Source organism: Paenibacillus xylanilyticus (assembly GCF_047246825.1).
Lineage (GTDB): Bacteria > Bacillota > Bacilli > Paenibacillales > Paenibacillaceae > Paenibacillus > Paenibacillus xylanilyticus_B.
In genome coordinates, this window is record NZ_JBFOLB010000001.1 from 1,095,757 (window position 1) to 1,153,427 (window position 57,671).

The following is a 57,671-nucleotide window of genomic DNA, read 5'->3' on the forward strand; positions in this document are numbered from 1 at the left end:
TAAGAGTACCAGTTGCGGATGGATACATCTGCTTTTTCCGCGAGAACCTGTGAAGGAAAAGCATTATACCCCGAACACACGGTTAGTAATGCGGCTGTTATGCCCGTAAGCGTGCGGCGAATAAAATGATTCTTTGGTTTTCGAGATCGTGGCTTGGACTGCAAGTGGATCATATAATATTCCTCCCTTTTGGTGAAGTATCTTAGTTCACCCCTACTCTCTGTTTAATAGGATGTAAACATTTGGAACGAGTTTAGTATACTAGAGGATGAATTTGGGAGCAATTAACAGATTCATTGTTCTTATGGTCATTAAACGTTACAGATCGATAACATATTGCATCTTCGTAACGGTTTGAATATTTCCATTGACCTCTCTGCATACTACATCAAGTAATGCAAAAGACATTTAGGAGGCCATTCACTTGAATCAATTTTCTCAGACCCAGCAAATCACCCAGCTCGCTCAACAGCTCACTCATCAAACTCAACAAGCATCCATGCAATATCAACAGCTTTTGAGACAAGAGCAAAGCAATGCTCAACAGCTTGAACAACTTGCACAGCGCGAGCAGCAAGCAGCCCATATGATTCAGACAGCTCTTCAAGGACACCAAACAGCGATCCAGCAACTGCAGCAAATTGCGAACCTTGCACAACAACTAGCAAATACGACTAATCAACATGTATCCTACTTAGACCAGCCATATAGCAATCCCATTAACTCTCCTGGACAAACTTTCGGAAACTTTTCCAGCCAGCATCGTCAATAAATGCAAAAGTAAGGAAATACAAAAGGAGCCCTCGCAGCAGGGCTCCTTTTGTATTTCCACCATCAAACGACGTATCATGATATAAAAAAAGAAACCGGAATGCCGGTTTCTCTTGTTACTCCATATCCACTCTTTCAGAAGATGGATTTATGTGTTTAGATCATTTAACCCTGGGCTGTGTTCATTCGGAAGTTCAGGCATGTACGGAAGTGGATGCCCTTGTGGAGGTTCCGTAACTTGGAGCTCGCCGCCATTGCGACTTGGTGTTTGTCCGCTAAATATTTCAGCGATTCTTGTATTATCCAAACGAAAGTTAAATTGAGCATTATGAAAACCCATGTCTACATATTTCCGACATTCAGGATATTTGTTGATATCGTAATTCGGGATAGGGAATATCTTCCCCCAATTAACCCCAAGTGTCTCCAGTGCTTTCGCAAATGCATTTTGATGGGCATTGTCACGAACGATCAGGAAACCTAAGGTTTCGCGAAACGCTTTATTCGTACTCATTTCATAAATTCGGGACTTCTGTAATACACCCGTTGACTCCAATACAATATTATCGAGCAAGTTGCTCACTAGGTTGCCATGATCATATACATAATTGCCAAGCCACGGATTACCGGCAGCATCTACAGGCAGTGAGCTTTGAGCGCCCATAATGTAATGATGCGGATTGGCGTGTTTAATAGCTTCGTCCAGTGGTGCGCCGTCAATGCCAGCATCCCCTGCTCCTTCAGCACCTGCTCCGGTCAACAATTGATTAATTGTTTGTTGTACCAATTCAACATGACTTAATTCCTCAAGAAATACGCCTCGAATCAGATCCCTATACTGTGTCGCTTTTCCGCGAAAGTTACTGCTCTGGAAAAAAAACTGCATCATGGTCCGCATTTCGCCGAATTGGCCCCCTAGCGTTTCCTGCAACACTTTTGCTGCAGCCGGGTCAGGCTTATCCGGGACGATCATGTTAATCAGGTCCTCGCGATAAAAAAACATGGTTGTCCTCCATTCAAGTAAATTACAACCCTAGTTTCTGCCTCTTTCCTGAATTTATGTAAAAGCTTTACTAACCAATGTTTGGCTATCGACAAGAATATAATTATTACATTTGGTAAAACATAATTCGGTAAAACGACATTATATTTGGAGGGGAATAACATGGGTATTTTAAGTGGCAATCCCAAAAATGAACCGATGCATTACGGTGAAATCTTCAGTGTATGGCAATGCTCCATGGTAGCCAAAGGAGCCGTTTCCTGTTATCAAGCCTACTTGAATCATGCAGGTGACAAAGATCTGAAGAAAGTACTGGATGACCTGTTGGATCAAGCCAAACTGGAAATTAAAGAATGCGATACCCTCTTAACCGAAAACGGAATTGCTCCCGCACCAACCTTGCCGGAAAGACCTCCTGTAAAATTGGAAGATATCCCGGCTGGTGCGAGATTCACCGATCCTGAGATTGCGGCTAAAGCAGCAGCTGATACAGCATTGGGTCTGGTTGCAGCAAGCCAAGCCATGGGACAATCCATCCGGGAAGATATCGGTGCATTATTCGCCAAATATCACGTCACCAAGACGGCACTGGGTGTTAGAATTTTGCAAATGAACAAAGAAAAAGGATGGCTCATCCCCCCACCTCTTCAAATCAAAAGACCGGATTCTGACAAAGCCTAAGTAACTTTGTGTTTTGCTGACGTTAGACTTCTCATCTGAAGACAAGACAAAGAAGGAGATGCTTCTCTCTCCATTCTTTGTCTTTTTTTGCTATGCCCTCTGTTTAGAATTATGGGAGCAGGTTATATACATTTAGAATTAATCTACCATACAAATAAATGGAGGGATTCCTATGTTTCGACATCAGAAAGAGTTACAATTTGAGGTAAAAGTAGATCGCCCGGATCCCATGTTTGCTCGTCAAGTTCAAGAAGTATTGGGTGGACAGTTTGGGGAAATGACCGTTATGATGCAGTACCTTTTTCAAGGATTTAATTGTCGGGGCGAAGAAAAATATAAAGATATGCTTATGGATATTGGCACCGAGGAAATCGGCCATGTCGAAATGCTGTGCGCACTGATTAGCCAGTTACTGGATGGTGCTACACCAGCTGAGCAGCAGAAAGCAGCTGAAGATCCCGTTACAGCTGCCATTATGGGAGGTATAAACCCTCAACATCTGCTGGTAAGTGGTCTTGGTGGGTTACCTACAAACTCTAATGGAGTGCCTTGGAATGGTTCCTATATTGTGGCAAGCGGTAACTTGCTTGCAGACATGCGATCTAACCTGCATGCCGAAAGTCAAGGCCGTCTACAAGTGGCAAGACTGTATCATATGACCAAAGATGAAGGCGTTCGTGCAACTTTCCGAAAAATGTTGGCACGCGACCGTTACCATCAATATCAATGGATGGCGGCTATTCAGGAACTGGAAGAAAAGAACGGAGTCGTTGTCCCAGCTTCATTCCCTCCTGAGGCAGAGATGGAATCTCAGCCAGAGGCATACGAGTTCTGGAACCTGTCCGAGGGGACGGAGTCCAGTGAAGGTTTATGGGCTACAGGAAGTGCACCTGATGGAACTGGAGACTATGTATATGTATCCAATCCTGTACCAAAAGGACAGATTTACGAGCCAGTTATCCCGGCCACAGAACTTCACCATGACCTGGATGGTAAAGCAAGTGACAAATAGTGCTCATCCAGCAAACTACTGACTTTTCATCCGGCAATATTATTTTGTTTCTTCCTTTCTATGCAGGGTATTAATATAACGACAAATATTTGGAGGTGCTTGTGATGGCGACTAAGGAACTTGCTTTACATGAGAAACTTGAAATCCATGAACTGCTTACTCTCAAAACTTCATGTGCCACCAAAGCCGTAACGATGCTGGAACTTGTCAAAGATGAGAAACTGAAGTCCTTGATTGAAGACGATTTGGACAACTCTTCCAAAGCAATTGAAGAATTAAAATCCCTTTTAAAATAAGGAGGTTATTCTGATGACTACAACCAAAACGAAAGAAATGCTCGTGAAGGCCATCGCTCCGATGGACGATTTGGCGATCGCTACCGATTTGCTTCTGTCTGCCAAGTCCGCCGTACGCACCTATGCAATCGCTCTTACCGAAACGGCAACCCCAAAAGTTCGTAAAATACTGAAAGCCCAATTGGATACTGCGATCGAGACTCATCAAAAGATTGCTGATTATATGATCAAAAACGAAATGTATCATCCTTACAATATTGAAGAACAAGTGGAGCATGATATGAAAAAGTCCGATACGGCTTTAAAATTGGTGGAATCAAACTAAGCGGCCAATAAAAAAACGACTCAGTGTCATACTGAGTCGTTTTTTATTTTATGGTGGTATACCATCAAAATGTATATTTCTATAAGATATTAATTATTTTTTTTGTTTTTCATTCTTTTTTTCAAAAGAATAACGAGCAATAACAATACAGGAAGGAAAATTTGAAAAAGAGGAGAAATATAAATCAACGTAAACCCCCGACCAACTTCGATATGTTCAGTAAAAGTTGGTGATAGGAATGAAACTCCATATAAAACAAGTCCCATTGGTAACACCCACTTCTTGTAACTTCTATGTGTTATTCGTTCAAGTCCAATCACTGCACCATGGAAGAACGCAGCCATTTTGATCCCAAGCCCCAAAAACAGAAGTAAAGTAAATAAGGCATCCATGCGCTCAAATACCTCGGTCATATCAATTAATTGAACCGTCTGCAAAAGCGGGAGTGTGCTAAACATCGCGATCTGGGGACCCATGACGAAAATGATGAGTTGATTAATAAATGTTAAAGAAAGAGCAGTCATAATATAAGCAGCAATTACCACTTTATTTAAATTCCTCCCATTACGGGCATAGGGATAAAAGACCAGAAACAAGACGGCCTGCCCAAATGGAAATGAAATCATTTCCGGGATAGCTGCTCTCAAAATGGGACCCCACCCATTCTCCATAACAGGCAGACTTAAATCCGTGTGAAGAAGGCCCGTGGAAGGAATCAAAACGCTAATTAGCGTATAGCCCAGAACCATAACAGGAAACAGCATCATGCACATGAGGAACAACACCCGATATCCATATCGAACGGTGTTGGAGACGACAAGAATTGTAATTAAACTAATCACCCAAATTGGTGTTCTATTCAATAATGTCAATTCCGTGACTTCAGCTAAATCCCGCAAATTTCGGGAAGCTTCATAAGCGAAATAACCTATAAACAATAGAATTAATAAAGTACCCAACATCTTTCCCATATAGCGCCGAAGCATCAGGAACAAATCCAATTCAGGTTCCTGATGATGAATCCCCAAATGTATGAGTAACAATAATAATCCAACAAAAGCTCCTGTCAGCATGGCTAACCATGCATCCTGTTTGGCCTCACCGCCCATCAGAAACAAGGTTGTGCTGCCAACTTCAAAAAGGGAAAGACAAACAGCCAATTCGGATACACGAAGAGTCCCGGCTGAATTCATATTTAACCATCTCCTTGGTGTTAGTTTTCCCCTTCGCTTTCCTTCTGAAGCAATCGGCTAAATGAATCCTGCAGCAAGCCTACGCGTTTGAGGCTAACGTCCACATTAATGTCAATATCCATCTGTGCCAATACCTGTGGCCAATTATCTTTCATAGCTTTCCAGTCTTTTGGATGTCTTTGATGTATTTTGTTGGCGAGCCCCAGCATATCGGCATGTATCCGCTGACTTGCATTCCACCCTAGCAGCATCTGTGATTTGATCAATTGTTCAGCTTGATCTTGCAATTCATTGACGTTACCTGTGCTCACAATATGTTTTTTTGAAGTGCTCTCGTCAAGCTCAGCTTCAACTTTCGCCTTTACATGAACGCTGTAATGAGAGCCTGACTTAATGGGCATAACCTTCACCTTTGCTTTCCTGACAAAAAAGGAGTTAATCTCACCATGTGCTCCTGCATAGCTCAAGTTAGTCCTGTTTATTCGATCCGTCAGCCACGAAACGCCCATGCTCTCTCTTTGATTCAATATTCCGATTTGCTTGTCTTTATTGAACACACTTAATCCATCGAGTCTCAATTTGCTTGGTGTTGTGGTCTGCTTGAAAATGTCGATGGATTCCAATTTACCAGGATTCTGACCATTAACAGTGGCGATAGGAATCCCGGCAGCCCCACTATCAGAGGTGATTTTCAAAGCAACTTCATGCAGGTTCAAGACAGGGTAAAAGGATCCCCTCTCATTGTTTCGTTCCAGGATCTCCGACAGTGCGCGACCAGGTTGCTTTTCTGGTGGTATCAGTTTCTTGAGGTAATCTCTAGCCTCTCCATCTGCAATGATCACCTTTACCGTTTCCCGGGCATTAACATTGCGATAGTAGTCATCCATAATTTCTGCAATTCCATATTTTGATGCTTCCTGACCAATCAACATGACGTTCGTATGTGCGAAGTACAATCTTTTGGGGTTCTCCACACTGCTTTTCGCTACCGCTTCCCGAATTGTTTTCCCTTGAGATGAAAAGGTGGTCACGGATGCTTGAGATCCACCAGATGATCCCGTTGTACTGGTCGCGGGAGGTACAATGATTTGATAGGTAATATCCCACCTTCCGTCCTTACGGTCAAATCCTGTGGCGGTAGCAATGCCCAGATCATTTAATTCGGTACGATTACCACATCCGGCAATGAATATTCCTAAACAAAGTATCATTCCACAGAGAAATAAACGAATCAAAGAAATCCCTCCCTTATTCGCTGGTATCAGATTCATCGATACTGTCTAAATTATTGTCTGAGCCTGATGGATATTGGTGTGGGGCCTGTCTTGTTTTATTGGCCCCCGCTTTCTCATCAGGTCTTGTCTTCATTGCCCACCAAGGTACCCTCAAGATCAGATCTTTCATGTTCGACTTGTAAAATGGACTGTAAGGAGACAAATAATCCATCCCAAATGATTTTAGCGATACCAAGTGCGCCAACAGAGGAATAGCGCCTGCCAATATGCCGAACAAACCCAGGGTACCTGCAAGTAACATGAATGGAAAACGCATTAACCGAACCGCTGTTGCCATGCTGAAATAAGGGATAACAAAGTTGGAAATGGCGGTAAAGGATACCACAATAACCATCGCTCCCGAGACCAAGCCTGCTTCTACTGCTGCTTGGCCTATTACCAATGCACCTACAATGGATATTGCCGGCCCAATCGCTCGTGGCATCCGCACACCCGCTTCACGAATAACCTCAAAGGTAACTTCCATAAGCAAGGCTTCAAGTAACGCCGGAAAAGGGACCCCTTCCCGTTGAGCGGCCAGAGTAACCAATAAAGTGGTGGGTATCATTTCTTGCTGAAAAGTAGTTAAAGCGATGAACGTGGAAGGCAATAATAAAGAGACTGCGAAAGAGATCATCCGAATGATTCTCAAAAAAGTGGAAATATCATATCGCTGGTAGTAATCTTCTGTAGTTTGAAAAAAGTTAAAAAAGGTGACTGGAGCAACCAGGGCAAACGGGGTTCCATCAACAAGAATGGCTACTTGTCCATCGAGCAAGCTCCCTGCCACTGTATCCGGACGCTCTGTATTAAGCATGGTCGGAAAAGGGGTGATAGGCGCGTCCTGAATAAACTCTTCTATGTAACCACTCTCAAGGATACTGTCTGTACGGATGGAATTAAGTCTCTTCGTGACTTCTTCTACCACTTCTGGTTTGGCGATTCCTTGAATATAAGCCAATGCAACTGACGTTTGGGTGTACTCTCCGATGTTGTGCATTTGAAACTTCAGGTCAGGTGTCCGAATCTTTCTTCGAATAAGTGTAATGTTGGTCGTCATTTCCTCTGTAAATCCTTCTTTTGGTCCCCTGACGACCGTTTGGGATGTGGGTTCCTCCACTGACCTTCTTTCCCCTCCGGAGATGGAGACAGCTAAGACTTCTTGTACACCGTCTACAACAATAATCACATGCCCGGTTAATATGGCTTGATAGACCCGTTGGGGTGAATCCAAACTTTTGATATTTCCTGAGGGTAGAATTTTTCTCACTAATACATCTGCTGATTGGTCTTCAAATGGTGGAGAGGTGTTAACCAATTGAATGACATTTTCCATAAGTTCAACTAGCAGGGCGGAATCTGTCAAACCCTCAATATAACAAACAGCCAGAGAGGTACCCTCTGCAGCAGATCCAGGGAAATCACGAATCACAAAATCAGGACTATATTCGAATGCTTTCTTTATGGTGCTAAGTTTATTCTGTAGTGATGGATCCAAGTTCTCAGAGTGATTTGTTAGATTTTGCCCAGCTTCTACTTCCTTCTGAGGTTGAGATGTAAACACATTTTTCATCCACCGGAAGAGCATATTTTCACCTCCTTTATTTTCCGATTAATATGGATTAGACCTGAAAAAAATATGCAAATAAACAAACGTTGTCCTATAAATGTGGTTCATGGAATAAGCTGTTAGAGTACACGAAAGGAGGAGAATGACGTTCCATGTTAATTGGTTATATTTTTCTGGGAATCTCACTATCAGCGCCTATCGGGCCCATTAATGCTGCACAGTTGGACAAGGGTGTCCGAGGTGGCTTCATGCCTGCCTGGTTTGTTGGATTGGGCGCGATCGCCGCTGATATCATTTACATGCTTCTCGTTTATTTCGGTGTCATTCACTTGCTTGATCTTCCTTTTGTAAAGGCTTTCCTGTGGTTATTTGGTTTCTTTGTTCTGGTATATACCGGTGTGGAATCTATAAAAAATTCAGGAAATCTGACTTCGTCTGATATGAGAGGAGATGAATCAGCATTATCCAAATCGTTCATCCACGGATTTCTGATGTCACTGTTCAATCCCCTATCCATCATGTTTTGGCTTGGCATTTATGGCTCCATTCTGGCCAAGGCAGTGAATGATTCTACCGTGGAGCAAACGCTGATTAACAGTGGAGCGGTGATCCTCGGTATCCTGATTTGGGATATTTTCATGGCAGCCGCCGCAAGTTTATTCCGCAAGTACCTTACTTCAGGAGTACTAAGAGGCATTTCCATCATATCAGGACTCTCACTCGTTGGTTTTGGACTCTACTTTGGAGCTAAAGCCATTCAGTTTCTCTTTTTTATTTAAGTTTACTTTTGCGAAGCCGTATACCCGTAATGTGGAAACTGGGGCCTTCTTCCTTGTTGCTCTGTTCATCTTCAGCATCATCTGTTTTGGAGGGATTGTGCCCCTTCTTCTTCTTACGAACCTTATGCACAATGATGTCACTCATGGCAATAAGAAAAACAAGCAGCAGGCTGATAAAAAAACCGGGTCTGCTGAGGGCATGGAACAGCGTACCTGTAACGGCCAAGCCAATCAGGACCAGTCCAATCCATCGTTTGACGATGCTGAACTTCCCTGCTTTCAACAGTCGACCAGAAGACAGCAATATAAACGACCAGTTGTACATGAGCATTAATCCGGCTGCGGTCGTTACGTATTCATACACCTTACCAGGAAGAAGCAGAGACATGATAATGGTCGCGATCAGCCCACAGCCAATGAGAGAGAGCGCAAATAATGGATATTTCTTTTTCCATTTCCGTGCGAATAATCGCGGGGCGTCTCCTTCCTGGGCCAGGGTGAGCATCATGGAAGTGACAGCATAGAGTGACGCCGTCATCGTAGAAAAACCCGCTACAATCAGTACACCATTGAACAAATGCGGAACAAACGCCAAGTGATCACTACTAAGAGCCAGGACAAACGGGCTCTCTTTCGGATTAAAGGCATTTAGCGGGACCATTGTTAAAGCGAGTCCGATCGAAACAACGTACACTGTCGAAAGCGCGATGAGCATAACTTTTCCTGCCTTAGGTGCCTCTTCCGGTTTTTGAAGTCGATAAGACATGATCCCGAGCACTTCAATACCCCCATAGGCATAAAATGCAAATAGAAAAGCAGACCACAAGCCAATACCGCCCTTTGGGAAAATTTCCGCCATTGCCAGGGGTACTTTGTGCTCGTACTTTGTCCCGCCAATCCACCCAGCGAGAAGCGCAATGGCAAGAACAACAAACATGATGATTGCTGCAATCTTAATGATGGCCAATACATTTTCAACCCGGTCAAATCCTTTGTTCCCGAAGAATACAATGCAGAGACCCACAATCCCGAATCCGGCAGCAAAGATCCAGAGGGGAACATTCGGAAACCAGAAACGCGAAAAAATGGACAAGGCCGTTAACTGACTTCCCATAATCAGTAGTTCGGAAAACCAATACACCCATCCACTGGCAAAGCCTGCCCAGCTTCCGAACGCCTTTTTCGCATAGGAACGAAAAGATCCCTGTTCGGGGTGGTCTGATGTCATTCTTGCCAAGGCATCAAAAACAATATAAGTACCCAGTGCCGCCAAGATATAAGCCAGCAGCACAGCGGGACCACCAATGGATATCGCAAGGCTGGAACCCAGAAAATATCCTGTGCCAATGGTCCCCGCCACACCAAGCAAGCTTAATTGCCACCATTTTAGTTTCTTTTCCTCTGTTGAGGCATCTGATGCTTTACTCATTTTTTCATTCCTCTTCTATATAATTTGGATCGCACAAGGTAGCCTTTCCCAATTGTCCCTATTTCATGTCCTGTGTTGGCAAAACAAAAAAAGCCGCCATATTGGCGACTAAAGTGACACTACTCTTGGATATTTATCTTTGTCGGCTTCCGTAATCGCTCGGATAACCCGGCACGGATTGCCAGCTGCGATGACACCGGCCGGAACGTCCCTGTTAACTACGCTCCCCGCCCCAATAACCGTGTTATCTCCGATCGTTACGCCTGGAAGAACAGAAACACCTCCGCTAATCCATACATTGCTCCCAATCGTAATGGGAAGGGCAATCTCTAATCCCTGATTTCGTTGTTCCGCATCCAAAGGATGGCCAGCCGTGTAAAATCCGCAATTGGGTGCAATAAACACATGATCTCCAAATGTAATTTTCGCTGCATCCAACATCACCGCATTATGATTACAATAGAAGTTTTCTCCGATCTCTATGTTGTATCCCTGATCACAGAAAAAAGGTTGTTCTATTAGAAATTTGCTACCGGTTTTCGCTAATAATTTTTTCAGAATGACTTCTCTTTCGGCAATCATTCGTGGACGCAACTGGTTGTAGTCGTAACACAGCTCTTTGGCTTCAAGGCGTTCGTTTACCAACTGTGGATCATTATTATTGTCGTACAACAGCCCTTTTTGTGCTTTTTCTTTTTCGGTCATCATTAAAGTAAGGCTCCTTACCTGGGTCTATTTTCAATGCAAAACTTCTATGTATGAGGGTATAAACGTCTATATTATAACACTTACTATAAGAAAAACATGAGTAACCTTTAACGAGTCACTCATGTTACATACATCTGCTGTTAGCTTTTATTCACTTAGTGCTGTCTTAATTAGGGCATTAACTCTTGAATTGAAGAGCAAACCTATATGGGAAACCAGCGAAACCTGTATATTATTCGCTCCAGTCAATCGGGAAAGTGCAGGAGATACAATCGTGTCGCTTGTAGAGTAGATCGAAGTAACCTCAACTCCCTGTGGCGCCGAAGTTGTAGTCAACCGATTGGCACCTCCCAAGGTTACCAGCTTGTCCACTTTGGATAAACCACCCCGGTTCAGTATGTAATATAAGCTATTCGCCCCACCCATACTATGAGCGACAATATTGACTTTGGTATGGCCTGTTTCACGAAGCACATTGTCTACGAATTGACTGATCGCAGCCGAATTTAACAATTGGTTTCCCTGTTTACTAGGCAGATCAATCGCGAATAACTCATTGCTAGACCAACCTTGACCGCGTAAGTAACTCTCAATAAAAGTGAAATTGCTATCGGAACCTGTTAATCCATGAACAAAGACTACAGGTGTACGCTCTGTTGCAGCTAGAGCCTTCGAACTTTGACCGATACCAGGTATCGAGATAGCCAAAATCATACTCATAACCATAATAAAAATCAATTTACTCTTTTTCACTCACTTCACTCTCCTGTAATAGTTTATAGTTTATAGTTTATATAATATAAGTAAATAATTGGTATATAAATGGACCTTTGGTCTCAATTTTAACAGTTAAGAATTGCAGTAATTGCTGATTATACGACGTCTGAACCCTATTGATTTAAATAGATTCACAAGGATCTGATCTCTCTATAAACCTCTTATATGACCTTTAGCAGCCACTATATAGTAGACACTGATGAATAGTAAAGATTTCCTTTAGATATCTCTCTCATTCTCTGTTATGCTGAGTGACGGCAAATTTCAATTTACAGGAGGAACTTCCTAGATGAGACAACTGTTTAAACGTATCACCCTTTTCTTCTTAGCCATGATTCTTGTGGTATTCCCTTTTTCATGGAGCAACGTCCATGCTGCCGATTCATACAAGTCACTCGATTTGTATTTCCCCACAGATATTGACGGCCACTGGGCATACGAGACGCTCGACAATTTCGTTAACGCCGACCTCCTTAACGGATATGCTCTGGGCAATGGCGAGGTGGCTCTCAAGCCCAACCATCCGATTACCCGCGCAGAATTTGTAGCTATTCTTGTGCAGGCTGCAGGACTACATAGCACAACGGAAGGGAAAACCTTCAGTGATGTAAAGGCAGGCAAATGGTACGCTGAATCCGTTCGAATTGCCAGTTCGCTCGGTGTCGTTGGAGGCGTAAGCAGTACGGAATTCGGTCCTGATCTCCCAATCACGCGTGGCGATATTGCGGTAATGGTCGTTAGGGCGTTCTCCAGCACCGTTGAATTTAAAGGCACAGCCAAAACATTCAAGGATGTTCCAAACTACTATGCATCTGCCGCCATCTCCAAAGCAAGCCAGGCCGGTATTGTTTCAGGCATGACAGCGACTACGTTCCAGCCGTTTGCGAAGGCTACACGTGCACAAGCTGTAGTCATGTTGGAGCGTGCTCTAAAGTTGGAGCAAACGGGGCTCCCTGATACCGCGGAACTGACGACGATCGCTTCCAATGCTACGGAATCGGAGATCAAAGCCATGTCAGAACACAACTATGATCAGTTGTCCGTGACCTACGCAACGTATTACACAGGGTATCAGCTTTCTAACAGTTTTACGTCATTGGAGGATCTCACCTCTACACTGGATGAAGAAACATCAATGGATATTGAATTGCTCTCCCAGCCGGACTTTTCCGTTATCGAAAACTCGAACCGTTATGCTGTATTGGAAGCATCTGGCGGCAAGATGAAAATAACGATAAATTCGGGTGAGGATCAGCAAGAAGAGACGGTCTCCATGGACGGATTGTACAAACTCAAAAAAATGAATGATAACAGTTGGAAAATCTATGCCATCTTACCCTATGAGGAATAGACCATAATACGTCTCGGATTCTCACATATTACAAAAAACCACTGAATTTATTTTCAGTGGTTTTTTGCCTAAAGACTGATGATATTAATAAATGGTTGGAATCATTCCTCCATCCATACGGATCGGAGAACCTTTAAATGCGGATGCATAAGGACTGCATACAAATGCAGCGAGTCTGCCTATTTCAACAGGTTTGATAAATCGCTGTATTTCGGATTGAGGCAAGTTTGTCGTCATAAATCGTTTCTCTTTTTCCAAAAAATCCAACTCTTCATCCGGATACAATCCTTCAATGATCTGCTCTACATTCTCAGAGAGGGTTGGACCAGGCATAATGGTATTGACCGTTACTTCTGTTCCTATTGTTAATTTGGATAAACTTTTGGACAAAGACAGGAGCATGGATTTCGTCATGCAATACTGGGGCATCTGGCCTGAAGGCATTACCGCTTCTTCACTCGCTATGAAAATAATGCGACCAAATTGATTATTTAACATCTTCGGCAAGTAAAACTTGGATAGTCCGTTAGCCGCAAGAACATTGGTACGGAAGTATTTATCCCAGATTTCATCGTCCACATCCTCATACGGCATGAGTTCGTAAATGCCCATATTGTTAACCAGAATATCCACATGGGGGTATTTTTCAAATAAAGCTTCTCGTTGTTTTATGTCAACCAAATCAGCGGTTGCATGCTTCGGTGATGTTTCCGGATATCTTGTCTTCAATTCATTAACGGTTGCTTCTACTTCTGAGTCATTCCGGCCATTGACGAGTACATGGACTCCTTCTCTGGCAAGTTCAAACGCGATTGCCTTCCCAATACCTTTCGTTGATCCTGTTACTAGAGCGGTTTTTTGATGTAATCCCATATCCATCTTTCATTTCTCCTTGATCGTTTGGCATGTACGGCAAGCTGACTGGAATCATTCATTGGTTATTCCGTCTTCTGCTCCCGATAAGGATAGTTTACCGTGATCAAATTAGTTCGTAACTAGCCTGCTGTGCCAAACTTCTTGCTTAAGACGCCAATTCGAAGGCGTTTCCCCTTCCCAACATCGGAATGCACGGTAAAATGAATTTTGATCTTCGTATCCTACGAGGAAGGCCACTTCTTTTATATCAAGTGAGGGATCAGATAAGTACTCCCGTGCCTGCTCGTGCCTGGCTTGTGTCAGCAGCTGTTTGAAGCTCGTGTTCTCTTCAGTAAGACGCCGCTGTAAAGTCCGGTGACTCACTCCTAATTCCTTCGCCACAATGTGGATGTCGGGGCGCCCTCTGGTGAGGCTGCGTTTTAGAATCCATACGACCGCGTCTGTCATGGACGGACTGCGTTGCTGTTCATCAAGGGAGCGATCGAGCACGGGTGTCAGAATCTCAAGCAACTCTTCGTTATAAGTAATAAAGTGCCTGTCCAGATCTCTCTGATGTAAGATCAATCGGTTGCTTGGTGCCCCAAACCGGATATTGCAACCGAAATATTCCTCTAGCGTCTTCAGATCTCCCATAGCGTGCGAAAATTCGACCTGCTGTGCATTTAGGGGCTGACCCGTTCCATGGCGTCCAAGCTCCAGAAGAAATGCGAGCGTAATCCCCACCAGAACGGGCGGTCCAGATTGGCTCGTATTCTTCCACTCCAATTCGATCGTGCAGCGCTCCTTCTCCTCGGTAATATGCAAGCTTTCAGGAGGGCACATCTGTTTGTACCGCGCCATGCGATGCAGTGCATCACGATAGTCACGAGCATGGTAAGTGGCTAAAACACTCGGTGGATAGTGCGCTGTTTCAAAAACGGTTGCGAGCTTGATGATTCCTGCAGCCGTATCACCTATTAGATCGGAATAAGCCTGCCAGATCGCAAAATACTCGTCCGTATTGACGGTTGTATTGTTGATCTTGGTGAGCGGCAATTGTGCTTGGCGTGCAACGTCTCGGACGTCAAATCCCAATTGCTCTAATCCAGCCCAAAATCCAGGGGCGATTTTAATACGTTCATTGGGATGGGGCTTCATACCTTGGTCTCCTTTGGCTAGTTTCAAGTATAGACTAGGATACTCTTTCGTTCATAAGATGTCTATTCTAATGGAATTGTATTAAAGAGGAATGACGATATTAGGCAGTAGGCTGACCTATCCATTCGCGTTGTTGGACGTAAAAAAGCCGCCATGAAGGCGACTCCTTTACCATGCAATTTTTCAGTTGTATTACTTGCACATTATTGCTGGATAACCCCTTGTTTGAGCAGTTCGTTAACATTTAGGGATTGATCATAAGGGACATCAATCTTGCCTTCATTCACCAATTGAATGATTTTATCCCGATACGGGCTTGCAAGATCAATTCCAACGATCTCCCAGTTATTGTCCACTTCAGGGGAAATCTCCTGATGCTTTTGAATGTATTCAACCAGGTAATCCCGAATGCTCCGCGGTGACTCCCAGTCACGGTTCGCTGCTACCAATTTGTAGGCCTTCAGTGCGCTGCTGTATCGATAGTTGTTGACAGCAAGCTTCAGTTCCTGTGAGTCCGTCAGAGGTTTACCTTGATACATAACGTCAACGATCCGTTGTCCCGCTGGTTGGGACAAATCGATTTTGTAATCCACACCCGCAAACATATCATACAGATAACCTGGAACCTCTGGATCGAAGCTGATGGAAACGTCTCCTTCTTTCCATTGATTATAGTGGGAAGCAGACCACTCCATATAAGCTTTTAATTCTTTACCAGTCACATGGACGGTGTACAGTACGTTGTCGAATTTGTAGATGTCAAAAATATTGGCATACGTGATATTGCCTTCTTTTAGATTGGAGGTGTCTTTAAACAACGCTGCGGCCGAAACGTCCGCTCCGCTCACTTCCAACTGAACCTTGTTGATGAGATCAACCACGGCTGTATCTTGGAGCTTGCCTTCCGGAATGCCTTTAATTTCATCGACTGGCTGGAAATCCGCGGTTGCCTGTCCGAATACACCGCCCGAAGAACCATCAGCTCCAGCAGAGCCGCCACCAGTAATGAATTGGATGGTTGCTTTATGTTCTTCTTTCACCAAGTTTTGAATGGCAGGGTCCGGCGTATATGCAGCCATATCGACTACTTGAACTTGGCGGTCCGTTACTTTAGTTGTTCCATGATCTTTCTTCACTTCAATATCAAAGCGCACAATGTCGCGCCCGAGGTTGCGAGGGCCACCAATTACGGTTTGTCCGATTTTTTCATTGACAATAATGTGCATGTGTCCAACAAGCATGGCATCCAACTCAGGCACCATTTGCACAATACGTTCTGCAGAATCCGAAGCCCCATCTTCGTCGAATTCAGCAAACATGCCGGCATGGGCGCTCGCAATAAGTACGTCCACTTTCTCCTCATTTTTGAGGTATTGTGCATACTTCTTCACCGTTTCACCCATGTGCTCGAATGTCAGGCCGTCGACTTTATCTCCGTCCCAACGAGGAACATTCGGTGTCGTCACGCCGATAATCCCCACTTTTACACCATCCACATCAATAACCGTGTACGGTTCGCCCAGCGTCCCACCATCTTGTGTCAGGATGTTCGCCCCAAGAACAGGGAAATTCAATTCCTTCATAATTCGATCAACATGATCCAGTCCGAAGTTGAATTCATGATTTCCGAAGACCATAGCATTATAATTCATTGCATTCATGGCTTTGGAAACAGGATGAACCACATCCGTATTTTTACGATAGATATCGTCCGTTAATATATTGCCTTGATATGTGTCCCCATTGTCTATTAACAGTACATTAGGGGAGGTCTTCTTTACCTCATTGACATATGTAGATATCCGTGCCAATCCGTTGTTCGTTGTTTCCGCACTGTCTTCATAGGTGTAACCCCACAAATTTCCGTGTACATCAGAGGTACCTAGAATCGTAATGTTGGTTGTTTCCGGTTTTTCTTCTTTTGAAGGAACCTCACTAACAGCAGGAGCCTTTTCGGGAAGCTTTAACTTCTGACCGATTTGAAGAAAGTTTACATTTTTCAATTGATTGAGCTTTTTCATTTCCGCAACGGTTGTCCCATTCGTTTTGGCAATGGTCCATAACGTATCTCCTTTTTTGACAGTGTACGTTTCGGCAGCCGCAACTCCACCAAAAAGGGTAGAAAACAACAAAACCATGATGAGTATCCAGCTCAACTTTCCATGATGCTTCATAAAATCCCTTTCACCTCTTATCTAGTTATGTGTGTTACAAGGTCTATCAACTAAATCATAACAAGATAAATGAAAAATATGGAGATTAAATTCAGGTTTTGCACAAAAATATTCTATTTTTATACATCATTATGTAAATTCATGGAAATATTCTAACTCAACTTATCTATTATGTAACGATATGGATATATGATCATTTATTTTAATTCAAAAAAACAAGCCCGATCCAGTTTGGACCAGGCTCCCTATATTCTACCCCTCTACAATATCTGCTTGCAGAGCAGTTGCAATTTCAATCATCTTAGGAACAACAGCTTCGCTGGAAATAGCCACGTACAGATCTCCCGAATACAGCCGGAACGGAACTTCCATGTTATCGTGCTTCCACATAAAAAAATCCCCATCGATTGACATGGTACTTTCGGTTCCTGTAACGGTCAAAACCTGAGCGTATGTAAAATCGGGCTGGGATGCAAAGTATTCTTTGCACTCCTCAAGAGTGATGGATTGCTCCACATTTTGTTCTTGCATCGAACGTGTGATACGGAAACGCTGATTCATTGATATGCCTCCAAATTCATTCATTCTGTTTTTGCTTTTCATCCATAATAGCAATTTACTTATCGTTTCGGCAAGAAAATAGCTCGAAGCGCGTGGCTGTTACCTCGTTTTTATATTGCTTCCCTTCATCTGCGACCTGTCAAAATAGAAAAGAACCTCATCAAGAGGTTCTTACTCCATTACTTGAACTCTATTGTTGAACAGTGCCTTTGCCAGTCTTCACCGTCTGTACTTCATACATGTTAACTGTAGTGCTGATCAGATATGCAGGTTTCTCCTGCCCTCTTTTGTTGCGGTGACCCTGGAGATGCGCATCGCTTTTCTCCCAGTTTTTCCACGCTTCTTCCGATTCCCAACGAATGATCACCATGACCTCTTCATGTTCCTTGCTTTTCTTGTTAACCATTACACTGAAATCAATCAGTCCAGGCATATCTACCACAGGGGTCGGACCACTGAAGCGTTCCAGCACCTTGTCGCTGTTCCCTTTTTCAATAACCATACTACGAGTTTGGATCAACATGACTATTCCTCCTGGTCGCCGCAGGCGCTGTATACATAACAGCCTAGCAGCAATTTTTATATATCTCTCTTCTATAGTTTAATCCAATTGAAAATGATTATCAATAAGCCGCAATATCAAGTAACATCTTGTAATTGGAACTCTATGAAAATTTTGCTATACTACAGTATGCTAGATTTACTATACAACGTCCCTTTTTCTACTATTTTTAAGAACCAGGAGGAATATACAGCATGTTACCTAAACGTTTAGGCAAAACTGTTGCTGCCACCCTAATCAGCCTGTCCCTGCTTGGAACGACTGTAAACATCGGTGATGTACATGCAGCACCTGCCATTTCGGTTAAACTGGATGATGTTGCGCTGCAATTTGATGCTGCCCCGCGGATTGATAAAGGAGTTACCTATGTTCCATTCCGTACAGTTGGGGAAGCGCTTGGAATTCAGATTACATGGAACAGCAAAACGCAAACGGTTAAAGCAGTAGGCAGTCTTAAAGGTCAAACCACCGAGGTTCTTCTCAAAGTGGGCAGCAGCACAGCAACTGTTAATGGAACGAAAGTAAAGCTGCCTGCCGCTCCGGTACAGCGAGAAGGACGTGTACTCATTCCGCTGAGTTCGTTCAGCAGCCAATTCGGCGTGGGTGTGGGTTGGGATCAGGCTACACGAACGGTTTCTCTGGTATCCCCGCAGCGCGAAATGCATCTGAGAGCATTTTATGCCGTGCGAGCATTTCATGAAATCGATCTTGTTACATCCATGAACTCAGTAGCCTTTGGCTGGAGTCGCATTGACCGGGAAGGCCAGTTTACGCTTCAAGGCGAGGAGTATTCTCTCCCTGAGGCAGCAGGCGACGTGACCCCTCAGACCATCGTGGCGGATGCTGCAGATCAGAACATTAAACCGTACCTTATGGTATATGCACTGGATGGTCAAGGGGAGTTAACCAAAGTTTTGAGTGACAGCAGTCTTCGCGAAAAATCGATTCAGGGCATAACCGATGCCGTAGCAGAGAATGGATTCGGTGGAGTCGTTCTTGATTTTGAAGGATTGGGTTTTAAACTGGATGCCAAACAGCAGCAGAAGCTGCTTAACGATTACGTTAAACAATTAAAAGCTTCATTGCCTAACGACATTTCTATATCACTAGCTGTACCGCCGCTAAACAGTGTATACAAAGGCTATGATTACAAAACGCTCGCTTCCTTGGCAGACGATCTCATTATTATGGCTTACCAATATAACCCTGCGGGTACCAAAGCACAGGTTCCTGAACCGAGCAGTCTCGTTGACCAAGCCATTCAGCTAGCACTAAACGCAGGTGTTCCAAAAAACAAGCTGCTGCTTGGTATTAACTTAAACAGCGAAACGGGAACCTCCGTTGATGACAAGCTTGGATTAGCCAAGCGATACGATCTCAAAGGAGCTGCATTCTGGCGTCTTGGGTTATTCCGTCAATTCAGCAATCAAATGGAAGACGCGGTGAATGCATCGGTTATAAAGGAGTAGAATGCGTCCATGCGAACTTGTCTTCTATGAATATACTATTCTATCTCACAGGATAGGAGGTATGTAGATTGGCTCAATTTCTGGATGCACGAGTTTCGCAGAATGCTACATCGACCAACTCCATTTCTATACCGATTCCAGTAATCAACACCCCAACGTTATTTGCACAGATTGGTCTATTAACTGCAGGCGCGGGGCCCAATCCCCGTGTTCAAATTAAAGGAACCATTACGGTACAGTTACCTCTGGCGCTTTTTATAGTAACGATCACTATTGTGAGAGGTACTGTGGCAACAGATCCGATCATCTACTCGGCAAGTACCACTTATGGATTGAGCGGCATAATTGCACCTGAAGTTATTACATTTTCTGCAAATGACTTCAATCCTCCCATCACACCACAACTAACCTACTCTGCGTTCATCAGCACGAACTTATTGGGAACGGTTCGAGTAGGCCCTGAAAATTTGGACGGATTTCTCGTCTCGGATTAATCATCGTTTGAATCCAATCTTCTTTCCTGCCGGAGCTGTTGCGGTAGGTTTTTTTCGACTGAAAAAAGCTCCCTTCACAGAAGCAGGTTATGAATATCCTGTCTTCTGTAATGGGAGCTGCTTTAATCTTACCTATCAATACTGCTTCAAAACCTGTCCCAGAATTTCGATGCCCTTCACGATCTGTTCATCCGAAGGTGTCGAGAAATTCAACCTGATGGCATTGCAGGCTTCGCTCTCATCAACCAGGAAAGCCGTACCTGGAACAACCGCTACGCCACTGGCGGCAGCTGTTTTGGCATAATCCAGCATCGGGATGTGAGCCGGCAGATCACACCAGAGGAAAAGACCGCCATCCGGACGGGTAAATGTAATGGATTCCCCCATGTGCTCTTTCAGCTTGTCCATCATTAATGCTGATTTTCTGTGATATATCTCCCGAATGCTGCTGATATGTTCGGCATATGAGTATTCCGCCATGAACTTGTATGCCAAAATCTGTGGAAGCATGGCCGTATGTACGTCTTCTCCCTGTTTGGCCACCACCATCTTCTGTACAACCTCATCCGGCGCCAGAACAAACCCAACGCGTAATCCGGCAGACAGAATTTTGGAGAAGGAGCCTACATAAATAACCAGCCCCTCTTCGTCCATGGATTTGATCGTTGGAATATCTTCTCCGCTGAAACGAAGCTCACCATATGGGTTATCTTCCAGAATCATGACCCCGTATGTTTTGGCAAGATCATAGATGGCCTTACGTTTCTCCAGACTGGTCGTAACTCCCGTCGGGTTTTGGAAACTAGGGATCAGGTAGATCAATTTTACATTCTGCTCTGTCCGCAGTGCATGTTCCAGCTTCCCGATGTCAATGCCATCGCTCTCCATGGGAACACCCACAAGCCTTGCACCTGAAGCCCGGAATGAATTCAACGATCCAATGAAGCTTGGACTCTCACAGATGATCGTGTCTCCTTCATTACAGAATACTTTACACGCAAGCTCAATACCCTGCTGGGCACCAGAAACAATGAAAAGTTCATCCGATGCTGAGCCTGTGTTATAGCCCGTCTTCAGGTGATTGGTCAATGTATCGCGCAGCGGACCGTAACCTTCTGTTATCCCGTATTGCAGGGCCGTTACCGGATCCTGCTCCAGAATCGTCTGTGCGAACGTCCGAATCGCTTCAATGGGGAACGTCTCCGGAGCGGGATTTCCTGCAGAGAAAGGAATAACGTTTTGACCCGAAGATGCCTTCAGGATCTCTCGAATAATGGATGGTTGCAGTGCTGCAATCCGATTGGAAAATGAATAATTCATTGGTGTATAATGCCTCCCTACTTCAAATCTGACGCTCATGACTGCTTCTGCATTCCATTCTATTATACGAGTACTTGTCCGATTTCAAAATGGTCTCCTTCAAATTAGCTGAAAACAACAAAAAAAGAGGTTGGCATAAGCCTCCCCTTTTCTGATCCATCAATCGTGCTATAACCCATGATTATCTGCGTACCAGGTTCATCTCCGATAGCCTTGTGGCCTTAACCAAATAAGTCGCCAGGCCAGGAATTAACCGGGCTAGCCCTGGATAGTATTTGTTCGTTTTTGCAAAAGCCAGCTTCTGAATTCTTCGTGCCCTTCTAAGCAGCTGGGTAAATTCATTGTTGGCGTCCTTCGTATATCCCTGCTGCCATTCCTCAAAGCTAATGTCCTTCTTCAAATAACGGTTGGTCCATTCGGCACATAAAATGGAAGAACGCAGCGCAATGGACATGCCGTCTCCACACAACGGAGGAATCATCAGCATGGCATCCCCAATATGTGGGAATTGTGACCAAGGTTCAGGGATATTGGACAAGTTAAGGGGGGCTATGGAAACTTGAGTTTCCGGAACCGGGCTGCCTTCAGCAAGTCTGGCAGCCAGCCTGCCATTGGTAGTGGACGCTGCATGCAGAATATCTGTTACAGACTTACCGCTCCCCTGCACCGTATTCAGTGTCAACAAGGCTGCCACGTTAGCAGTACCATTCTCGATCGGAGAAATACCGACATACCCTCCCTCGCAAAAGTAGAGCTCCACTCGATTGGACAATGGGAGCCCGCTATAGTGCGACTTCACGCCAACATATACGGTGTCATCCCGCAATTGAGGCGGAGACGTGATCCCGCGCGGCTTTTTGGTTCCATACGCTCCAATAACCGCTTTTGCTCTGAAGTTTAATCGTTCATTCCCTTTTTTGACCTGCACCTCATAGTGGTCATCTTCAAGCTGCTGAATACCGATAATCGTCGCTTTGGTGATGATTTCGGTTCCCGCCGCTTTGGCTTCGCTGTGGAGAATCCGATCCAATTCATGCCGACTGATCCCATAAGCCGACCCAGGTAAAGGAGCTTCAATCTGCCCGCCTTGAGGCATAATAATTTGGGCATGGTCCATCGCGCTTGGCATCACTTTCTGATCAAGCAGTCGAATGTCCAGATATTCCAGCATTTCTTTGGTTTCTGGTGACATAAATTCCCCGCAGGTTTTGTGACGCGGAAATGCCTGCCGATCAAGCAGTAGTGTGCGATGCCCTCTTCTGGACAGCTGCAGGGCACATGTACTGCCTGCGATTCCCGCACCTATGACAATGGCATCCAATGGTTTGGACACGTAAAATCACCTGCCTTTCATTTGTGCACCATCATCGGTTTGGGCTTGAGAAATTCACTTCATTGCTCCTACACGATGATTCGGTATGACGACGGAGTACCGGAATAATGGTTTCCATTCGTAAGTCATGGTGTCATGGTTCAATTGCTGTTTTAACGCCTGCCAATCTCTTGCCGTAAAACCTTTGGCAACGGAGAGTGGACCATCATGGCGGATATAACGATTCCGGGATATCATTCGGGTCGTGATCCAAACTGCCGTATAAGATACCGGATGACGATGGATATCGTTAATGACGACTCCATATCTGGAGACACGCATCATGTGCGAGACAATATCAATCAGCAGTTGTCCGTCAAAATGATGCACAAATTGTGATCCTGTAACGATATCCGCCGAGGCATCAGGCAGCTTCATTACATCGGCACGCTGCACGGTGATTCTCGGTTCATTTTGAAAGAGTTGTCTCGCCTCCTCACAAGCCTCCTCTGTCAGATCGACAAGAGTAATCCGGAGTTCGATCCCCTTCTGATCGGCCCAGTGCAGCAGTTTCTGATTTACATCCCCTGAACCTGCACCTACATCCATAATACTTAGCTTCGTCGGTCGTCCAATGGATTTCCATAGCTTCTCCACACCTGCGAGGGTAGGGCCGGGTGCGGCAAATATTTTGTTGAGCCGCCTGAGATGCTTCAGCGCTTCACGCAATTCTTCTCCACCCATGGAGAAATCATCCATCAGTTCATCTTCCTTCGCACGGATCGACAGGCTTCTAAAGAAGGACATGATTCTTCTCCTTCGCTGCTGGAGAGTATGAGGGTACATAAGTAAATTTCATGAGCTCTGCGGTCAATCCAGGTCCAAATGCCATGGCCACACCCTCGGTGGAAGACTGATTCCTTGCTTTCATATCCTCGCGCATGGCATTAAGCACAAACAGGATGGTGTTAGAGGAAAGATTACCTACCGTTCGAAGGACTTCCCTGCTGTACTTCGTTTGCTCTACCCTTAGATTCATAACGTCCTGAACCGAGTCCACGATTCCCCGTCCACCTGGATGAATGGCCCAGAGTTCAGGCAGACTGTCACTGCCGAATAACTGATGAAGCTCGTTTTCCAGATGCGTACCCAGCAGTTTCGGAATACGGGGAGACAAATATAGATCATAACCTTGATTGCCTACCTCCCAGGTCATATCTTCCGTCGAATCCGGAAGCAGGACGGAATAGCCGGTTCCGAGATCCAGATAATGCCGTTGTTCGGGGACCGGGGCACCAACAACACAGGAAGAAGCTCCATCCCCGAAGAATGAAGCTGCAAACAGGGCTTCCCTCTCCTTAACCGGTTGAAAATGAAGGGTGCATAATTCCACGCATACGACCAGCACCTGCGCATCAGCCGCCCCCTGGACTACATCCCGGGCCATTTGAATGGCTTTCAACCCTGCCGCACAGCCCTGGAAAATCAACGGTAATCGGTTCACCCTGGAAGACAGACCCAAATGACGAATAAGCATGACATCCAGACCAGGCAGATACTGTCCAGTGCAGCTGACCGTAATGAGATGTGTAATTCGATCAGGAGACATTCCCGCGTCCTTCAACGCCTTCTCGGCAGCCTCAATCCCAAGCGGAAGGGCCTCGCGTTTATATGTATTCATTCGTTCTTCGGTGGTAGGAATTTGTGAAAGATCCCCAGAAGGCAGGTAGCGACAATCCTCAACGGATCCAAGATAACTGGGTTCAACCGTATAGCGTGTTTCGACGCCGCAGGATCTGAATATTCTTTTGGCGAAACGGGCCAAGTCGGGTTGATCCTGCAGGGAGGAAGCAATAAGTTCAGCTATATCAGTCTGGGCAACCTCATGCGCTGGTAATGCAGTCCCCATGCCCAGAATGGCGATATCTGTGTGGTTACGTACAGATTGATTCATGTTTAACCTCCTATGGTGGATGAGCTGTATCCTTTAATTAACAACTCTTACCCTTAACAGCGTGCTTGTAATCGGTGATGCAGTTATATTTATTTATATGGATAAACATGATCCGCATTCTCCATCTGGATGTCCTTCTTCAAAAAGGTAAAAAAAGAAGCCGCCCGAAGGCGACTTAAGGAGATTTTTGGACTTGCGTCCACCATTTATTTCAGCATTTTGCATCATTCGATTCCACTCGCTCCCGGGTACAACATTTAGACGAATAAGATTTCGATCTATATAGTGAAGATTGAAAGTGCTTATGGGTTTTATGCAAAATGCTATTTATTTAATTCATCGCCGATAATGACGACTTCTGTCTCCAGATTCACATTGAACTGGCTGCTCACCTTCTCCTGAATGAGCGCAATCATGTCGATGTAATCCTGTGCCGTGGCATTATCCACATTCACGATGAAGCCCGAATGCTTGCGGGAAACTTCTGCACCACCGATCCGCGTCCCCTGAAGTCCACAATCCTGGATCAACTTGCCCGCAAAATGGCCTTCAGGACGTTTAAAGACACTTCCACATGAAGCATACTCCAGTGGCTGTTTGGACTCTCTTGCAAAGGTTAGTTCATCCATCTTCGCCTTGATCTGCACCGGATCACCCGGCTGCAGGTTGAACTTCACCTCAATGATGATATCCCGTTTGCCCATAAACACACTTTTGCGGTAGCCCAGCAGCAGCTCATCGCTCTGCATCGTCACGATTTCACCGGTCTCTGTCACGACAACAGCAGAATCGACCACATCGGACATCTGCCCCCCGTATGCTCCGGCATTCATGTAGAGTGCACCACCGACCGAACCCGGGATGCCACATGCAAATTCCAGTCCGGTTAGACTCTCGCCTAACGCCTGACGGGATACGTCAATAATTGCCGCACCGCTCTGCGCAGTCATGGTATGACCATCAACGCTGACCTGGTTAAGATTCTGCAGCGAGATTGTAATCCCCCGGATGCCTCCATCTCTGACGATCATGTTGGAGCCATACCCCAGTATTGTCAACGGAATGTCATGCTGAACTGCCTGCTTCACTATCAATGCAACTTCATCTATGGTTTCAGGGAACATGAGAATATCGGCTTCCCCGCCAAGTCGTGTATACGTATAGTTTCGAATCGGTTCAGAATATCGAATACGGTCCTTATGGAAGTTGTCAAACAGGGATTTACTTAATAACTGATATGAATTCATGATTTTCTACCACCTTGTCTTGATTGCATCGTATAGGTTATTTTACTCTGAATGTCTCCATTTTGTCGCAAATAATTCGAATTAATCATCATTATTTTAAAATTATAATCCGGACTTGAAAAAGCCGCCATGATGGCGACTTAGGGATACTCTATTTTGTGCCCTTCTACATTATACCTCATTTCAAGTAAGCAAGCATTATGCTTGAAGTTCCCTGTTATCACACCTATCCCTTCACAGCTCCCAATGCCACGCTGCCTATTATTTGCCTGGAGAATACCGCAAAGACAATGATAATAGGCAGGATGGAGATCGCGACCCCCAAATACAGCAAACCATAATCCATGCCATAGTACCCCTGAACCAGTGCAACCAGTACAGGAAGCGGATATTTATCCAATGAAAAAAACAGGACGAGCGGCGTGAGGAAGTTGTTCCAGGAACCGATAAAAGTAAATATGCCAAGAGCCGAAATGGCTGGCCCCAGAATAGGCAGTACAATCTGATTGAATGTACGAAACTCCCCTGCACTGTCCACACGTGCTGATTCAATGATCTCATCCGGAATGCTGCTCTCCATAAATTGCTTGATGAAAAATACGTTAAAGGCATTAGCCGCCGCGGGTAGAATAATGGCAGCATAGCTGTCCAGCAGCCCCAGCGTACTGAACAGGCGATACATCCCAATTAGAGCGAGCTGCCCGGGCACCATCATCGTGGCCAGCAAAAACATGAACAGCCAGGTCCGGCCCTTAAATTTGAATTTGGCGAAGCCATATGCCGTAAGTGAACCGATATACAGTGACAATATTGTCGAGGTTCCGGCAATAAACAAACTGTTCGCAAAACCGCGCCAAATATTGATTTTGGATGCCATGTTCATATAATTATCCGCTACGAATGGACCGGGAAGGAAGGTGAATGTAGATGCAATGGTTGCATTGTTATGTGTGGAATAGATAAGCATCAGATAAAATGGAACGATACAGATCACGGCTAGACCCGTGAGGAATAAATAGATGATAACCTTGCCTACCGTAAGCCGCTTCGTACTGGCATATTGCTGGATCGCTGCACTAGGTTGTTCAATTGATTTTGCAGTATGCATGGAACTCCCCCTCCCTATGAACGGCTCTTCCGCTTGGTCATCATGAAGGATACGACAGACAAAAGAATGATGATAATGAACAGGCAGAATGCAATGGCTGCCCCATAACCAAAACGTGTACTTTGGAATGCCACATTGTACAGATACATAATACTGGTCATAGCCGCGCGATCCGGACCACCGGTTCCATTCGTCAATGTGAATGGCTGGTCGAAAATCTGAATGCCCCCAATGATGGACGTAATCATCTGGAACAGAATGATCGGGCGCAGCATCGGAACGATAATATGGATGAAGATATGCTTCTTCTTCGCGCCATCCATCTGAGCAGCTTCCTGCAATGCTGGATCAATCCCTTGAAGGCCAGCAAGGTAGATAACCATGGAGTACCCAAAATATTGAAAGAACAGAATGGCTGACACAATAAGACGCATAAACCAGGGATCATTTTTCCAGTTAATCGGGTCATCAATCAGCCCAACCTGGACCAGAAAGTGGTTCAAACCGCCGGACTGCCAATCAAATATCAGACTGACGAGCAGACCAAGCGATGCCGCTGTCACGATGTTAGGGAAAAAATATACGGCCCTGAAAAAGTCTCTTCCCTTAAGCAGCTTATCGTTAAGAATAAAAGCGAGGATCAGAGAGACGGTAAGCTGTGGAACCACAGAGACACCCCAAATGAAGAGTGTATTAAACAGCGTCTTATAAAATAATGGATCTTGCAGAACCGCAGCATAGTTTCCTACTCCAACGAATTCGGGCGTTGTGATCCCGTCAAAGTTGGTAAAGCTGATATACAGGGAATATAGAATGGGATAGAGTCCAAAAATGGTGAAAATAATGAAAAATGGGGCGATAAAATAGTAGCCATAATGGTCTTTGCGGATTGATTTGGCAAACATGATGCGTTCCTCCAGTCATCGGATTGATTAAAAGCTTTCGCTCCCCTCAGCTAATCCACTTCCAGCTCCGGAAATCTCAATTGAACATCGCGTTTGATTCGCTTCACCGCTTCTTCCTTGGTCTGAATGTCGTTATTGAGATACAGCTGGAGAACATTTTTATAAATGTCACTGTTAATGATGGAGTCATACTTGGTTCGCTCATAAACAGGAACCTGTTTGGCCGCTTCGGAGAAAAACTCGAAATGCTTCTGTCCTCCCAGATAAGCTGAAGTTACTGATTGTGCCAGCTGATCGTTGACAACCATATTACTTGTAAAATAGTCCTGTTCCTTCGCCAGCTCAGACAGAAATTCATGGTTAAAGTTATAAAACTCAATAAACTTCCAGGCCAGGTCTTTTTTATCACTATGGCTGTACATCGCAATATACGTACCACCCGCGCTAAAAGCAGATGGCCCTGGGGCAAGACCCCACATCCCTTCGGTATCCGGTGCGTTCGCCTTGAATGTGTATTGCAGTGCCCAGGTTGCTCCAGGATAGAACATGACTTCCCCCTTTTGCATTGAAGCCGCATGTCCGGCACTTCCTTCTTCATATTCGGCCAGCACCTTCCGCTGACGAGCCTCCCGAACAAGATCCAGAACCTGCATGTAGGTTGGGTCGATGACGAGTTTACCATCCTTCACCCATGGGATCCCATCATAAGAATTGGAGATGGCATTCCAGTTTGCCAGGGCATGTACTTTATTCCCGCTGGCCTGCTGCACCTTCTCTCCGATCTCAAATATCTTCTTCCATGTATCAATCTGCTCGCCTACCTTCTGCGGGTCATCTGTGCCCAAATATTCCTTGGCCAAATCCCGGCGATAATAGATGCCTCCCGGTGTTCCCTGATAGCCGATGGCGCGGATGTTCCCTTCGCTATCCTTCTCATTGGCCTGCACAAATGCATACTGCTCTGGAATTAGCTCATTGGCGTTATACGGGGATGCAGATAAATTCTCCAAATAAGGAACATCAATCAGCTCTCTGATATTTGCGTTCTCAATCATAAACACATCAGGAGCTTTCGACCTCGTCTGCAGTGCGGATTTCAGTTTGGTAATATAGAAATTCCCTGGGATGTTGACGAAGTTCACCTTGATGTCCGGATACTTCTCTTCGAATTTCTCAATGGCATAACCCGCTTCATCCGTAAAACTCCAGACGGTAATCTCCTCCTGCTTGGATGCATGGTCTCCCTTCGACTGACAACCGGATACAATCATTACTGCACTAACAAGTGCAATAATGGAAAGATATTTCAATCTAAAGTTCTTCATGGGCCCCCTCCTTCAAAAAGGAAACGCTTACATTTTATTCGAGTATAGTGATTTTGGAGAGGGCTTTCTCCTCAAATATTGTGAATCATCCTTCATATTTTGTGATGTGAGTCTGATGCTTCTTCCGAAATTCGGACGGCGTGCAGTTATTATATTTTTTGAACAACCGATTATAGGAGCTCACATTGTTAAACCCATGCCCGATTGCGATATCTAAAATGGAGGCTTGACTGAACAATAATGCCCATTCCGATTTGATGATGCGAAAGTGGTTCAAGTATTCCATCAGGGTTACTCCCTTGTTCTCCTTAAACAACTTGCACACATGAAATTTGCTGAATTTGATGTGCTCTGCCACTTGATCTAGCTTGACGGGTTCGGCATAATGTTCCTCCAGGTATTCACAGACCGATTCAAGGAATTCAAATCTTTTGGACGACGTGCAGGGCTCTCCCGAAATGCATTCGTTTGTCGTCGGTGTCTTGGTGCGCAGCAAGTGAACGATAAGATCGTACAGTCTAGCAACCATGATCCATCGGTATCCCGGCTGCTGCTGTTTCTCCTCATCGGATATGGCATCTATATAATGAACCAGATTCTTCTCCCTGCAGATGGTGGAGGGAAGGATAGTCGTTTTATGAAAAAGTTCACGAAGATCCTGGGATTCTTTGTCCGCTGCGAAGTTTCCCGTTAGCCATTCCAGTCGAAACAGAATAATCGTCAAATGATCGGTACCCGGCAAAAAACAGTGGACATCCCCTGGTTTGATCAGCAGCACGTCTCCTTGTTCAAGCTCACAGACTTGATTGTTTACTCCAATTCTCGCGCGTTCTCCATTCACTACGACCAACTCAACCTCTTCATGCCAGTGTGCGGCAAAATTAAACTGTTCACCCGTATGAATTACCCGGATCGGAAAACCTTCTGTCATATGACCTGTTTCAAGAAACGTTGGCACTCCCATCAGATCACCCTTTCCATATTTACCAATTCCTTAGTAATCATATTATGCATGAAGTGCAGGATTCCTTTCGACTTGGAAATGAAAATAAATAATACTCAAGAAAAAAGTCACCTACATATCATCATGCGGGCGACTTTTACAAACACAATATGGTGGCGTAACAAGTTGGATCATTCAGCAAAGGTGTTTTTATACGCTAGTCTTGAAGCGAACGGAATAACGTTCCACACATTGATTATTCAATATGTATGAAGAATCCACGGTTTCTCCCTTTAACATTTGGATCAGTACATGTCCGGCCAGTTGGCCAGCATCTGTCCGCTTAGCCTCCACTCCTTCCTTTCTTCAACACCCGCTTCGTGCAATGCTCTCAAGTAACCCTGATAACGTAGGAGATTGCAATCCGAACTGAATGTTCCATTAATATAGGCTATTGTACGGTGCCCTTTATCAAGAAGGTATCGAGTTGCCAAATATCCTCCTTGTTCATCATCAATCAGAACATTTACAATATGATCATTATTTAGTTTCCGATCCATTACGACAATAGGAAATCCTGATTCAGCAGCTTCCAGAAGCAATTTATTTTGAATATTCTGAGCAATTACAATGGTGTCATCTATTCTTTTTTCTCGGATGTAGCGGCTAGCGGTTGAATGTTCTCCACCGAGTGAATTGCATACGATCATATCGTATCCATGATGCATAATAACCGATTCTATACCTTTGACTAATTCCGAGAAATACGGACTGGACATATCATGCACAATTACACCGATCGTTTGAGTATTCTTGCGTTTTAGTTCTGACGCGGCTCCATGCTTGACGTACTTCAGTTTGCTCGCAGCAGCAAGCACCTTCTGCCTTGTCAGCTCACTTACATTGTCCTTGCCGTTGAGTACACAGGATACAGTAGAACTGGCTACACCGGCCATCTTTGCTACATCTTTAATGGTTATCATGAACATACTCCTCAAAAGACCATTCTCATTTGTGATCAGACAAAAAAATAAAATCATTCACTGGCATTTTATCACGCCATCTGGTTCATGTCTCCATTCGATTGCTTGGCTCTTTTTGCTACGAGCGCCCTTTTTCATTTATTATTGAATAAGCAAGTCCTATGTATAACATCTACAACCATATTTTAGAAACAGGGGTGTCCCATTGAAGTATAGCGAGTATGCATTAGGTCAGGTTTACAAAACAAAAGCGATCAAACTCTCCAAAACCGATATTATGGAGTTTGCGAAAATGTACGACCCGCAATATATGCATTTGGACGAAGAAAAAGCCAAGCAAGGACGATTCGGAAGCCTGATTGCATCCGGCATGCAGACGATGAACATATCCTTCAAGCTCTGGATTGAAGTGGGCGTCTACGGGGAGCATGTTGTGGCAGGCACCGGAATGAATAACATCCATTTCATTAAGCCCGTATTCCCGGATGATGAACTCCATGTAACGGCCGAAGTGATCAACCTACTGCCAAGACGCAGGGGCAATGGAATCGTTACTGTGTTACTCACAACATTTAATCAAAACAATCAAAAAGTATTTCAGGCCGAATTAAGTGCGTTAATTGATAATTAATCGTACAGGAAAGTATAATTAAAACAGCCGTTTCTCGGTATGACCCGGGAAACGGCTCCTCTCTAGTATTCTCGTAATATCATTGACACTACTTCTGTCTTACAGCGATAATCCTGATTGTGTATCAACAGTTTTTAGTCCAGATTGATTTTCCGGATGACTTCCAGCGGTACTTTTGGCTCGCGCTCCTCGGTTAATAAGCCATTAATCTCCTGCTGCACATCCGTAAGTTGTGTGTAACAGTAGCCTGAGATATAAGGAATTGCTTTGATTGCTCCAGTGATGGAACGGAATCGTTCAATAAAAGCTTCAACCGTATCCACCTGGTTGCCGTATCCCCATCCTTTGTCCGATTGGAAAGCAATACCGCCAAACTCACTTATGATAATGGGTTGGCCTTTGTAGTGGTAGCCTTCGGCATATGCATACTTCCAACGGTTAAACGAGATATTGTTGTTCACTACCCGTTCCTTATCCTGATACTGCTTCAGAAATTCCTCACCCTCCTCCACATAATCATGAAGAGTCAGAATATCTGAAACGGTATGTTCCCAGCCATCATTGGTAACAACAGGACGATAGGGATCTATCGTTTTGGTCAGATGATAGATTGTTTGTGTGAACTGCTGCTGTCTTACATCATGGGCAATGGTTGGTATTCCCCATGATTCGTTGAATGGAACCCAGGTGATGACGCTTGGATGATTGTATTGCTGAGGCACAACCTCCAGCCACTCCTTGGTGAATCGGGTGACCGCCTCGTCGTTAAACTCGAAGGTCGACGCCATTTCCGACCAAACCAACATTCCTTTAACATCACACCAATACAAAAAGCGCGGATCTTCCAGCTTCATATGTTTACGGAGGCCGTTATACCCCATTTCGGTTATTCGATCGATATCCAGAATCAAAGCTTCCTCTGAGGGAGGTGTCAGATGGCTTTCCGGCCAATACCCCTGATCCAGAATCAATCGCTGGTAGAGTGGACCATTGTTCAGCAAAATCTGACCGTTCTCAATCGATATTTTTCTCATGCCGAAATAGGATTGAACCCGATCGGTTTCCTTCTCATGTTCATACATTACAAATTCAATGTCATATAAATTCGGTGATTCTGGTGACCAGAGCAGCTGCTTCCAAGGGCCGCCAGCCTCGTGTCTTACATCAATCTCAACGGTTGCCCAAGGTCTGTCGGGAGATAAACGAACCGTTTGCACATGCTGACCTTTCAGCTCAATCCGTGTCTCCAGACGCAGATTGCTCCGACCTTCAATCCCATTTAGTTGAAAGTCCAATCGAATCATATGACGATCAATATCTGGTGTCATCTTGACTGAATCGATCCTTGTTTCATTTACATATTCAATCCAGACACTTTTCCAGATCCCCGTGCTCTGTACATAAAAGCATTCAAAGTTCTGATCCACCCAGCGTTGTTTTCCCCTTGGCTGTGCACAACTCTGACTATCTTCCACTTCGACTATGATACTGTTCTCCGAACCATAAGTTATATAAGGTGTAATATCGAAGGAGAACGCTGCGTAACCGCCTTCGTGCTCACCTGCAACCGCTCCGTTCACCCAGCATTTCGCCCGATAGTCCACCCCTTGAAAGTTCAGAATGGTTCTCTTCCCTTGAGCCTCACTCGGAATTGTCACCTGCTTGCGGTACCAGACCCGCGGATGAAAAGTTTCGTCCCCGATGCCGCTTGCTTTGGTTTCATAAGTGAAAGGAACCATGATTTTGAGTCCTTCCGGAAACCGAGCCTGTTCATACCAATGCTCGCTTGCACCCACTTGTTTGTCATCAAAGCTGAAGTCCCATTCCCCGTTTAAATCCACCCACTGTTTACGGACAAATTGTGGTCTTGGGTAATCTTTAATGTAAGATTTCGTTGTCATTTTTTCTCTCCGATCTCCCTGAATCAGGGCAGGTTGGTTTTATGGAATACAAACAATACAATCATTTAATTACATCATTTATGTATTTATAGTGGGATTATAGCGATCCATCTTTATAATGTCAACGCTTTCAAATATAATTTATGTAATTATTACCCAAAAAAAGCCTTAGTTACAGTTTATCCGCAACTAAAGCTTGTTTGTTAGTCCACATCGGGATTCATTACATATTTAACTGTCATTTTAATATTTTGATCATGGTCCCCAAATTGTCTTCCAAACAGGTTAATCCCCCCTTGGTGAACCGCATCTGGCTTGATGCCAATACGTAAACGCAGCTTGTGACGATCCTGCAGACTAAGCTGGTCTAATGTAACCGAAGAAACCTTCTCCATATCAATTGTAGTTTTCTCTTTGTCCACTCGCCATGTCTTCAACAAGCCGTATTGGGTAGACCCTTCATACCACCAGGCTGGGTTCAACTTCCCTCGCCTGTCTCCGAAGTCACCAGGGCATGTCCACATGCCAATTTCGACGTCATTCACCCATACAGAAATATTGGAAGGCCAATTGTGGTCATAGTTAGGTGCCTCAGAACATATTTCCATAGAGACATCAAGTGATTCAATCTTTGCTCCAGTCGGTATTTCCAGCGGCATCAAATATTCGACATACCCTTTGCGGAACCACATCATCTGAGCACCAATATGTTTCGGATGAAAGAAACTCGCAGGTTCGTCCTCGCGTATGATCATTCCATCCGCATTCGCCATACCGCAAGTTGGCGTTACTTCGCAATCGCTGTAATGACCAATCGGCATATCAACTTCATAGATCTGAACATCCCCTTTGGGATCAGGCTTATCCAAGTGAAGTGCAATATGAATATCATCATAATTGCGACTGCACACCTTCATCGCTCCGCGTGAAGCCGGCAGCAGCTCTGTATTAATTAATCTTGCAGCCTCCAACACCTTGATATTGCTGGCTACTGTGGATACGGGAAGGTTGAGAGCTTCAGCAATTTCTACAATGTTCAGGCTTTTCGAAATGAGCAGTCGGAGGATATCCACTCGCGAACGTGTAGATAAGGCGTGAGTCACCGTTACCAACTTGTCGGGATCATCAAAACTTAACTCAAGCATAGCGTCATCCCCCTCATTGTAAGGATATCCCAGTCATTTTACCCTGCATGCTTCGGAAGAGTCAATAATATGGTTATCCAACAGCAATAGCCGAGGATCAATGCACTATTGATCTTCGGCTATGCGTGTGGTCCACTGTAATAATCATATCCAGATTACTACAGGCTGATATCTACCCATACAACGAATTAAGCTTTACTGACTTTATTGTTGTTGGTTCTTGTGCTGCTGCTTCTAGCGCTGTTTGTTTTACTGTTGTTGTTTGTTTTAGTGTTACTGGTTTTACTATGGTTTGCTTTCCCCGTCTTTGTAAACCACTCGGACTTGGGCTTGCGTGCCGGGTTTGCTTTGGACTTGGCCGGTTTTTTTGCCGAGGGTTTGTGGGCGGCTGCTTTCGCTTCTTTATTGGTTTTTGCAAACACAGGAGCACTCGCCATCGGATAAGGATGACCCTTCACTTCAGGAATGCTCTTCTTGATCACTTTCTCAATATCCTTGAGGAACGGCAGCTCTTCCTTTTCACAAAAAGAGATCGCCATCCCACTATGCCCCGCTCTACCCGTACGTCCAATTCGATGTACATAGGTTTCCGGAATATTAGGCAGGTTGAAGTTAATGACGTGAGAAAGCTCTTCGACGTCAATTCCTCTCGCCGCAATATCCGTTGCTACCAGCACTCGTGTGACTCCGCTTTTGAAATTGTTCAGTGCCTTTTGCCGATCCGTTTGAGACTTGTTGCCGTGAATAGCCTGGGCAGTAACATTCACCTTGGACAATTCACGCGTAACACGGTCCGCGCCGCGCTTTGTGCGGGTGAACACAAGTGCCGAAACAATGGATTTATCCTGTAAAATATGGTTCAACATATTTTGTTTCTTGCCATTCTCCAATAAATACACAGACTGCTCAATTCGATCCACCGTAGAAGACACAGGCGTAATTTCTACTTTGACAGGATCAACCAGCAGCGTTTTTACCATTTTTGTGATTTCTGGAGGCATCGTCGCCGAGAAGAAAAGGGTTTGTTTCTTGCTCGGCATCTTGGAGATGATTCTCTTCACATCGTGAATAAAGCCCATATCCAACATGCGGTCAGCTTCATCAAGAACCAAAATTTCAATAAAACTCAAATCAATACGTTTTTGATTGACCAGATCGATCAATCTGCCTGGCGTTGCGATAATAATGTCTGCGCCTTGATTCAGTGCCCGCTCTTGCACCTTCTGTGAAACACCACCAACGATAGCCGAGCAGCGAATATCCGTATAACGGCTATACGTCTTGATGTTATCCGAAATTTGGATAGCAAGCTCTCTTGTCGGCGTTAAAATCAATGAGCGAATTCGGCGTCCGGGTTTGGGACCACTGGACTTTTCGCTTAATAATTGAATGATCGGCACAGAAAATGCTGCCGTCTTCCCTGTCCCTGTTTGCGCACAGCCAAGCAGATCTCTTCCTGCTAATACGGCTGGAATCGCCTGTTCCTGTATAGGTGTCGGGGAGGTATAGTTTGCTTTGCTCAAACCTTCCAAAATCGGTGGGATAATATTCAAGTCTTTAAAATTCATTGAGTCTCCTTAATTACGTTCATATATAAGACGTATCTTTGTTTTCACACGTAACGTATAAGGATAACATTAAAAAGACGATCTGTATATTATATTTTTATTTCCATAGGTTCAACTCACCAGTTTCAACCCTACCGCTGATCCGAGTACCATGGCAATAAACACGATTCTCAACGCATTTCGGGATTCTCCATAAAAAATCATGCCCAGAATCGCTCCCCCGGAAGCTCCGATTCCCGTCCAAACCGCGTAAGCCGTTCCCATAGGGAGGGTTCTCATCGCGAGAGACAGAAACCCAAAACTTAACCCAAAACCTGCGACTAAGAGAAGAATGGATTTCAGGTTGCGGTCCTTGTTCCATTTATTAATCATCAGTACACCCATCATCTCGAACAACCCTGCCATAACAAGAAATACCCAGCTCATGAATGATGCGCCTCCTTCGTTTTCTGCTTGCTTACCATCTTCAGTCCGATTACACCGAGTAGCAAGACACCAATGAGTATCATTTTCCCAGCCTGGACAGCTGCACCAAACAATATAATCTCTGCAAGTACTGTGCCCGCCGTACCCAATCCAACGAAGACCGCGTATACAGTGCCTACATCGAGAGAACGGGAAGCTGCAATCATCAGGGAAAAGCTGATGGCAATGGCAATTACGGTTGCTCCCCATTCCACCAAACCGCTGGCATGCTTCAAGCCGATCACCCAACCCACTTCGAAAAACGCTGCAATAATGACATACAACCAGGTTTTGTTCATTCTGACCTACTCCTTTTTCAATACATTTCATACAACCAGTATGGTTTCTTCGCGAAAAAATAAAAAAAGCCCGGGAAACAAACTGCATTCATGCAGTTCATCTCCCAGGCTTTTATCCCTCCGTGGCACAACCATCAGGTTATGAGCTTTCTCTCGGACCAGACCGATATTCTATCGCGGAACCCTAGAAAACATGTCGTATGATTTTATGATACCTATTATACACACTTCCCCCCTAAGGGCAAGCCTTTTATGATTTAATAATCATCCCCATTAATCCCACAAAGGTTGCCGCTTGATATGGGGAAATGATACAGCCACTCAAATCTTCCATGTTCAATACCAAAGAATCAAAGTGGCAATTGCTAAGATCCATGTCTTTCATTTTGGTCCCCATCATGGAAGCTTGATCTATATTACAGTTGTCCATAACGATCTTCTGCATTGCAAGATAGGCAAAGTCAGAATGAATGAATGAAGATTCGGCAAAAGAGACCTGTTTAAGATGAGCAAACCTGAAATTGGAGTAGTCTCCCACACATTCAATAAATCGGACATTTTGCAATCGACTGTTGGAAAAATCAGTTCCCACCATTTTGCAATTTTTCCATAAGACACGGTGCATAAAAGCCTCTGGTAATTGGACATTGGAGAAATCACAATTTTCAAATATCACATCCGTAAATTCGAAATTTTCCAGTGTCGAATCGGAGATGATCACATTTCTAAAAATGACATTCTCAAAGGAAGCTTTGGCTGCCTCCTGATGATCAAGTGACATACTTTCGATGAGTTGATTCCGGTATTCAACCTTGGATTCCAATACCTCAATGGTTTCGGACTTCATCCATTGTTCCTGCATTTTGGGATTGTCAATTTTCATGGTTCATCCCCGTTCCTTTATAGCGATAATCCGCAATCGGCTTGTATCCAAAAACCATTGTCCTTCAGTCATAAGATGTGGCTGTACCTTTTTCTCGACCGCATCTATAATGACTTCTTGGTCTGCAGGTGTGACGTCCCGGAAGAAATAATTCGCAAAACTGCTCACCCATTTCCTAACTCCCGGCTTGAGCGGTTTACGCTGATCGAAATGTTCGGCCTTAGTGACACGGAACCCGTTTTGCTCCAGCAGTTGGGTGTATTCGCCTAGGGTAGGGTGATACCACGGATTTCGTCCTTCCCATCCATATCCACGCGCAGCCAGTTCCTCCTGAATCGCCGTTGTCAGTACAGCAACATTACCTTTTCCGGCAAATTCGGCCACAAATCGTCCGCCCTCTTTCAGTGCTAAGCGTATCGTCTGAACTACAGCAGGAGCATCCAGTATCCAATGTAAAGCAGCATGTGAGAAGACCGCATCAAAGTGTTCTTTTGTTCGATAATGACATGCATTCCCCACTTGAATGTTCAGATCGGGGTATTTCTTCTTCGCCTGTCTGATCATTTCCTCTGACAGGTCGATGCCTGTTGGCAGAGCTCCTGCAGCTGCAATTCGAGCTGTTAAATCTCCATTGCCACATCCCACATCAAGAATGCGCTCTCCAGGAGAGGGCTGCAGCAAGGAAAAAAGGTCTGCTCCCAGCTTTACTGGAGAAGCAAGCGTATGACCGTTCAGTTCTTGCCTTGTCGATTCTTCACTACTCATATATTATTTACCTACTCTCAATTACAGATCTAATGTGTCCATGATAACTTTAATTTACCGGAAATGTCAATCCAATCGGCGAGCATAAAAAAGGCTAACCAGCAGCTTCTGGCTAGCCTGTTCGTTACAATGCCTACTCCCATGACTCAAGTTATTTTGCACACGCGATTCGAATCGCATATTATTTGAACACGCTGTCAGGAACATAATACACTTTTTGTGTGTTCTTCTTGTTTACCGGATCCGTAACAATTGTAAAATACACGTTACCATTTTTGGTCTGAACACCTTCAATTTCCCGTTTCCCTACATTGGTAATATTCACAAGTGTTTTGTACGTTCCCGAGTTTGATATCAATGCAATTTTCGGTGTATCACCATCCGCGCCTCCTGAAGTGTAGATCTCCGTTTGGTCTAACAGATCCGCACCCTGAAATGAATCATTCGGTCTGATGATATTGTCACCGGACTGCGTAAAACTCGCAACACAGGCACCAACTGCTGCAGCACTATCCAGTCGTACCTGTTTATTGCTATCCAGCAACTTGTTCAATTTCACTGTATCATAAATCGACCAAGTGACTGTTTTCTCCTTCGTTTGTACCCGGAATACGGTATATTTGCTGTTACCTCCGCCATCAACGCGGTACGTTTCACCCAGCCTTGAACCATTTTTATTGGCATAATTCATGTATGTGAATCGATTCAGATCAGTGTAATCTACTGTTTTGCCGGCAGCGTACTTCAGTCTCGCTACCTGTAGTGACCAATAATAAGAAGTTGAAGGGTCCGCTTTGGAACTGAAATAAAAATAGTTATCCCCATTATAAGTATACATATCGAGTGTTTGACAGTGCCCTGTATTCGTAATGGTCATTTCATCAACATACGCAGCATCATTACCGTTAATCAGCAACCTGGACAGATAGCATGTACCTTTGGAGCGCTGAGTCACATATAGGTACTTATCCGCAATATATGCTTTTTGAACAGCTACATTGTGATTAAGTCCTTTCAGATTATAGGCCAGTTTAGCCGTAGTATTTACGGTTTTCCCAGGATTTGATGCGAAGGCCGGAATGACAGACATGCCAAATACAACCAAGGCGAGCATTAGAGATGTGTAGATCTTCAAGGTTCTTCTGATCAGACTGGATGTTCTCACTTGAGACATAATGATACCTCCATCACATTGATCTTTGTCTTGCATCGAACTCAGCGGCAGGGACTACTTCCATTCTAACTATATTTCAAAATTGGATAAAAGTGCCATTAGATGTGTTTTAGTATCCACCCTGATATACCTATAAAATAGGGCCATGATTCCATCCGGGATGAATTCATGGCACCTTCTTCGAATATAAGGTCTATTGGTCATGTAGTAGAATAATGAAGTAGATCTGTTTTTAACACCTCATCGTTCTGCAGCACCCGACTTCTCCCCAATGTGCATTGGTTTACGTTTCACATACAAAGTAAACAGGAGAAGGGCAATCAAAACAGACAACGCACTGACACTAAAAAGAACGCTGTAGCTTGTGTATTCGGATACCAAACCCAGTAAAATCGCACCCAAACCAATCCCCAAATCTGTGGCGGTCGAGAAAAAGGCATTGGCCGCGCCTTGACGATCCTTCGGTGCCATGCGAAGTGTTATAGCCTGAAGAGCAGGCTGTGCAGAACCAAAGCCAATGCCGTACAGAACGGCAGAACTCAGTAATCCGAATAAACTGGTCGAAAAGCTTAAAACAATCAGGGCCATAATAGTCATGATAAGGGCTGGCACAATAACAGCCACCTCTCCGGTTCGGTCAGAGAGTTTTCCTGCAATGGGACGAGAAAGAGCAAGCGTTGCTGCGTAAACCAGAAAAAAAGTACCGGAATTCACTTGTATATCTGCCGCAAATAGTGGAACAAAAGTGGTTATCCCGCCATATGCAACAAACAAAAAGAAGATGGGTGCCATGACAGGCAGGACTGATTTTTCGAAAATTTGAATTTTCTTCTGGCCTGTAATCGGCTTAAACGGCATTTTAGCGCCCAGCGTCAGCAGCAATGCAACAACAGATAGCGCAACGGCAAACTGGAACATGCTCTGATAAGAATCAACTTGCATGATGCCCAATCCAATCATCGGACCAATCGCCATGGCGAAGGTCATGGAGGTGCTGAACCACCCCATCCCTTCCCCTCGACGCTTGGCTGGAATCATATCTGTGATGGCGGTCATCATGGCAGTCGTGGACATGGCCCAGCTCATACCATGCAGAATCCTTAGTCCCATCAGTACCAGAATGCCGCCAACCCAGTTATACATATACATCGATGCAATAAAAACAAGCAGCCCTCCGATCATAAATGGACGTCTGCCGAACCGATCCAGCAATCCACCGACATAAGGCCGGAATACAACAGAAGACAACATCAAGGCGCCCATCGCCAGACCCACTTGCCGTTCACTGCCACCCATCTCTTTAATGAAGAGCGGCAGAGTCGGATATAACATATAAAATGCAGTGAATAAAAAAAGCAAACCTACTGTCATCAAAATAAATGACTTGGTCCACAAACGTTCCAACGATACATTCCTCCTCATCAGCACGACTTTAACGGGTTCAACTATTCTAACCAGGATTCATAAATCGATCTTCGATCGCCACCAAGGCGACTTCATGAATAGATATGTTTACATGCTAGCTGAGATTCCCAGTCACCGGATGAGGCACATACACTTCTTCCAGGAAACTGATTTCTTCAGCAGTGAGTTTCACTGACAGTGCAGATACAGCATCTTCGAGATGATGAATCTTGGTTGCGCCAATGATCGGTGCGGTTACTGCCTCTTTTTGCAGCAGCCATGCCAGAGCAACCTGAGCTCGTGGAATATCCCGTTTTCCAGCTACTTCCGCTACTCTCTCCACCACCTGCCGATCGGCTTCCACCATAGTACTTTCATAAAACGCTTTTCCGACAGGATCAATCTCCGAACGGGCAGTCTGTTCATTCCAATCCCTTGTAAGACGTCCTTTGGCCAGAGGGCTCCATGGGATAACGCCGACACCTGCATCAAGACATAATGGCAGCATTTCACGTTCTTCTTCGCGATATAACAAGTTCAGATGATTTTGCATGGAGACGAATTTCGTCCATCCATGCCGTTCGGCTGTATGCTGGGCTTTCATGAACTGCCAGGCATACATGGAGGAAGCTCCAATGTATCTGACTTTTCCAGCCTTCACCACATCATGAAGGGCCTCCATCGTTTCTTCAATAGGCGTTGTATGATCCCATCGATGAATCTGATACAGATCCACGTAATCCGTTCCCAAACGCATAAGACTGTTATCGATTTCGTTCATAATCGCTTTTCTCGACAACCCTGCACCATTGGGGCCATCATTCATCCGGAAAAACAATTTCGTTGCCAGAACAATTTCATCCCGGCGGGCAAAATCCTTCAATGCACGTCCAACGATTTCTTCACTGGTTCCATCTGAATAGATGTTCGCCGTATCAAAGAAATTAATACCCGCTTCTAACGCTTTTTGAATAAATGGGCGACTCTGCTCTTCGTTCAGTGACCACGGAGCCATTCCCCGTTCCGGTACACCGTAACTCATACAGCCAAGGCACAATCTCGAAACGTCCAGACCGGTACGTCCCAATTTGACATAATCCATGATTCTCACTCCTTTATTGTTTCTATCGCAATTAACCCAAAATCACTAGTCGATTCATTCCCAAAAGGTTCAAAGCCCTGTTCTTTTCTCCAGTTCTTCCGTGTATCGCGCGCCCATCAAAGTAATCTTCGAGGCTGCGTCATTTATGTTCTTTACATCTTCGGGCGTGAGTATAATGTCTGCCGAGTTCAGATTTTCTTCCAATCTGCTTCGTTTGCGCGTACCCGGAATCGGTACGATCCAAGGTTTCTGTGCAAGTAACCACGCAAGCGCAATTTGGGCCGGACTGGCCTTTAATGCCTCGGCTTTCTCTTTCAATAGATCAATCAGAACTTGATTCGCCTCCAATGCTTCAGGCGTAAACCGGGGCAGAATGTTTCGCAAGTCCCCTTGATCAAATGTCGTTTTTGAGTTGAAACTTCCCGTGAGATAACCTTTGCCCAGCGGGCTAAATGGAACAAAACCAATGCCGAGTTCCTCAAGCGCAGGAATCAGCTCTTCTTCGGGACGTCTCCACCACAGGGAATATTCACTCTGCACTGCAGCGAGAGGCTGAACTGCATGAGCACGACGGATCGTATTCACTCCGGCCTCGGACAGTCCCCAGTGCTTCACCTTTCCTTCCCGAATCAGATCCTGAACAGCCCCCGCCACTTCCTCAATGGGCACATCCGGATCGACCCGGTGCTGATAGTACAGATCAATGGCTTCGACCTGCAGACGCTGCAGTGACTCCTCCGCCACCTTGCGAATATGTTCGGGACGGCTATTCATTCCGCTCTGTTTGCCGCCCTGTATATCGAAGCCAAATTTGGTTGCGATGATGACTTGATCCCGCACGGATTTCAGCGCTTCGCCCACAAGTTCTTCATTAATATAGGGTCCGTATACCTCCGCAGTATCAAAGAAGGTCACACCTCGCTCGACAGCTTCCCGGATCACAGAGATCATCTCACTTTTATCAGAAGCCGGGCCATATCCGTAGCTCATCCCCATACAACCAAGCCCAATCGACGAAACTTCCAACCCGCTATTTCCCAATGTCCGTTTTTGCATCATGCATCTTCCTTTCCCATATCATAATACGTTTAGCCAACATTCCAGGCATTTCACTGAGCACACTCTCACTTGTTTAATTCTGTGAGCTTAGTCTTATTATGCTCAAGCATGTGCACCAAGCGGTATATCAATTGTCTCAAATGATTGCCTAATCCTATCACAGGCTCTTTTGATTTCAAATAATAGCCCTTATAATAAAATCAGGTTAAACCCGTAAGGAGGATTCAAATGACCGAGGATCTATCTCATCAGAGTCGTGAATTGAGCGAGTTGATTGAGCGTCATTCCATTCGCAGCGGTGGGGTGGAAACTCCAATCCCTTCCCTGTTTTTCTATCATCACACAAGGACTTCCGAACCGGCATACCGGGTTTATAAGCCTTCATTTTGCGTTATCGTTCAAGGTTTAAAAGAAGTATTACTCGCCCAGGAGCGCTTCGAATATGGTCCTTCCAATTATCTGATCGCTTCCATGAATCTTCCGGTGATTGGGCAAATTATCAAGGCATCCGCTGATGCACCTTACCTAAGTCTCAAGCTCGAGTTCACGCCGAATCAAATTCTGGAAGTGTTAAACGAATGCAATATACAAGAAACTTCCAAAGAAAACGCCAGACGCGCCTTATTCGTCGGAGAGATGGAATCATCCATACAGGATGCTCTACTTCGGCTGCTTCGCTTACTGGACACCCCGGAGGAAATTCCTTTTCTGGCCCCTTTGTACACCAAGGAAATTTTGTTCCGGCTTCTCCAAGGACCTTACGGAGGTGAACTGGCACAGATTGCTGTGGAGGGAAGCAGTACGTATCGGATCAGGGAAGCCATTGAGTATATCGTTCGCCACTGGGAACAGCCATTTCGGATCGAAGATCTTGCAGAGACAGCCAGCATGAGCGTATCCTCGTTCCATCGGCACTTCAAAGAGATTACGGCCATGAGCCCATTACAATTCCAGAAACAATTAAGATTACAGGAAGCCCGGCGGCTTCTCATGGCTGAGTCTGCCGATGCTGCCGATGTAGCTTTCCGGGTGGGTTACGAAAGTGCTTCCCAGTTCAGTCGTGAATATGCGCGCATGTTCGGTGCACCACCGCGAAGCGATATTAAACGTTTGAAGGAAAAATACGATCTTATCTTGAGTGAGTAGCCTCTAAGCTCACCGATAAAGCAAATCAAAAAGGACGACCAGTGGTCGTCCTTTTTCAATAACACGTAATTAATTATCATTCATTTCTATGCTTAAACCAATGCTTCAGCGAGCACCGGGGTCTCACTTGTTTCACGCAATAATTGGGCGATATCCCGAGTCAATGCATCCACGTTCTCCTGCCGAGTCGCCCAGCTGGTACAAAAGCGAACTGCACTGTGGGTATCGTCAACCTTTTCCCAAAAAGAGAACGTATACTGACTCCGCAATTTTTCAAGAAGATGGTCAGGCAAAATCGGGAATTGCTGGTTCGTTGGTGATTCGTACAGGAATCGGATGTTCTGCTCTTCGAGTGAATCATGAATTCTCATCGCCATATCAATCGCATGACGGGAAATCTCCAAATACAATCCATTCTCAAACAGCGTTTCAAATTGAATGCCCAGCAATCTGCCTTTGGCGAGCAAACCACCCTTTTGTTTGATCATATAACGAAAATCGGGCTTCAGTGCTTCATTCAGGATGACTACAGCCTCCCCCATCAAAGCCCCAATCTTGGTGCCACCAATATAAAACACGTCACACAGACGGGCAAGATCAGCAAGAGTCATATCACAATGTTTGGATGCAAGTGCGTATCCCAAGCGTGCTCCATCAACGAAAAATGGGAGACGGCATTCCCGGCTTGCTTCGAATAATGCCTGCATTTCCGCCTTGCTGTACATCGTACCGTTCTCTGTTGGCTGAGATATGTAAACCATGCCTGGCTGTACGCAGTGTTCCGGTGAGGACTCACTCATATGTGATTGATAGACTGCCTTCACTTGGTCAGGTGTGATTTTCCCGTCTTCACTGGGAACAGTAAGCACTTTATGGCCGGTTGCTTCAATCGCTCCTGTCTCATGAACGGCGATATGGCCCGAGATTGCTGCAATAACACCTTGGTATGGACGCAATATGGACGCAATCACTGTGGTGTTCGTTTGTGTGCCGCCAACCAGGAAGTGCACATCAGCCTGCTCATTATCACACGCCTGGCGAATAAGAGCTCTCGCCCGTTCGCAGTGTGGATCTGTTCCATATCCGCTCGTTTGTTCCATATTGGTCTCTAACAGTCTTTGCAAAATGCGCTCATGCGCACCTTCGTTATAATCACATTCGAATCGTATCATCGTGTTGTCTCTCCTGCTCTCTTATTCAACTTCTCTTGTATGTTCATCATTGAAGCATAGACCTCTTTGATCTCTTCCTCGTCCAGATCCTGCATTAACTTCAGAATCTGCTGGTCAGACCGATCATTTAATTCGGCGTAAAGCTCCTTGCCCTTCTCCGTTAGTCGAATTAAACTGACCCGACTGTCTGCTTCGGAATTCACTTTGACCAGCAGTCCTTCCTTGGACAGCTTGTTCACGATTCGGCTCATGTAACTGCGATCAATGGTCAGCGTATCCACGAGATTGTTCGCAATACTTTCTCCACGAATCCCAATTTCAATGATGACCCTTACTTCGGCAAACGAATAGCCCGTACCCAGGATATGCTTATCCAGTACACCAAGGATATTGGTATAAAAACGGTTGAAACGCCGCATATCAGCCAAAATATCAGAATTTATGTGCTGAGAGTCGATATCAAACCCTCCCTTTTAGTGGACATTGTCAACAATATAATAGTTAGATTAGTGGACGATGTCAACAAAAAATGATTATTACATGTCAAAAAAGCCACAATCCATAGACCTGTTCGGCATGATTGTGGCTTAATGGAGTCAAACAAATTTTAGTGCAGAGGCAGACCTAGGGCTATATCCACATTCTGCATATTGAGTTGCAGTTGTTGTTTACTATCCCATGGATGATACCAACCGCGTTCCAGCATAAATGTCACAATGCGTTCATGAGCAACAATCGCCTCGTCTAGTTGACGAATCAAAATCGATTTGATTTCTGGAGTACCCGCATCCGTTACCGCCATCGCATAATTCCTCACTGCGCTTTTGGAAGTAATCAGATAATCCATCGCAATGACTTGGTCTGTCAGCGATTGAACACCTGTCAAATGCTCGATGATTGGATTCATATCGTCATCTCCTGCTGATCAGCCTTTTTCATTATAGCATTCAATTCCTGAAGCGCATCTGCCGAGTGCTGGACTTCTTGTCTCAATATCTCCTTCAGCTCCGGATCTGAAACGAGCAGGACCATGATATTCGATTTGGTTAAATTAACGGTTCTGAATGCAGCCATCTCCTGGACTTCAAGCGTTTCATGCAGGGCATAGTTCATCTTGATTCACGCTTCCTTTCCGAGTAACCTTATGGTTTGAGAACCACCTTAATACACTGATCCTGCCTTGTATCAAAAATTTCATACCCCTTTTTGGCATCACTAAGCGGAATCACATGGGTAACGACATCGCGAGGATTCACCTTACCTGTATCAATCAGTTCATACATATAAGGCATATAATGAATGACGGGAGCCTGTCCTGTACGGAGGTTAACGTTTCTCTGAAAGATATCCCCAAGAGGGAATCCGTTATATTTCCCCCCGTAAACTCCTGTTACTTGGATGGTTCCGCCTTTTCGGACGGCTTGGGAAGCGATTAGAAATCCACCCAGAGCTCCGCCGTGCAACTTAAGCCCGGAAGCCAGTGATTCAAGAGGCGTCATTTTCCCGCTCATACCAGAGCAGTCAATAACGATGTCGGCTCCCCCTTTGGTTATTTCCTTGAGGTGGTCTCCGGCATTGGGGATGGTTCCTGAGTTAACGATTTCTACATGATTCGTTTGTTTCGCATGCTGCAAGCGGTAATCCAGGTAATCCACTGCAATCACCCTTTTCGCTCCCTTGAACCAGGCAAATTTTTGAGCTAATAAACCAACCGGCCCACACCCAACGATGACAACCGTGTCTCCATCCTTGACACCCGCATTATCAACGCTCCAGAAAGCAGTTGTCATTGCATCCGCAATCAGGCATAATGACTCATCTTCATGTTCACAGCTTTCGGGAATTTTGAAATGAGTAAAGTTGGCGAAGGGAACTCTCAGGTACTCCGCTTGCCCACCTGCATATCCCCCTGTAGTTCCTGAATAACCGAAGAAACCACCCATTTCTCCATGCTCATTGGATTGATCACATTGGCTTTCCAGATGATTCTGGCAATAGAAGCATTCCCCGCACGCAATGTTAAAAGGGATAATGACACGATCTCCCTTTTTCAACTTCGTAACATCCGGCCCCACTTCCTCGACTACGCCCATCGGCTCATGCCCAATGACATAATCCTCCTGCAGGTTCGGGATCATCCCGTGCAGCAGATGCAGATCTGATCCGCAAATAGCAGTAGTCGTGAGTCTAATAATGGCATCGTCCCGCTTTTGAATTTTGGGATCTGGTACATCCTTAACAACGACATTTTTGATACCTTGGTAGGTTACTGCCTTCATGCCCTGTCTCCTCCAATGTGCTCATCCGGCGTACGGTCAAATAAACCTTTGCGACGCGTATCATCCGGGAACATCTGCTGCTTGGCAATTTCCACGGTTTGATTCGCAGATAATTGGTCCAGTTGGTACTGTTCTTGCAGTTCATAAGGATGAAACCATTTTTTGCGGACCATGAGATCCGAAATTTCCTGATGAAGTTCGATACCCTGATAAAGCTGTTGTTTCAATAGTCCCCTGGCGTCGGCAGATACAGTCTCGGTCAGCGCAATCGCGATATTGCGAACACCTTCCTTGGCACGAATCAAAAAATCCATGGCAAATGTCATATCAGCCATTTCGGGCATATTAAGTGAATTGGCGGGATCCAAAACATCCATCTTCGCGGGATTTATGGCTTCCTGTTTCATGTGGATCACCTCAGTTTAGTATTGGCGTAGGCCTGCGAGCAGGAACAGACGTTTCAAAAGGAGCTCTTTTATAGATAGCCTGCAAATCTTGCAGTGCTTGCATGGACTGAATTACGTCCTTTTGCATCAAGTCTTTCAATTCTTGATCGAAAACAAGACCTTGCATCAGTTTGGACTTCGCTAGGCATAGGGTTTTAAAATTGATAACTTCATGTAAATCCAGGGATTCATGTCCGGCCAAGTGTTCCGGTGAATTCATCATTTCGTCACCTCCGTTTTTCATAAGTATGTTGTCCCCATACCCTGTTTATATTCCTTATAAGGAAAGAACAACACTTTATACCGTTTTACGTATTATGCGCAGATCATACACTCGCTTTCCAAGTCAACAAAGATGCACAGCAAAAAACCGCGCATGATGCGCGGTTCTGTTTTCACAATTTTATGAATGGCTGTACTGTACCTGATGAAGTCGGCTGTATATTCCTCCAGCAGCGACCAGTTCGTCATGGTTCCCCTGCTCGGCAATGCCGTCTGCGTTTACAACCATAATCCGGTCCGCATTCTTGATGGTTGTCAGACGGTGTGCAATGACCAGCGTCGTTCTTCCCACAGACAGTTCTGCAAGAGATTTCTGGATTAACGCTTCGGTTTCAGTATCCAAAGCGGATGTAGCTTCGTCCAAAATCAGGATCGGTGGATTCTTCAGGAACATGCGGGCAATGGACAAACGCTGCTTCTGCCCTCCCGAGAGCTTAACCCCTCGCTCACCGATAACCGTATCAATGCCGTCCGGCAAAGTAAGAAGCAATTCTTCCAGCGATGCCCTGCGGGCTGCATCCCAGATTTGCTCATCCGTTGCCGTCAGATCACCATAGGCAATATTCTCCTTGATTGTGCCTGAGAACAGGAATACATCTTGTTGGACAATACCGATATGCTTGCGAAGGGATTGCAGCTGGACATTTCGAATATCGACACCGTCCACCGTGATCCGCCCCTCTTCCACTTCGTAGAACCTTGGAAGCAGGCTGCATATGGTGGTCTTACCTGCACCGGATGGACCAACAAAAGCTACCGTTTCGCCAGGTTTAATGGATAAGCTGATGTTCTTCAAAATTCGGCGGTTGGGCTCATAACCAAACGACACATTTTCAAAGCGAATATCACCCCGAACATGATTTAACGCAACAGCATTTTTGTCATCCGCGATTTCGGGCTCCGTATCAATAATTTCCAGATAACGCTTGAAGCCGGCGATTCCCTTCGGATAACTTTCAATTACAGCATTGATTTTCTCAATCGGGCGGAAGAAAATATTGGACAGCAGCAGGAATGCCATGAAGTCACCCATATCAATTTTGCCGTCAATAAAAAACCAGGCCCCGCTGATCATCACAAATACCGTGACCAGTCTCATCATCATATAGCTGACAGATATGCTCTTCGCCATCGTTTTATAGGCAAGCAGCTTGGTTTGACGAAAGTTCTCATTATCGACGGAAAACAGTTTTTTCTCATGTTCTTCATTGGCAAACGATTGAACCACACGAATTCCGCCTACGTTATCTTCAATCCGGGAATTGAAATTACCCACATTGCCGAAGAGACGACGATAGGTTTTGGTCATGCGTCCACCAAACACAATAATGACCCAGGCCATAATCGGAATAATGACAAATGTAATCAGTGCAAGCTCCAAATTAATGTTCGCCATAAGCCAGAATGATCCGATCAATGTCATAACCGCGATGAAAACATCCTCAGGTCCATGGTGAGCAACCTCTCCGATATCGTTCAGATCATTGGTCAGGTGACCGATCAGATGGCCCGTTTTACGGTTATCAAAAAAGCGGAAAGACAACTTCTGCAAGTGAGCGAACATCTTCTCACGCATGTTGGTCTCAATGTTAATACCGAGCATGTGTCCCCAATATGTAACGACATAATTCAAGGCTGTGTTAAGCGCATAGATCGATAGCAGCACAACACAGGCCAGGATAATGAGCGGCCAATCCTGACCTGGCAATAACTCATTAATAAATTTACTTACAGCTAGAGGAAATGCCAGTTCCAGCAAGCCTGCTATGACCGCACAACCAAAATCAATGACAAACAATTTCTTGTAAGGCCGATAATACGAAAAGAAACGACGAATCATTCTTATTCACTCTCCAAATCCTTATTAGGGCTTTCATTTTCATCCTGCAGCTCGAAGAGATGAATGTATTCATCGATAACCTGGTCAATGGCTTTCAGTTCACCACTAATCATGGGACGAATATGCTCATATTCCGCTTGACCGAGTTGTCTGGCCAAAGTCGTTCTTCGATTCTGCATTTGCTCCAGAAAAACAAGAATCCGACCACGACGGAACGTTTGTGCTCCGTTCCCCCGCTTACCGTGATGCTCTCCGTGTCCTCTGCCCCTTCTGGACCGCTCACCACGCTGCTCTTCTTCTCCGCGACCACGCCCTGAACGCACACTGTGAAGTTCTGCTGACTCATTCACATTTGCATGTTGTTCTCTCATTTCAAGCACACCTCCACATCGTATACATTTGTATACGAATTATCATGTATACGATTGTATACATAATTAACCGTGGTGTCAACCGTTATTTTCCAGTTATGTGAATACTTCATTTATCCACATCTAAGAAGACAAAAAAAGCTGCGAATCTCCCGCAGCTTTTTTGTCTCGTGCAATAATATATGTCAACAGAGCACTTACTTCACTTCATCCTGAACACTCTAAAGTCCTCAACAATTCCTTCAGCGCCTTAACTATCTATTCAGTGATTCTTTAGTTGTATGGATCGGCAAGGTAATAACAAATGTTGTTCCTTCACCGGGTCTGCTCTCCACCTGAATGTCACCTTGATGAAGCGAAACAATCTGTTTGACGATGGCAAGCCCCATACCACTTCCTTCATATTTGCTGCTATGGGAACGATCTGCCTTAAAAAAACGCTCGAATATACGCTTCTGATCTTCTGGTTCAATACCAATGCCCTTGTCGGATATTCGAATGATCACATCAGAGATATTCCGGCTGATGCTGACATCAATGACGCCTCCAACCTCGGAAAATTTGATGGCATTGCCTAGAATATTCATCCAAACCTGATCCAGTTGATCATGATCAGCTGTTACTTTAAGCGTCTGCAGGTCAAGCTCAAAATGTACGTTCCGGGCAGTCCACTGGGGCTGTAATGCCACAATCACGCGCCTGATCTGTTCATCAAGACTGCGTGTCACAAGTCGCAGTTGCTGCGAATCGGATTCAAGCATACTCAGCTTCAGCAAGCTATCACTCATGTTGGACAACCGCTTCGCTTCTGAGATAATGATATCCAGATAACGGCTTCGTTCATGTTCTGCAAGGTTTACTTGCTTGAGCGCTTGAGCATAACCAGATATGGAAGTTAGCGGTGATTGAACCTCATGCGATACATTGGTTACAAATTCCCTGCGCATCTGCTCGAGGTGCTGCAGATCATGTGTCATTTCCTCAAAGCTGCGAGCCAGGGTTCCCAGCTCGCCTGTTTGCTTGATATTCAGCCTGACATTGAAATCCCCGGATGCCAAACGCTTGGTCGCTTTTGTAAGTTTGTTAATCGGTTTTACCACGAATATGGAAGCAACGAGTATCAGCAGACTTCCTATAACCAAAGAATAGATTAGAAACGTGGATAACCATTTTACGTTAAAAGAAGTGTAAGGTGATAAGAGCGGCTGTATAAATAACGCTTTTGCCTCCGCTTCCGTTCTTAACGGCAATCCGACAAAACCTGTAGATTCGTTGGACGAATTAGCACGAACGATTTCCCCATTCAGTACGTTCTTTATTTGATCTGCCGTCACCCGAGCAGAAGTCTGTCCACCCAACGTTCCATAGGAATGGAGCTCATTATTATTCTCGTCGTAAATGCGGATATGATAGGAGTCGAGCTGCTTCATCCCTTCCACAAACTTGTCTGCTTCACGTAATGGAATAGTGTCGTAGATCCGCACGATGTCCTGTCCAAAATTCAATAATTCTTCCTGCACATTCTCATTCATATTTCCTCTGAATACCAAAAAGGTAATCACGAAAGCAATAACCGTACCCGCGATGACGGAAATTAAAAAGCTGAGTACCACACGGATATACAGAGATCTGATCATCCGCTTACCTCAAGCCGATAACCAAGACCGCGCACCGTTTCAATTCGAAAATCGGTTGAAGTGACAAACCTTTCTCTCAACCGTTTAATATGTACGTCTATGGTTCGATCATCTCCAGCGTAATCAATTCCCCAAATTTGATCGATTAATTGCTCACGCGTATATACTTGTCCAGGTGTTCCGGCAAGCTTGTACAGCAATTCGAACTCTTTCAATGGCAACGTGAGGGATTCCGCGCCATTTGTGACCTTATAGGTTTGTTTATCCAAAGTGAGATTGCCCAGTTGCACCGTTTGAGTAGAGCCAATCCGGTAACGCTTCAGCAGCGCTCTGACCCGAACAGTCAATTCCAGTGGATCAAACGGTTTGGTCAGATAGTCATCTGTTCCCAGTTCAAAGCCTTTCACTTTCTCCCATGTTTCACCTCTCGCCGTCAACATCAGCAGGGGAAGATCGGGATTGGCCCTGCGCAGCTCCTTGCATAACGTCCAGCCATCCATAATCGGCATCATAATATCAAGTACAACCAAATCCACTTGAGTGGATGCGTAAACGGTGAGTGCTTCCTTGCCATCTGCCGCCTCCACCGTTGTGAATCCGTCATTCTTCAGAAATAAACAGACAAGTTCGCGAATGTTCGCATCATCGTCAGCAACAAGTATAGTCGGCATCTGCTTCCTCTTTTCTGAAATTCATTCTATGCAGTCTCCACTATTATACTATTAAAAAACTCGATTGACCCACCGTCTCCCACCCACCTGACTATCTATTGTATTGGTTTTTATTCAGAAGGATTCAGGTTACTGAGGTCACTCAGGATGTGCTGCATATCTGTCTTGTTCTGCTGAAACTGTTTTACTCGATAACCATTTGCACCGGATGGATGGGGGAATCCCCATAAAATGCTGTCATCCTGTATCCGGTCTTCTTCAAGCAATTGACGAAGCACAGCTTCAACTGACTTTCCTAATGGAATAATTAAAGGCTGTTTCAATTGATCCAATTCAGGTAAAAAAGATTCCAATACGGCTTCATACAGGAACGCATTTTTGTTAATGGCAGGTTGATGTCCACTATAATTCTGTTGATCAACGAAGACTGGATATCGGATCAGGGAAGTGGTATGCAGAAGCAAACAGTCCGATTCAAATAGCCTTTGCACATTAGGAACATCTAAATAGTCATGCATTCCTATCTCTTGAAGCATATGAATTAAGTTGGCCCGCATGGTTCCAGCCATTCTGGCTGCAAATTTCGCTTCTTTACAGGCTTGTTCATAGGAGGTCTGATGCTTTAATGCCTGGATGGCCGTTCTAAAGGCGATCTCCATCTGCTGCCATCCCGGTGTAATGCCCACTAGCATGACTTTTGCGGAGCGATTGATATATTCATTGTGTGGAGAATAAAATATTTCAATTTTTTCCGTTGAGCTTAATTTCAAATCATTGATCAATAGATCTGCTTTTGAATACTTTTGCTTTACCGGGAATGAATTCATGACTGACATCAGACGCTTCTGATGGGCGGAAGATACTAGCATCTTGCCCCTCCTTTACTTGGTAAACTATTAACAAGAAAGAACGTGATTTTGAAATATAATAGTACCCCTATTATGTGTCAAAGGCAGCTTGATTCATTAACAAAAGGGTAATTGAGGGACCACGTCCGTCGATTACCCTTTTGTCAATGCGGTTCAGGCTGAAGCGGCAAATGCACGGTAAATGTCGCTCCTTTACCCTGTTCACTGGTTACGGAAACGGAACCTGCATGCATCTCCACAATCTTATGCACGATGGACAAGCCCAGTCCGCTTCCCTCCTCCGTGCGTGAGCGAGAGGTATCAGCTTTGTAAAATCGTTCAAAAATACGCAGCCTGTCCTGCAGACCGATTCCTGGACCGCTGTCTGTAATCTGTACGACCGCCTCCCCTGAACGTTTGGTCAGATGAATTCGTATCTCTCCGCCCTGCGGTGTAAACTTGATTGCATTGTGGATTAGATTAACCCATACCTGAATCATCAGATCCTCATCTGCAGTCACTTCCACTTCTTCAAGCTCCACGTTCATCTCAATGTTCTTGCTCTCCCATTGAGGCTCGCAGGCGAGCACAAGCGTTACCAGCTGTCTGTCCAGTCGGTAGGAGGATACGCCAGCTGAATGCTGGGAAGAATCGAGAACAGCCAGCTTCATCAGGTTGTCACTGAGTCTGGACAAGCGAACACACTCTGTCTCAATAATCGTCAAATATCGATCACGCTGTTCAGGTGGCATATGTTCATTTTTCAACGCCCTGGCAAACCCACTGATGGATGTAAGCGGCGAACCAATCTCATGCGAAACATTGGAGATAAATTCCTGTCTTAACTCTTCCATCGCATTCAGATTCGCAGCCATGTCATTGATACTGTCGATCAGTTGGGCATATGGATGGTTCTGCCGCTGTCTTCGAATTCGTTCACCGAATTCCGCTCCCAGAGTGACACGGAAATCTCCTCGGGAGATGGACTTTAATGCCTGGATCATTTCGTTAAAAAAAACATGTTCCCTGCTTCTGATCAGGGGCGATATGGAAGCAATGCCGATTCCGAAGATAATAAATCCGAGCATGGCATCAATCAAAAATGCAGGCAATTCATGTGGTTCCCATGCAAAATAGGAATAGAGAGCTCTGGTCATATAAAACGACAACGTCCAGCTCAAAAAGAGAGCGAGAGATACGGCAATCATGTTTCTGGCAATATGCAGAAATCCGGGTTTTCGCTTCATTGCTGTACCTCCAGCCGATAGCCCAGACCCCGTATGGTACGTATCAGGAAGACATGCTCCTCTTCGGGAAAACGTTCGCGCAGACGCTTGATATGCACATCAACCGTTCTTTCATCCCCTTCATAATCGTAACCCCAGATTTGCTCAATGAGTTGATCACGCGTAAACGTTTTACCCGGATAGCTGGCCAGCTTGAATAGCAGCTCGAATTCCTTGCGCGGCAGCACAATGTCCTGATCTCCTTTTCTGCACTCAAACGTATCACGGCGCAGGACCAGTTCCCCGAGCTGTACAGTTTGCGAGGTCATAATGCGATAACGCTTCAGAAGCGCTCTAACCCGGGCAACCAGCACCAATGGGTCAAAAGGCTTCACCAGATAATCATCCGTCCCAAGAGAGAAGCCTTTTACAATCTGTGAGTTTTCCCCTTTCGCAGTCAACATCAGCATAGGCAGGTCGGTTTGTCTGCGCAGTTCAAGGCACAGCTCCCACCCATCCATGCCTGGCATCATGATGTCCAGAACGACGAGATCAACCTTTTGTTCGTCTAATTTGGTCAAGGCATCCACACCATCCACAGCCTCAACCACATGCCAACCTTCCTGTTCCAGAAAATGCCCAACCAATTCACGGATATGCGGGTCGTCATCAACGACCATAATACTTGTCAATGGGACCACCTCCTCTGGCAACAATGCCTTAAGTCTTTTAACCTGTCAAGAGGATAGCTATTATGCAGTGAATGACATATTTTATCCTCCTGACGTTCATCCATTTTCATAGTTTACATTGTAGTTTTATCTACGTCCGACGCATATATGCCCACACCGTAAGCGGTGCAAAGATAGCTACGATAACGGCGGCCCCGATCAGTGTGGTGACCAGATCCATCCCCATGGTCCCCTGATTGGCCAAATCCCGGACAGCGGTGACCAGATGAGAAATTGGATTAATGTTGACAACCCATTGCAGCCAGTTCGGCATCGTTTCTACTGGAACAAAAGCGTTGGAAGCAAAGGTGAGCGGAAAAAGCACTATCATGGATATGCCCTGTACACTGGAAGCTGTTCGGGCAATTACGCCCAGGAAGGCAAAGATCCAGCTTATTGCCCAGGAGCACAAGATCACAAGAAGGCCTGCCATAGCGACATGTTCCAAGCCACCTGCGGGATGATACCCAAGTGCGTATCCGACAGAAAAGGTAAGGAGCGTTGCAATGGTATATCGGACGGTATCAGCCAACAAGGCTCCTGCTAATGGTGCAATACGTGCGATTGGAAGTGACTTGAAGCGGTCGAACACTCCTTTATCCATATCCTCCCGCAGCTGCACACCTGTGACGACAGAGGTTGTAATCACCGTTTGAACCAGGATGCCAGGAATGATAACCAGTAGATAATCGTGGATATTTCCCGAGATTGCTCCGCCAAAAATATAGGTAAACATCAGGGTGAAAATAATTGGCTGAAGCGTAACGTCAAATAATTGTTCCGGTGTACGCCGAATTTTCAATATTCCCCTGTACGCCATCGTTAACGAATGACGAATGCTTTGCCCAAAGCTGGTGTATTTTCTCAACTTGCGATTTGAATTTGGATTGACTAAAGTTCCACTCATGCCTGCAGCGCCTCCACTACGTCCGATTCTGTTGATGTCCTTGATGATTTTCCTTCTCCAGCCTGCCCTGTGATCGTTAGAAAGACTTCATCCAGGGTAGGCTTCTGCACACTCATTTCAGCCAGATCCATTCCAGCAGTGCGGAAAGCAATGAGCAGATCAACTGCAATATTGACATCT

The 57,671-nt window shown here is 45.0% G+C and carries 61 protein-coding genes and 1 riboswitch (2 of these 62 only partly in view); of the genes, 11 read left to right on the top strand and 50 right to left on the bottom strand.

Going from position 1 to position 57,671, the window contains the following annotated elements; translation table 11 throughout:
• Positions 1–173 carry the 5' portion of a PQQ-binding-like beta-propeller repeat protein gene (locus tag AB3N00_RS04605; RefSeq protein WP_413033523.1) on the bottom strand. 1,234 nt of this gene lie to the left of the window's left edge, so 173 of the gene's 1,407 nt are visible here — the first part of the coding sequence; the start codon lies at positions 171–173; its stop codon lies beyond the left edge, outside the window.
• 251 nt (positions 174–424) lie between these two features.
• Here AB3N00_RS04605 and AB3N00_RS04610 point away from each other — a divergent pair, with 251 nt between their 5' ends.
• Positions 425–772, top strand: a complete 348-nt coding sequence (locus tag AB3N00_RS04610) for an AMP-dependent synthetase and ligase (RefSeq protein WP_413033524.1) — start codon at positions 425–427, stop codon at positions 770–772.
• A gap of 147 nt (positions 773–919) precedes the next feature.
• On the opposite strand, the gene AB3N00_RS04615 is transcribed toward AB3N00_RS04610, so the two are convergent.
• A complete protein-coding gene (locus AB3N00_RS04615; protein ID WP_413033525.1) occupies positions 920–1,774 on the bottom strand; it encodes a manganese catalase family protein in 855 nt (284 codons plus the stop codon).
• A gap of 162 nt (positions 1,775–1,936) precedes the next feature.
• On the opposite strand from AB3N00_RS04615, the gene AB3N00_RS04620 reads away from it, so the two are divergent.
• From AB3N00_RS04620 to AB3N00_RS04635, 4 genes are all read left to right on the top strand, one after another.
• Positions 1,937–2,455 carry a DUF3231 family protein gene (locus AB3N00_RS04620; protein ID WP_413033526.1) on the top strand — a complete coding sequence of 173 codons (519 nt, stop codon included), beginning with the start codon at positions 1,937–1,939 and terminating at the stop codon, positions 2,453–2,455.
• Between the two features lie 172 nt (positions 2,456–2,627).
• On the top strand, positions 2,628–3,467 hold the full coding sequence (locus AB3N00_RS04625; RefSeq protein WP_413033527.1) for a manganese catalase family protein: 840 nt from the start codon (positions 2,628–2,630) through the stop codon (positions 3,465–3,467).
• A gap of 104 nt (positions 3,468–3,571) precedes the next feature.
• Positions 3,572–3,763 carry a spore coat protein gene (locus AB3N00_RS04630; protein ID WP_175396556.1) on the top strand — a complete coding sequence of 64 codons (192 nt, stop codon included), beginning with the start codon at positions 3,572–3,574 and terminating at the stop codon, positions 3,761–3,763.
• A gap of 13 nt (positions 3,764–3,776) precedes the next feature.
• Positions 3,777–4,088, top strand: coding sequence for a spore coat protein (locus tag AB3N00_RS04635; protein ID WP_413033528.1), 312 nt, complete (start codon positions 3,777–3,779; stop codon positions 4,086–4,088).
• Positions 4,089–4,177: 89 nt separating this feature from the next.
• On the opposite strand, the gene AB3N00_RS04640 is transcribed toward AB3N00_RS04635, so the two are convergent.
• The 3 genes from AB3N00_RS04640 to AB3N00_RS04650 are packed head-to-tail and all read right to left on the bottom strand — an operon-like array spanning position 4,178 to position 8,143.
• Entirely contained in the window at positions 4,178–5,281 is a 1,104-nt protein-coding gene (locus AB3N00_RS04640) for a GerAB/ArcD/ProY family transporter (protein ID WP_413033529.1), read from the bottom strand.
• 20 nt (positions 5,282–5,301) lie between these two features.
• Positions 5,302–6,516, bottom strand: a complete 1,215-nt coding sequence (locus AB3N00_RS04645) for a Ger(x)C family spore germination protein (protein ID WP_413033530.1) — start codon at positions 6,514–6,516, stop codon at positions 5,302–5,304.
• A gap of 13 nt (positions 6,517–6,529) precedes the next feature.
• Complete coding sequence (locus AB3N00_RS04650; protein ID WP_413033531.1) at positions 6,530–8,143, bottom strand: spore germination protein; 1,614 nt, start codon at positions 8,141–8,143, stop codon at positions 6,530–6,532.
• 134 nt (positions 8,144–8,277) lie between these two features.
• Between AB3N00_RS04650 and AB3N00_RS04655 the strand changes: the two genes are divergently transcribed.
• Positions 8,278–8,904 carry a LysE family transporter gene (locus AB3N00_RS04655; protein ID WP_413033532.1) on the top strand — a complete coding sequence of 209 codons (627 nt, stop codon included), beginning with the start codon at positions 8,278–8,280 and terminating at the stop codon, positions 8,902–8,904.
• On the opposite strand, the gene AB3N00_RS04660 is transcribed toward AB3N00_RS04655, so the two are convergent.
• The 3 genes from AB3N00_RS04660 to AB3N00_RS04670 form a co-directional block, all read right to left on the bottom strand.
• Positions 8,897–10,333, bottom strand: coding sequence for an amino acid permease (locus tag AB3N00_RS04660; RefSeq protein ID WP_413033533.1), 1,437 nt, complete (start codon positions 10,331–10,333; stop codon positions 8,897–8,899). The genes AB3N00_RS04655 and AB3N00_RS04660 overlap by 8 nt on opposite strands.
• A 108-nt stretch (positions 10,334–10,441) precedes the next feature.
• Positions 10,442–11,038 carry a sugar O-acetyltransferase gene (locus AB3N00_RS04665; RefSeq protein WP_413035187.1) on the bottom strand — a complete coding sequence of 199 codons (597 nt, stop codon included), beginning with the start codon at positions 11,036–11,038 and terminating at the stop codon, positions 10,442–10,444.
• A 150-nt stretch (positions 11,039–11,188) separates the two neighbouring features.
• The gene (locus AB3N00_RS04670) at positions 11,189–11,767 is read right to left on the bottom strand and encodes an esterase/lipase family protein (RefSeq protein WP_413035188.1); all 579 of its coding nucleotides are present in this window, start codon (positions 11,765–11,767) and stop codon (positions 11,189–11,191) included.
• A 340-nt stretch (positions 11,768–12,107) separates the two neighbouring features.
• Between AB3N00_RS04670 and AB3N00_RS04675 the strand changes: the two genes are divergently transcribed.
• The gene (locus AB3N00_RS04675) at positions 12,108–13,169 is read left to right on the top strand and encodes an S-layer homology domain-containing protein (protein ID WP_413033534.1); all 1,062 of its coding nucleotides are present in this window, start codon (positions 12,108–12,110) and stop codon (positions 13,167–13,169) included.
• Positions 13,170–13,253: 84 nt separating this feature from the next.
• On the opposite strand, the gene AB3N00_RS04680 is transcribed toward AB3N00_RS04675, so the two are convergent.
• From AB3N00_RS04680 to AB3N00_RS04700, 5 genes are all read right to left on the bottom strand, one after another.
• Positions 13,254–14,048 carry an SDR family NAD(P)-dependent oxidoreductase gene (locus AB3N00_RS04680; protein ID WP_413033535.1) on the bottom strand — a complete coding sequence of 265 codons (795 nt, stop codon included), beginning with the start codon at positions 14,046–14,048 and terminating at the stop codon, positions 13,254–13,256.
• 105 nt (positions 14,049–14,153) lie between these two features.
• Complete coding sequence (locus AB3N00_RS04685) at positions 14,154–15,182, bottom strand: helix-turn-helix domain-containing protein (protein WP_413033536.1); 1,029 nt, start codon at positions 15,180–15,182, stop codon at positions 14,154–14,156.
• 203 nt (positions 15,183–15,385) lie between these two features.
• Positions 15,386–17,356: a 5'-nucleotidase C-terminal domain-containing protein gene (locus AB3N00_RS04690; protein ID WP_413033537.1), complete on the bottom strand. Its 1,971-nt coding sequence runs from the start codon at positions 17,354–17,356 to the stop codon at positions 15,386–15,388.
• A 252-nt stretch (positions 17,357–17,608) separates the two neighbouring features.
• Positions 17,609–17,917 (bottom strand): hypothetical protein, encoded by a 309-nt coding sequence (locus tag AB3N00_RS04695; protein WP_413033538.1) that lies wholly within the window; start codon positions 17,915–17,917, stop codon positions 17,609–17,611.
• A gap of 190 nt (positions 17,918–18,107) precedes the next feature.
• Positions 18,108–18,440 carry an antibiotic biosynthesis monooxygenase gene (locus AB3N00_RS04700; protein WP_413033539.1) on the bottom strand — a complete coding sequence of 111 codons (333 nt, stop codon included), beginning with the start codon at positions 18,438–18,440 and terminating at the stop codon, positions 18,108–18,110.
• Positions 18,441–18,673: 233 nt separating this feature from the next.
• On the opposite strand from AB3N00_RS04700, the gene AB3N00_RS04705 reads away from it, so the two are divergent.
• Complete coding sequence (locus AB3N00_RS04705) at positions 18,674–19,948, top strand: stalk domain-containing protein (RefSeq protein WP_413033540.1); 1,275 nt, start codon at positions 18,674–18,676, stop codon at positions 19,946–19,948.
• 68 nt (positions 19,949–20,016) lie between these two features.
• Positions 20,017–20,442, top strand: coding sequence for a hypothetical protein (locus AB3N00_RS04710; protein ID WP_413033541.1), 426 nt, complete (start codon positions 20,017–20,019; stop codon positions 20,440–20,442).
• 135 nt (positions 20,443–20,577) lie between these two features.
• On the opposite strand, the gene AB3N00_RS04715 is transcribed toward AB3N00_RS04710, so the two are convergent.
• From AB3N00_RS04715 to AB3N00_RS04760, 10 genes are all read right to left on the bottom strand, one after another.
• Complete coding sequence (locus AB3N00_RS04715; protein WP_413033542.1) at positions 20,578–21,762, bottom strand: PLP-dependent aminotransferase family protein; 1,185 nt, start codon at positions 21,760–21,762, stop codon at positions 20,578–20,580.
• Between the two features lie 181 nt (positions 21,763–21,943).
• Positions 21,944–23,095, bottom strand: coding sequence for an NAD(P)/FAD-dependent oxidoreductase (locus tag AB3N00_RS04720; RefSeq protein ID WP_413033543.1), 1,152 nt, complete (start codon positions 23,093–23,095; stop codon positions 21,944–21,946).
• A 54-nt stretch (positions 23,096–23,149) separates the two neighbouring features.
• Positions 23,150–23,881, bottom strand: a complete 732-nt coding sequence (locus tag AB3N00_RS04725) for an SAM-dependent methyltransferase (protein ID WP_413033544.1) — start codon at positions 23,879–23,881, stop codon at positions 23,150–23,152.
• Entirely contained in the window at positions 23,868–25,028 is a 1,161-nt protein-coding gene (locus AB3N00_RS04730; RefSeq protein ID WP_413033545.1) for a type III polyketide synthase, read from the bottom strand. Before AB3N00_RS04730 ends, AB3N00_RS04725 begins: the two co-directional genes overlap by 14 nt.
• 323 nt (positions 25,029–25,351) lie before the next feature.
• A complete protein-coding gene (gene murB, locus AB3N00_RS04735; protein ID WP_413033546.1) occupies positions 25,352–26,275 on the bottom strand; it encodes a UDP-N-acetylmuramate dehydrogenase in 924 nt (307 codons plus the stop codon).
• A 226-nt stretch (positions 26,276–26,501) separates the two neighbouring features.
• Positions 26,502–27,383 (bottom strand): carbohydrate ABC transporter permease, encoded by an 882-nt coding sequence (locus tag AB3N00_RS04740; protein ID WP_413033547.1) that lies wholly within the window; start codon positions 27,381–27,383, stop codon positions 26,502–26,504.
• A gap of 14 nt (positions 27,384–27,397) precedes the next feature.
• Positions 27,398–28,288 carry a carbohydrate ABC transporter permease gene (locus AB3N00_RS04745; RefSeq protein ID WP_413033548.1) on the bottom strand — a complete coding sequence of 297 codons (891 nt, stop codon included), beginning with the start codon at positions 28,286–28,288 and terminating at the stop codon, positions 27,398–27,400.
• A 50-nt stretch (positions 28,289–28,338) separates the two neighbouring features.
• Entirely contained in the window at positions 28,339–29,613 is a 1,275-nt protein-coding gene (locus tag AB3N00_RS04750) for an ABC transporter substrate-binding protein (RefSeq protein ID WP_413033549.1), read from the bottom strand.
• Between the two features lie 85 nt (positions 29,614–29,698).
• A complete protein-coding gene (locus tag AB3N00_RS04755; RefSeq protein ID WP_413033550.1) occupies positions 29,699–30,544 on the bottom strand; it encodes an AraC family transcriptional regulator in 846 nt (281 codons plus the stop codon).
• A 317-nt stretch (positions 30,545–30,861) separates the two neighbouring features.
• Positions 30,862–31,539: a LacI family DNA-binding transcriptional regulator gene (locus AB3N00_RS04760; RefSeq protein WP_413033551.1), complete on the bottom strand. Its 678-nt coding sequence runs from the start codon at positions 31,537–31,539 to the stop codon at positions 30,862–30,864.
• Between the two features lie 205 nt (positions 31,540–31,744).
• Here AB3N00_RS04760 and AB3N00_RS04765 point away from each other — a divergent pair, with 205 nt between their 5' ends.
• Positions 31,745–32,170: a MaoC family dehydratase gene (locus tag AB3N00_RS04765; RefSeq protein ID WP_413033552.1), complete on the top strand. Its 426-nt coding sequence runs from the start codon at positions 31,745–31,747 to the stop codon at positions 32,168–32,170.
• A gap of 134 nt (positions 32,171–32,304) precedes the next feature.
• On the opposite strand, the gene AB3N00_RS04770 is transcribed toward AB3N00_RS04765, so the two are convergent.
• The 11 genes from AB3N00_RS04770 to AB3N00_RS04820 all read right to left on the bottom strand — a co-directional run bounded on the left by AB3N00_RS04770 (position 32,305) and on the right by AB3N00_RS04820 (position 43,932).
• Positions 32,305–34,071, bottom strand: coding sequence for a glycoside hydrolase family 2 protein (locus AB3N00_RS04770; protein WP_413033553.1), 1,767 nt, complete (start codon positions 34,069–34,071; stop codon positions 32,305–32,307).
• Positions 34,072–34,274: 203 nt separating this feature from the next.
• The gene (locus AB3N00_RS04775; protein WP_413033554.1) at positions 34,275–35,216 is read right to left on the bottom strand and encodes an ArsR/SmtB family transcription factor; all 942 of its coding nucleotides are present in this window, start codon (positions 35,214–35,216) and stop codon (positions 34,275–34,277) included.
• A gap of 188 nt (positions 35,217–35,404) precedes the next feature.
• A complete protein-coding gene (locus AB3N00_RS04780; RefSeq protein WP_413033555.1) occupies positions 35,405–36,784 on the bottom strand; it encodes a DEAD/DEAH box helicase in 1,380 nt (459 codons plus the stop codon).
• Between the two features lie 111 nt (positions 36,785–36,895).
• Positions 36,896–37,210 (bottom strand): DMT family transporter, encoded by a 315-nt coding sequence (locus tag AB3N00_RS04785; protein ID WP_413033556.1) that lies wholly within the window; start codon positions 37,208–37,210, stop codon positions 36,896–36,898.
• Positions 37,207–37,548: a DMT family transporter gene (locus tag AB3N00_RS04790; RefSeq protein WP_413033557.1), complete on the bottom strand. Its 342-nt coding sequence runs from the start codon at positions 37,546–37,548 to the stop codon at positions 37,207–37,209. The genes AB3N00_RS04785 and AB3N00_RS04790 overlap by 4 nt, the downstream gene beginning before the upstream one ends.
• A gap of 99 nt (positions 37,549–37,647) precedes the next feature.
• A riboswitch (guanidine-I (ykkC/yxkD leader) is annotated at positions 37,648–37,747 on the bottom strand.
• 51 nt (positions 37,748–37,798) lie between these two features.
• On the bottom strand, positions 37,799–38,431 hold the full coding sequence (locus AB3N00_RS04795; RefSeq protein WP_413033558.1) for a pentapeptide repeat-containing protein: 633 nt from the start codon (positions 38,429–38,431) through the stop codon (positions 37,799–37,801).
• 3 nt (positions 38,432–38,434) lie between these two features.
• A complete protein-coding gene (locus tag AB3N00_RS04800) occupies positions 38,435–39,196 on the bottom strand; it encodes a class I SAM-dependent methyltransferase (RefSeq protein ID WP_413033559.1) in 762 nt (253 codons plus the stop codon).
• A gap of 181 nt (positions 39,197–39,377) precedes the next feature.
• Positions 39,378–40,370, bottom strand: a complete 993-nt coding sequence (locus AB3N00_RS04805) for a hypothetical protein (protein ID WP_413033560.1) — start codon at positions 40,368–40,370, stop codon at positions 39,378–39,380.
• A gap of 240 nt (positions 40,371–40,610) precedes the next feature.
• On the bottom strand, positions 40,611–41,774 hold the full coding sequence (locus AB3N00_RS04810; protein ID WP_413033561.1) for an MFS transporter: 1,164 nt from the start codon (positions 41,772–41,774) through the stop codon (positions 40,611–40,613).
• Between the two features lie 115 nt (positions 41,775–41,889).
• Positions 41,890–42,876: an aldo/keto reductase gene (locus AB3N00_RS04815; RefSeq protein WP_413033562.1), complete on the bottom strand. Its 987-nt coding sequence runs from the start codon at positions 42,874–42,876 to the stop codon at positions 41,890–41,892.
• Positions 42,877–42,945: 69 nt separating this feature from the next.
• On the bottom strand, positions 42,946–43,932 hold the full coding sequence (locus tag AB3N00_RS04820) for an aldo/keto reductase (protein ID WP_413033563.1): 987 nt from the start codon (positions 43,930–43,932) through the stop codon (positions 42,946–42,948).
• Positions 43,933–44,163: 231 nt separating this feature from the next.
• On the opposite strand from AB3N00_RS04820, the gene AB3N00_RS04825 reads away from it, so the two are divergent.
• Complete coding sequence (locus tag AB3N00_RS04825; protein ID WP_413033564.1) at positions 44,164–45,081, top strand: AraC family transcriptional regulator N-terminal domain-containing protein; 918 nt, start codon at positions 44,164–44,166, stop codon at positions 45,079–45,081.
• Between the two features lie 92 nt (positions 45,082–45,173).
• On the opposite strand, the gene AB3N00_RS04830 is transcribed toward AB3N00_RS04825, so the two are convergent.
• From AB3N00_RS04830 to AB3N00_RS04905, 16 genes are all read right to left on the bottom strand, one after another.
• A complete protein-coding gene (locus AB3N00_RS04830; RefSeq protein ID WP_413033565.1) occupies positions 45,174–46,253 on the bottom strand; it encodes a threonine aldolase family protein in 1,080 nt (359 codons plus the stop codon).
• On the bottom strand, positions 46,250–46,672 hold the full coding sequence (locus AB3N00_RS04835) for a MarR family winged helix-turn-helix transcriptional regulator (protein WP_413035189.1): 423 nt from the start codon (positions 46,670–46,672) through the stop codon (positions 46,250–46,252). Before AB3N00_RS04835 ends, AB3N00_RS04830 begins: the two co-directional genes overlap by 4 nt.
• A 188-nt stretch (positions 46,673–46,860) precedes the next feature.
• A complete protein-coding gene (locus AB3N00_RS04840; protein WP_413033566.1) occupies positions 46,861–47,160 on the bottom strand; it encodes a spore coat protein in 300 nt (99 codons plus the stop codon).
• Entirely contained in the window at positions 47,157–47,366 is a 210-nt protein-coding gene (locus AB3N00_RS04845) for a hypothetical protein (protein ID WP_413033567.1), read from the bottom strand. Before AB3N00_RS04845 ends, AB3N00_RS04840 begins: the two co-directional genes overlap by 4 nt.
• A gap of 29 nt (positions 47,367–47,395) precedes the next feature.
• Entirely contained in the window at positions 47,396–48,532 is a 1,137-nt protein-coding gene (locus tag AB3N00_RS04850; protein WP_413033568.1) for a zinc-dependent alcohol dehydrogenase, read from the bottom strand.
• The gene (locus tag AB3N00_RS04855; protein ID WP_413035190.1) at positions 48,529–48,909 is read right to left on the bottom strand and encodes a spore coat protein; all 381 of its coding nucleotides are present in this window, start codon (positions 48,907–48,909) and stop codon (positions 48,529–48,531) included. Before AB3N00_RS04855 ends, AB3N00_RS04850 begins: the two co-directional genes overlap by 4 nt.
• Positions 48,910–48,949: 40 nt before the next feature.
• The gene (locus tag AB3N00_RS04860; RefSeq protein WP_413033569.1) at positions 48,950–49,198 is read right to left on the bottom strand and encodes a spore gernimation protein GerQ; all 249 of its coding nucleotides are present in this window, start codon (positions 49,196–49,198) and stop codon (positions 48,950–48,952) included.
• Between the two features lie 183 nt (positions 49,199–49,381).
• A complete protein-coding gene (locus tag AB3N00_RS04865) occupies positions 49,382–51,100 on the bottom strand; it encodes an ABC transporter ATP-binding protein (protein WP_413033570.1) in 1,719 nt (572 codons plus the stop codon).
• Positions 51,101–51,102: 2 nt separating this feature from the next.
• Complete coding sequence (locus AB3N00_RS04870; RefSeq protein WP_413033571.1) at positions 51,103–51,471, bottom strand: hypothetical protein; 369 nt, start codon at positions 51,469–51,471, stop codon at positions 51,103–51,105.
• Between the two features lie 254 nt (positions 51,472–51,725).
• Positions 51,726–53,108 (bottom strand): sensor histidine kinase, encoded by a 1,383-nt coding sequence (locus AB3N00_RS04875; protein ID WP_413033572.1) that lies wholly within the window; start codon positions 53,106–53,108, stop codon positions 51,726–51,728.
• Positions 53,105–53,779, bottom strand: coding sequence for a response regulator transcription factor (locus AB3N00_RS04880; protein ID WP_413033573.1), 675 nt, complete (start codon positions 53,777–53,779; stop codon positions 53,105–53,107). Before AB3N00_RS04880 ends, AB3N00_RS04875 begins: the two co-directional genes overlap by 4 nt.
• A 110-nt stretch (positions 53,780–53,889) precedes the next feature.
• Positions 53,890–54,648 carry a hypothetical protein gene (locus AB3N00_RS04885; protein WP_413033574.1) on the bottom strand — a complete coding sequence of 253 codons (759 nt, stop codon included), beginning with the start codon at positions 54,646–54,648 and terminating at the stop codon, positions 53,890–53,892.
• 143 nt (positions 54,649–54,791) lie between these two features.
• On the bottom strand, positions 54,792–55,874 hold the full coding sequence (locus tag AB3N00_RS04890) for a sensor histidine kinase (protein ID WP_413033575.1): 1,083 nt from the start codon (positions 55,872–55,874) through the stop codon (positions 54,792–54,794).
• Positions 55,871–56,545, bottom strand: coding sequence for a response regulator transcription factor (locus AB3N00_RS04895; RefSeq protein WP_413033576.1), 675 nt, complete (start codon positions 56,543–56,545; stop codon positions 55,871–55,873). The genes AB3N00_RS04890 and AB3N00_RS04895 overlap by 4 nt, the downstream gene beginning before the upstream one ends.
• Positions 56,546–56,675: 130 nt before the next feature.
• Positions 56,676–57,491 (bottom strand): ABC transporter permease, encoded by an 816-nt coding sequence (locus AB3N00_RS04900; protein WP_413033577.1) that lies wholly within the window; start codon positions 57,489–57,491, stop codon positions 56,676–56,678.
• A protein-coding gene (locus AB3N00_RS04905) for an ATP-binding cassette domain-containing protein (protein ID WP_413033578.1) crosses the window boundary here: on the bottom strand, positions 57,488–57,671 show its end. 845 nt of this gene lie beyond the right edge of the window; 184 of the gene's 1,029 nt are visible here — the last part of the coding sequence; its start codon lies off the right edge, out of view; it ends in the stop codon at positions 57,488–57,490. The genes AB3N00_RS04900 and AB3N00_RS04905 overlap by 4 nt, the downstream gene beginning before the upstream one ends.

Coding starts and splice junctions, on each gene's coding strand:
- AB3N00_RS04615 (WP_413033525.1), bottom strand. CDS start 1,774: ATGTTTTTTTATCGCGAGGACCTGATTAACATGATCGTCCCGGATAAG.
- AB3N00_RS04620 (WP_413033526.1), top strand. CDS start 1,937: ATGGGTATTTTAAGTGGCAATCCCAAAAATGAACCGATGCATTACGGT.
- AB3N00_RS04625 (WP_413033527.1), top strand. CDS start 2,628: ATGTTTCGACATCAGAAAGAGTTACAATTTGAGGTAAAAGTAGATCGC.
- AB3N00_RS04630 (WP_175396556.1), top strand. CDS start 3,572: ATGGCGACTAAGGAACTTGCTTTACATGAGAAACTTGAAATCCATGAA.
- AB3N00_RS04635 (WP_413033528.1), top strand. CDS start 3,777: ATGACTACAACCAAAACGAAAGAAATGCTCGTGAAGGCCATCGCTCCG.
- AB3N00_RS04640 (WP_413033529.1), bottom strand. CDS start 5,281: ATGAATTCAGCCGGGACTCTTCGTGTATCCGAATTGGCTGTTTGTCTT.
- AB3N00_RS04650 (WP_413033531.1), bottom strand. CDS start 8,143: ATGCTCTTCCGGTGGATGAAAAATGTGTTTACATCTCAACCTCAGAAG.
- AB3N00_RS04655 (WP_413033532.1), top strand. CDS start 8,278: ATGTTAATTGGTTATATTTTTCTGGGAATCTCACTATCAGCGCCTATC.
- AB3N00_RS04660 (WP_413033533.1), bottom strand. CDS start 10,333: ATGAGTAAAGCATCAGATGCCTCAACAGAGGAAAAGAAACTAAAATGG.
- AB3N00_RS04665 (WP_413035187.1), bottom strand. CDS start 11,038: ATGACCGAAAAAGAAAAAGCACAAAAAGGGCTGTTGTACGACAATAAT.
- AB3N00_RS04670 (WP_413035188.1), bottom strand. CDS start 11,767: ATGGTTATGAGTATGATTTTGGCTATCTCGATACCTGGTATCGGTCAA.
- AB3N00_RS04675 (WP_413033534.1), top strand. CDS start 12,108: ATGAGACAACTGTTTAAACGTATCACCCTTTTCTTCTTAGCCATGATT.
- AB3N00_RS04680 (WP_413033535.1), bottom strand. CDS start 14,048: ATGGATATGGGATTACATCAAAAAACCGCTCTAGTAACAGGATCAACG.
- AB3N00_RS04685 (WP_413033536.1), bottom strand. CDS start 15,182: ATGAAGCCCCATCCCAATGAACGTATTAAAATCGCCCCTGGATTTTGG.
- AB3N00_RS04690 (WP_413033537.1), bottom strand. CDS start 17,356: ATGAAGCATCATGGAAAGTTGAGCTGGATACTCATCATGGTTTTGTTG.
- AB3N00_RS04695 (WP_413033538.1), bottom strand. CDS start 17,917: ATGAATCAGCGTTTCCGTATCACACGTTCGATGCAAGAACAAAATGTG.
- AB3N00_RS04700 (WP_413033539.1), bottom strand. CDS start 18,440: ATGTTGATCCAAACTCGTAGTATGGTTATTGAAAAAGGGAACAGCGAC.
- AB3N00_RS04705 (WP_413033540.1), top strand. CDS start 18,674: ATGTTACCTAAACGTTTAGGCAAAACTGTTGCTGCCACCCTAATCAGC.
- AB3N00_RS04715 (WP_413033542.1), bottom strand. CDS start 21,762: ATGAATTATTCATTTTCCAATCGGATTGCAGCACTGCAACCATCCATT.
- AB3N00_RS04725 (WP_413033544.1), bottom strand. CDS start 23,881: ATGTCCTTCTTTAGAAGCCTGTCGATCCGTGCGAAGGAAGATGAACTG.
- AB3N00_RS04730 (WP_413033545.1), bottom strand. CDS start 25,028: ATGAATCAATCTGTACGTAACCACACAGATATCGCCATTCTGGGCATG.
- murB (WP_413033546.1), bottom strand. CDS start 26,275: ATGAATTCATATCAGTTATTAAGTAAATCCCTGTTTGACAACTTCCAT.
- AB3N00_RS04740 (WP_413033547.1), bottom strand. CDS start 27,383: ATGCATACTGCAAAATCAATTGAACAACCTAGTGCAGCGATCCAGCAA.
- AB3N00_RS04745 (WP_413033548.1), bottom strand. CDS start 28,288: ATGTTTGCCAAATCAATCCGCAAAGACCATTATGGCTACTATTTTATC.
- AB3N00_RS04750 (WP_413033549.1), bottom strand. CDS start 29,613: ATGAAGAACTTTAGATTGAAATATCTTTCCATTATTGCACTTGTTAGT.
- AB3N00_RS04755 (WP_413033550.1), bottom strand. CDS start 30,544: ATGACAGAAGGTTTTCCGATCCGGGTAATTCATACGGGTGAACAGTTT.
- AB3N00_RS04760 (WP_413033551.1), bottom strand. CDS start 31,539: ATGATAACCATTAAAGATGTAGCAAAGATGGCCGGTGTAGCCAGTTCT.
- AB3N00_RS04770 (WP_413033553.1), bottom strand. CDS start 34,071: ATGACAACGAAATCTTACATTAAAGATTACCCAAGACCACAATTTGTC.
- AB3N00_RS04775 (WP_413033554.1), bottom strand. CDS start 35,216: ATGCTTGAGTTAAGTTTTGATGATCCCGACAAGTTGGTAACGGTGACT.
- AB3N00_RS04780 (WP_413033555.1), bottom strand. CDS start 36,784: ATGAATTTTAAAGACTTGAATATTATCCCACCGATTTTGGAAGGTTTG.
- AB3N00_RS04785 (WP_413033556.1), bottom strand. CDS start 37,210: ATGAGCTGGGTATTTCTTGTTATGGCAGGGTTGTTCGAGATGATGGGT.
- AB3N00_RS04790 (WP_413033557.1), bottom strand. CDS start 37,548: ATGAACAAAACCTGGTTGTATGTCATTATTGCAGCGTTTTTCGAAGTG.
- AB3N00_RS04795 (WP_413033558.1), bottom strand. CDS start 38,431: ATGAAAATTGACAATCCCAAAATGCAGGAACAATGGATGAAGTCCGAA.
- AB3N00_RS04800 (WP_413033559.1), bottom strand. CDS start 39,196: ATGAGTAGTGAAGAATCGACAAGGCAAGAACTGAACGGTCATACGCTT.
- AB3N00_RS04805 (WP_413033560.1), bottom strand. CDS start 40,370: ATGTCTCAAGTGAGAACATCCAGTCTGATCAGAAGAACCTTGAAGATC.
- AB3N00_RS04815 (WP_413033562.1), bottom strand. CDS start 42,876: ATGGATTATGTCAAATTGGGACGTACCGGTCTGGACGTTTCGAGATTG.
- AB3N00_RS04820 (WP_413033563.1), bottom strand. CDS start 43,932: ATGCAAAAACGGACATTGGGAAATAGCGGGTTGGAAGTTTCGTCGATT.
- AB3N00_RS04825 (WP_413033564.1), top strand. CDS start 44,164: ATGACCGAGGATCTATCTCATCAGAGTCGTGAATTGAGCGAGTTGATT.
- AB3N00_RS04830 (WP_413033565.1), bottom strand. CDS start 46,253: ATGATACGATTCGAATGTGATTATAACGAAGGTGCGCATGAGCGCATT.
- AB3N00_RS04835 (WP_413035189.1), bottom strand. CDS start 46,672: ATGCGGCGTTTCAACCGTTTTTATACCAATATCCTTGGTGTACTGGAT.
- AB3N00_RS04840 (WP_413033566.1), bottom strand. CDS start 47,160: ATGAATCCAATCATCGAGCATTTGACAGGTGTTCAATCGCTGACAGAC.
- AB3N00_RS04845 (WP_413033567.1), bottom strand. CDS start 47,366: ATGAACTATGCCCTGCATGAAACGCTTGAAGTCCAGGAGATGGCTGCA.
- AB3N00_RS04850 (WP_413033568.1), bottom strand. CDS start 48,532: ATGAAGGCAGTAACCTACCAAGGTATCAAAAATGTCGTTGTTAAGGAT.
- AB3N00_RS04855 (WP_413035190.1), bottom strand. CDS start 48,909: ATGGATGTTTTGGATCCCGCCAATTCACTTAATATGCCCGAAATGGCT.
- AB3N00_RS04860 (WP_413033569.1), bottom strand. CDS start 49,198: ATGAATTCACCGGAACACTTGGCCGGACATGAATCCCTGGATTTACAT.
- AB3N00_RS04865 (WP_413033570.1), bottom strand. CDS start 51,100: ATGATTCGTCGTTTCTTTTCGTATTATCGGCCTTACAAGAAATTGTTT.
- AB3N00_RS04870 (WP_413033571.1), bottom strand. CDS start 51,471: ATGAGAGAACAACATGCAAATGTGAATGAGTCAGCAGAACTTCACAGT.
- AB3N00_RS04875 (WP_413033572.1), bottom strand. CDS start 53,108: ATGATCAGATCTCTGTATATCCGTGTGGTACTCAGCTTTTTAATTTCC.
- AB3N00_RS04880 (WP_413033573.1), bottom strand. CDS start 53,779: ATGCCGACTATACTTGTTGCTGACGATGATGCGAACATTCGCGAACTT.
- AB3N00_RS04885 (WP_413033574.1), bottom strand. CDS start 54,648: ATGCTAGTATCTTCCGCCCATCAGAAGCGTCTGATGTCAGTCATGAAT.
- AB3N00_RS04890 (WP_413033575.1), bottom strand. CDS start 55,874: ATGAAGCGAAAACCCGGATTTCTGCATATTGCCAGAAACATGATTGCC.
- AB3N00_RS04900 (WP_413033577.1), bottom strand. CDS start 57,491: ATGAGTGGAACTTTAGTCAATCCAAATTCAAATCGCAAGTTGAGAAAA.